This is a genomic window from Anaerosacchariphilus hominis (assembly GCF_014290175.1).
Classification (GTDB): Bacteria; Bacillota; Clostridia; order Lachnospirales; family Lachnospiraceae; genus Laedolimicola; species Laedolimicola hominis.
On record NZ_JACOOR010000011.1, the window covers coordinates 1 to 57,494 of the forward strand.

At 47.1% G+C, this 57,494-nt stretch carries 56 protein-coding genes, 2 tRNA genes and 3 pseudogenes; 48 read left to right on the top strand and 13 right to left on the bottom strand.

Translation table 11 applies throughout. From position 1 onward, the window contains the following. Positions 1–117 precede the first annotated feature (117 nt). The 30 genes and pseudogenes from H8S44_RS15080 to H8S44_RS16515 all read left to right on the top strand — a co-directional run. A pseudogene (locus tag H8S44_RS15080) lies at positions 118–201 on the top strand (Maff2 family mobile element protein); the annotation flags it as partial. Between the two features lie 17 nt (positions 202–218). Further along, on the top strand, positions 219–1,088 hold the full coding sequence (locus H8S44_RS15085; RefSeq protein WP_105310323.1) for a VirB6/TrbL-like conjugal transfer protein, CD1112 family: 870 nt from the start codon (positions 219–221) through the stop codon (positions 1,086–1,088). Between the two features lie 16 nt (positions 1,089–1,104). After that, positions 1,105–1,524, top strand: coding sequence for a PrgI family protein (locus tag H8S44_RS15090; RefSeq protein WP_105310322.1), 420 nt, complete (start codon positions 1,105–1,107; stop codon positions 1,522–1,524). After that, positions 1,457–3,856: a VirB4-like conjugal transfer ATPase, CD1110 family gene (locus H8S44_RS15095; protein WP_105310321.1), complete on the top strand. Its 2,400-nt coding sequence runs from the start codon at positions 1,457–1,459 to the stop codon at positions 3,854–3,856. The genes H8S44_RS15090 and H8S44_RS15095 overlap by 68 nt, the downstream gene beginning before the upstream one ends. A 60-nt stretch (positions 3,857–3,916) precedes the next feature. After that, the gene (locus H8S44_RS15100) at positions 3,917–4,357 is read left to right on the top strand and encodes a hypothetical protein (protein ID WP_105310320.1); all 441 of its coding nucleotides are present in this window, start codon (positions 3,917–3,919) and stop codon (positions 4,355–4,357) included. Between the two features lie 122 nt (positions 4,358–4,479). After that, positions 4,480–4,932, top strand: a pseudogene (locus tag H8S44_RS17050) (DNA cytosine methyltransferase); the annotation flags it as partial. Next, positions 4,898–5,302 carry a hypothetical protein gene (locus H8S44_RS17055; protein WP_330601892.1) on the top strand — a complete coding sequence of 135 codons (405 nt, stop codon included), beginning with the start codon at positions 4,898–4,900 and terminating at the stop codon, positions 5,300–5,302. The pseudogene H8S44_RS17050 and the gene H8S44_RS17055, both read left to right, overlap by 35 nt. After that, a complete protein-coding gene (locus H8S44_RS17060) occupies positions 5,290–5,460 on the top strand; it encodes a hypothetical protein (RefSeq protein ID WP_330579569.1) in 171 nt (56 codons plus the stop codon). Before H8S44_RS17055 ends, H8S44_RS17060 begins: the two co-directional genes overlap by 13 nt. Then, positions 5,447–7,345, top strand: coding sequence for a CHAP domain-containing protein (locus H8S44_RS15110; protein WP_153917615.1), 1,899 nt, complete (start codon positions 5,447–5,449; stop codon positions 7,343–7,345). Before H8S44_RS17060 ends, H8S44_RS15110 begins: the two co-directional genes overlap by 14 nt. 25 nt (positions 7,346–7,370) lie before the next feature. Next, positions 7,371–7,625 carry a DUF4315 family protein gene (locus H8S44_RS15115; protein ID WP_105310318.1) on the top strand — a complete coding sequence of 85 codons (255 nt, stop codon included), beginning with the start codon at positions 7,371–7,373 and terminating at the stop codon, positions 7,623–7,625. Beyond that, entirely contained in the window at positions 7,615–8,331 is a 717-nt protein-coding gene (locus H8S44_RS15120) for a DUF4366 domain-containing protein (RefSeq protein WP_105310317.1), read from the top strand. Before H8S44_RS15115 ends, H8S44_RS15120 begins: the two co-directional genes overlap by 11 nt. Then, a pseudogene (locus H8S44_RS15125) lies at positions 8,328–9,779 on the top strand (DNA topoisomerase); the annotation flags it as partial. The gene H8S44_RS15120 and the pseudogene H8S44_RS15125, both read left to right, overlap by 4 nt. A 20-nt stretch (positions 9,780–9,799) precedes the next feature. Next, entirely contained in the window at positions 9,800–11,722 is a 1,923-nt protein-coding gene (locus H8S44_RS15130; RefSeq protein ID WP_003023119.1) for a recombinase family protein, read from the top strand. After that, complete coding sequence (locus tag H8S44_RS15135) at positions 11,719–12,102, top strand: TnpV protein (RefSeq protein ID WP_117553176.1); 384 nt, start codon at positions 11,719–11,721, stop codon at positions 12,100–12,102. The genes H8S44_RS15130 and H8S44_RS15135 overlap by 4 nt, the downstream gene beginning before the upstream one ends. Before the next feature lie 109 nt (positions 12,103–12,211). Next, a complete protein-coding gene (locus H8S44_RS15140; RefSeq protein ID WP_117553177.1) occupies positions 12,212–12,460 on the top strand; it encodes a ferredoxin in 249 nt (82 codons plus the stop codon). Beyond that, a complete protein-coding gene (locus tag H8S44_RS15145) occupies positions 12,438–12,728 on the top strand; it encodes a hypothetical protein (RefSeq protein ID WP_005930793.1) in 291 nt (96 codons plus the stop codon). Before H8S44_RS15140 ends, H8S44_RS15145 begins: the two co-directional genes overlap by 23 nt. A gap of 215 nt (positions 12,729–12,943) precedes the next feature. Continuing rightward, on the top strand, positions 12,944–13,693 hold the full coding sequence (locus H8S44_RS15150) for a hypothetical protein (protein WP_117553178.1): 750 nt from the start codon (positions 12,944–12,946) through the stop codon (positions 13,691–13,693). Between the two features lie 289 nt (positions 13,694–13,982). Beyond that, positions 13,983–14,363: a hypothetical protein gene (locus tag H8S44_RS15155; protein WP_003023131.1), complete on the top strand. Its 381-nt coding sequence runs from the start codon at positions 13,983–13,985 to the stop codon at positions 14,361–14,363. Between the two features lie 28 nt (positions 14,364–14,391). Beyond that, entirely contained in the window at positions 14,392–14,838 is a 447-nt protein-coding gene (locus tag H8S44_RS15160; protein WP_003023134.1) for a hypothetical protein, read from the top strand. Between the two features lie 366 nt (positions 14,839–15,204). Next, on the top strand, positions 15,205–15,774 hold the full coding sequence (locus H8S44_RS15165) for a DUF6560 family protein (RefSeq protein ID WP_118710272.1): 570 nt from the start codon (positions 15,205–15,207) through the stop codon (positions 15,772–15,774). A gap of 61 nt (positions 15,775–15,835) precedes the next feature. After that, positions 15,836–16,219, top strand: a complete 384-nt coding sequence (locus H8S44_RS15170; RefSeq protein ID WP_003021642.1) for a hypothetical protein — start codon at positions 15,836–15,838, stop codon at positions 16,217–16,219. Between the two features lie 181 nt (positions 16,220–16,400). Beyond that, positions 16,401–17,936: a serine/arginine repetitive matrix protein 2 gene (locus tag H8S44_RS15175; RefSeq protein ID WP_181968097.1), complete on the top strand. Its 1,536-nt coding sequence runs from the start codon at positions 16,401–16,403 to the stop codon at positions 17,934–17,936. Positions 17,937–18,103: 167 nt separating this feature from the next. Continuing rightward, entirely contained in the window at positions 18,104–18,613 is a 510-nt protein-coding gene (locus H8S44_RS15180) for a DUF5104 domain-containing protein (protein ID WP_024720781.1), read from the top strand. Between the two features lie 338 nt (positions 18,614–18,951). After that, a complete protein-coding gene (locus tag H8S44_RS15185) occupies positions 18,952–19,422 on the top strand; it encodes a hypothetical protein (protein WP_022616344.1) in 471 nt (156 codons plus the stop codon). A gap of 197 nt (positions 19,423–19,619) precedes the next feature. Next, positions 19,620–20,258, top strand: a complete 639-nt coding sequence (locus tag H8S44_RS15190) for a CHC2 zinc finger domain-containing protein (RefSeq protein ID WP_117553179.1) — start codon at positions 19,620–19,622, stop codon at positions 20,256–20,258. Then, complete coding sequence (locus H8S44_RS15195) at positions 20,170–21,546, top strand: virulence-associated E family protein (protein WP_117553180.1); 1,377 nt, start codon at positions 20,170–20,172, stop codon at positions 21,544–21,546. Before H8S44_RS15190 ends, H8S44_RS15195 begins: the two co-directional genes overlap by 89 nt. A 248-nt stretch (positions 21,547–21,794) precedes the next feature. Continuing rightward, positions 21,795–21,992, top strand: a complete 198-nt coding sequence (locus tag H8S44_RS15200; protein WP_005335835.1) for a hypothetical protein — start codon at positions 21,795–21,797, stop codon at positions 21,990–21,992. 65 nt (positions 21,993–22,057) lie between these two features. Further along, positions 22,058–22,711, top strand: a complete 654-nt coding sequence (locus tag H8S44_RS15205) for a topoisomerase C-terminal repeat-containing protein (RefSeq protein ID WP_186871530.1) — start codon at positions 22,058–22,060, stop codon at positions 22,709–22,711. Beyond that, positions 22,711–23,421: an antirestriction protein ArdA gene (locus H8S44_RS15210; RefSeq protein ID WP_105310315.1), complete on the top strand. Its 711-nt coding sequence runs from the start codon at positions 22,711–22,713 to the stop codon at positions 23,419–23,421. The genes H8S44_RS15205 and H8S44_RS15210 overlap by 1 nt, the downstream gene beginning before the upstream one ends. A gap of 14 nt (positions 23,422–23,435) precedes the next feature. Further along, complete coding sequence (locus H8S44_RS16515; RefSeq protein ID WP_243167630.1) at positions 23,436–25,253, top strand: antirestriction protein ArdA; 1,818 nt, start codon at positions 23,436–23,438, stop codon at positions 25,251–25,253. A 562-nt stretch (positions 25,254–25,815) separates the two neighbouring features. Here H8S44_RS16515 and H8S44_RS15230 read toward each other — a convergent pair. The 4 genes from H8S44_RS15230 to H8S44_RS15245 all read right to left on the bottom strand — a co-directional run bounded on the left by H8S44_RS15230 (position 25,816) and on the right by H8S44_RS15245 (position 29,068). Next, positions 25,816–26,709, bottom strand: coding sequence for a BRO-N domain-containing protein (locus tag H8S44_RS15230; RefSeq protein ID WP_105310313.1), 894 nt, complete (start codon positions 26,707–26,709; stop codon positions 25,816–25,818). Positions 26,710–26,827: 118 nt separating this feature from the next. Beyond that, complete coding sequence (locus H8S44_RS15235) at positions 26,828–28,171, bottom strand: relaxase/mobilization nuclease domain-containing protein (protein WP_105310312.1); 1,344 nt, start codon at positions 28,169–28,171, stop codon at positions 26,828–26,830. Then, positions 28,132–28,461 carry a plasmid mobilization protein gene (locus H8S44_RS15240; protein ID WP_105310311.1) on the bottom strand — a complete coding sequence of 110 codons (330 nt, stop codon included), beginning with the start codon at positions 28,459–28,461 and terminating at the stop codon, positions 28,132–28,134. The genes H8S44_RS15235 and H8S44_RS15240 overlap by 40 nt, the downstream gene beginning before the upstream one ends. Before the next feature lie 250 nt (positions 28,462–28,711). After that, on the bottom strand, positions 28,712–29,068 hold the full coding sequence (locus H8S44_RS15245; RefSeq protein WP_158683094.1) for a helix-turn-helix transcriptional regulator: 357 nt from the start codon (positions 29,066–29,068) through the stop codon (positions 28,712–28,714). Between the two features lie 213 nt (positions 29,069–29,281). Here H8S44_RS15245 and H8S44_RS15250 point away from each other — a divergent pair, with 213 nt between their 5' ends. The 9 genes from H8S44_RS15250 to H8S44_RS15290 all read left to right on the top strand — a co-directional run bounded on the left by H8S44_RS15250 (position 29,282) and on the right by H8S44_RS15290 (position 37,197). Then, entirely contained in the window at positions 29,282–29,638 is a 357-nt protein-coding gene (locus H8S44_RS15250) for a nuclear transport factor 2 family protein (RefSeq protein WP_074924845.1), read from the top strand. Between the two features lie 25 nt (positions 29,639–29,663). Continuing rightward, positions 29,664–30,527 (top strand): GNAT family N-acetyltransferase, encoded by an 864-nt coding sequence (locus H8S44_RS15255; RefSeq protein WP_105310309.1) that lies wholly within the window; start codon positions 29,664–29,666, stop codon positions 30,525–30,527. 57 nt (positions 30,528–30,584) lie between these two features. Then, the gene (locus tag H8S44_RS15260; RefSeq protein WP_166462290.1) at positions 30,585–31,130 is read left to right on the top strand and encodes a GNAT family N-acetyltransferase; all 546 of its coding nucleotides are present in this window, start codon (positions 30,585–30,587) and stop codon (positions 31,128–31,130) included. 345 nt (positions 31,131–31,475) lie between these two features. Next, on the top strand, positions 31,476–33,395 hold the full coding sequence (gene tet, locus H8S44_RS15265; RefSeq protein WP_119225074.1) for a TetM/TetW/TetO/TetS family tetracycline resistance ribosomal protection protein: 1,920 nt from the start codon (positions 31,476–31,478) through the stop codon (positions 33,393–33,395). Positions 33,396–33,476: 81 nt separating this feature from the next. Further along, positions 33,477–33,929 (top strand): helix-turn-helix domain-containing protein, encoded by a 453-nt coding sequence (locus tag H8S44_RS15270; RefSeq protein WP_105310306.1) that lies wholly within the window; start codon positions 33,477–33,479, stop codon positions 33,927–33,929. A 492-nt stretch (positions 33,930–34,421) separates the two neighbouring features. Next, the gene (locus tag H8S44_RS15275; RefSeq protein ID WP_105310305.1) at positions 34,422–34,856 is read left to right on the top strand and encodes an RNA polymerase sigma factor; all 435 of its coding nucleotides are present in this window, start codon (positions 34,422–34,424) and stop codon (positions 34,854–34,856) included. Next, on the top strand, positions 34,841–35,083 hold the full coding sequence (locus H8S44_RS15280; RefSeq protein ID WP_118213098.1) for a helix-turn-helix domain-containing protein: 243 nt from the start codon (positions 34,841–34,843) through the stop codon (positions 35,081–35,083). Before H8S44_RS15275 ends, H8S44_RS15280 begins: the two co-directional genes overlap by 16 nt. A 491-nt stretch (positions 35,084–35,574) precedes the next feature. Then, positions 35,575–35,781, top strand: coding sequence for a helix-turn-helix domain-containing protein (locus tag H8S44_RS15285; RefSeq protein WP_105310303.1), 207 nt, complete (start codon positions 35,575–35,577; stop codon positions 35,779–35,781). 24 nt (positions 35,782–35,805) lie between these two features. Beyond that, complete coding sequence (locus H8S44_RS15290; protein WP_166462229.1) at positions 35,806–37,197, top strand: site-specific integrase; 1,392 nt, start codon at positions 35,806–35,808, stop codon at positions 37,195–37,197. A 196-nt stretch (positions 37,198–37,393) separates the two neighbouring features. Here the strand turns inward: H8S44_RS15290 and H8S44_RS15295 are convergent. Then, positions 37,394–37,470 (bottom strand) — tRNA-Arg (locus tag H8S44_RS15295). Between the two features lie 568 nt (positions 37,471–38,038). Here H8S44_RS15295 and H8S44_RS15300 point away from each other — a divergent pair. After that, positions 38,039–38,707, top strand: a complete 669-nt coding sequence (locus tag H8S44_RS15300) for a YkgJ family cysteine cluster protein (protein WP_186871531.1) — start codon at positions 38,039–38,041, stop codon at positions 38,705–38,707. A 177-nt stretch (positions 38,708–38,884) separates the two neighbouring features. On the opposite strand, the gene H8S44_RS15305 is transcribed toward H8S44_RS15300, so the two are convergent. Beyond that, the gene (locus H8S44_RS15305; RefSeq protein ID WP_186871532.1) at positions 38,885–40,513 is read right to left on the bottom strand and encodes a D-alanyl-D-alanine carboxypeptidase family protein; all 1,629 of its coding nucleotides are present in this window, start codon (positions 40,511–40,513) and stop codon (positions 38,885–38,887) included. 554 nt (positions 40,514–41,067) lie between these two features. Here H8S44_RS15305 and ileS point away from each other — a divergent pair. The 5 genes from ileS (at position 41,068) to H8S44_RS15330 (ending at position 49,696) form a co-directional block, all read left to right on the top strand. Next, complete coding sequence (ileS, locus tag H8S44_RS15310) at positions 41,068–44,223, top strand: isoleucine--tRNA ligase (protein WP_186871533.1); 3,156 nt, start codon at positions 41,068–41,070, stop codon at positions 44,221–44,223. Between the two features lie 47 nt (positions 44,224–44,270). Next, a complete protein-coding gene (locus H8S44_RS15315; RefSeq protein WP_186871534.1) occupies positions 44,271–46,772 on the top strand; it encodes a glycogen/starch/alpha-glucan phosphorylase in 2,502 nt (833 codons plus the stop codon). 267 nt (positions 46,773–47,039) lie between these two features. Continuing rightward, positions 47,040–47,813: a uridine phosphorylase gene (udp, locus tag H8S44_RS15320; RefSeq protein WP_186871535.1), complete on the top strand. Its 774-nt coding sequence runs from the start codon at positions 47,040–47,042 to the stop codon at positions 47,811–47,813. A 134-nt stretch (positions 47,814–47,947) separates the two neighbouring features. After that, entirely contained in the window at positions 47,948–48,850 is a 903-nt protein-coding gene (locus tag H8S44_RS15325; RefSeq protein WP_186871536.1) for a SpoIID/LytB domain-containing protein, read from the top strand. A gap of 21 nt (positions 48,851–48,871) precedes the next feature. Then, the gene (locus tag H8S44_RS15330; RefSeq protein ID WP_186871537.1) at positions 48,872–49,696 is read left to right on the top strand and encodes a M23 family metallopeptidase; all 825 of its coding nucleotides are present in this window, start codon (positions 48,872–48,874) and stop codon (positions 49,694–49,696) included. Here H8S44_RS15330 and H8S44_RS15335 read toward each other — a convergent pair. The 5 genes from H8S44_RS15335 to H8S44_RS15355 all read right to left on the bottom strand — a co-directional run bounded on the left by H8S44_RS15335 (position 49,677) and on the right by H8S44_RS15355 (position 53,398). After that, entirely contained in the window at positions 49,677–49,946 is a 270-nt protein-coding gene (locus H8S44_RS15335; RefSeq protein ID WP_186871538.1) for a GIY-YIG nuclease family protein, read from the bottom strand. The genes H8S44_RS15330 and H8S44_RS15335 overlap by 20 nt on opposite strands. Positions 49,947–50,068: 122 nt before the next feature. Continuing rightward, the gene (trhA, locus tag H8S44_RS15340) at positions 50,069–50,737 is read right to left on the bottom strand and encodes a PAQR family membrane homeostasis protein TrhA (protein ID WP_186871539.1); all 669 of its coding nucleotides are present in this window, start codon (positions 50,735–50,737) and stop codon (positions 50,069–50,071) included. A gap of 197 nt (positions 50,738–50,934) precedes the next feature. Continuing rightward, positions 50,935–51,621, bottom strand: a complete 687-nt coding sequence (locus tag H8S44_RS15345) for a transaldolase family protein (RefSeq protein WP_186871540.1) — start codon at positions 51,619–51,621, stop codon at positions 50,935–50,937. 625 nt (positions 51,622–52,246) lie between these two features. Beyond that, the gene (locus tag H8S44_RS15350) at positions 52,247–52,789 is read right to left on the bottom strand and encodes an NADH peroxidase (RefSeq protein WP_186871541.1); all 543 of its coding nucleotides are present in this window, start codon (positions 52,787–52,789) and stop codon (positions 52,247–52,249) included. 216 nt (positions 52,790–53,005) lie between these two features. Beyond that, complete coding sequence (locus H8S44_RS15355; RefSeq protein ID WP_186871542.1) at positions 53,006–53,398, bottom strand: Fur family transcriptional regulator; 393 nt, start codon at positions 53,396–53,398, stop codon at positions 53,006–53,008. A 236-nt stretch (positions 53,399–53,634) separates the two neighbouring features. Here H8S44_RS15355 and H8S44_RS15360 point away from each other — a divergent pair, with 236 nt between their 5' ends. Continuing rightward, positions 53,635–54,726, top strand: coding sequence for a C40 family peptidase (locus H8S44_RS15360; protein WP_186871543.1), 1,092 nt, complete (start codon positions 53,635–53,637; stop codon positions 54,724–54,726). A gap of 566 nt (positions 54,727–55,292) precedes the next feature. Here H8S44_RS15360 and trmB read toward each other — a convergent pair. Further along, positions 55,293–55,931: a tRNA (guanosine(46)-N7)-methyltransferase TrmB gene (trmB, locus tag H8S44_RS15365; RefSeq protein WP_186871544.1), complete on the bottom strand. Its 639-nt coding sequence runs from the start codon at positions 55,929–55,931 to the stop codon at positions 55,293–55,295. Positions 55,932–56,170: 239 nt separating this feature from the next. Here trmB and H8S44_RS15370 point away from each other — a divergent pair. Then, positions 56,171–56,243 (top strand) — tRNA-Lys (locus tag H8S44_RS15370). 361 nt (positions 56,244–56,604) lie between these two features. Here H8S44_RS15370 and H8S44_RS15375 read toward each other — a convergent pair. Further along, a complete protein-coding gene (locus tag H8S44_RS15375) occupies positions 56,605–57,072 on the bottom strand; it encodes a hypothetical protein (RefSeq protein ID WP_186871545.1) in 468 nt (155 codons plus the stop codon). Between the two features lie 102 nt (positions 57,073–57,174). On the opposite strand from H8S44_RS15375, the gene tnpA reads away from it, so the two are divergent. Beyond that, positions 57,175–57,494: IS200/IS605 family transposase (gene tnpA, locus H8S44_RS15380; RefSeq protein ID WP_186871546.1), on the top strand; the 320-nt coding region annotated here is incomplete at its 3' end.

Sequence of the window (57,494 nt, forward strand, 5' to 3'; positions counted from 1 at the left end):
CCAGAGGTGGAACAGGTCACTGCCTGACCTGTCCCGCCGGGACGGTTCTCTTAAAAACACCATATAGATTTTTTGTACGCCGCCGCCCGCCATCGAGCAGAGTTTTACACCTAATTGGGTATAAAACAGCTTATGGCGGGCGGCGGCGTTGCCCTGATCGGCATGACCCTTGTACCACTGCTTTCCGGCCTGTTCGGATAATGACGGAGGGATAACCTATGCAAAGCATACTCGACAAGCTGGCGGAGTGGCTCAAAGAGCTGCTCATCAGCGGGATACTCGGTAACCTGTCGGGGATGTTTGACACGGTAAATACCAAAGTGGGCGAGATCGCCGGGGAGGTTGGCATGACGCCGTCGGCATGGAACGGCGGCGTTTTCAACCTCATCCGGTCTCTGTCTGAAACAGTCATTATCCCCATAGCCGGTATCATTTTAACCTTTGTGATGTGCTACGAGCTCATTCAGCTTGTGATCGAGAAGAACAACCTGCATGATGTAGACACATGGATTTTCTTCAAGTGGATATTCAAAACCTTTGTGGCCGTGTTCTTAGTCACCAACACCTGGAATATCGTTATGGCGATCTTTGATGTGGCCCAGAACGTGGTAAGCCAGAGCGGCGGTATCATTAGCGGCTCTACCAGCATTGACCTCTCCACCGCCATCCCTGATATGGAGGCTCAGCTTGAGGCTATGGACTTAGGGCCTCTTTTAGGGCTGTGGTTCCAGAGCATGGTGGTGGGGCTCACCATGAATATCCTCTCCATCTGTATCTTCCTGGTGGTCTATGGCCGTATGATCGAGATTTATCTTGTAACCTCCGTGGGGCCTATCCCCTTTGCTACCATGAGCAACCGGGAATGGTCCAGCGTGGGGCAGAACTACTTAAAGTCTCTGATTGCTTTAGGTTTCCAGGCGTTTCTCATTATGATATGCGTTGGCATTTATGCGGTCCTCATCCAGGAGATTTCCACCGCCGACAACATATCCGCTGCCATCTGGGGCTGCATGGGATACACGGTCCTCTTATGCTTTACCCTCTTTAAGACCGGCAGCATGGCAAAGGGCATTTTCAGCGCCCATTAAAGGAGGTGTATGCTGATTGGCTTATGTGACCGTACCGAAAGACCTTTCCAAAATCAAAACAAAGGTATTTTTCGGCCTGACAAAAAGGCAGCTTATCTGCTTTACCCCGGCGGTGCTTTTAGGAGTGCCGCTTTTCTTTTTACTCAAAGAGTCTGCCGGGAACTCCACGGCGACCCTTTGCATGATGATGGTTATGCTGCCGTTCTTTCTGCTTGCCATGTATGAGAAAAACGGACAGCCTTTAGAGGTGATCTTAAAGCAGATGATCGAAACAAAATTCATCCGCCCAAAGAACCGCCCCTATCAGACCAACAACTTCTACGAGGCCCTGGCAAGGCAGCGTGATCTGGAAATGGAGGTGAAACGGATTGTCCAGAACAGAAAAAACGGCGGGAAAGGTAAAACTCACCGCCAGAGAGAAAAAGGCCGTGGATAAGGCCATCCGGCAGGCTAAGGGGGACGGAAAGCCCCATACTGCCCAGGACAGTATCCCTTTTGAGGTGATATACCCGGACGGTATCTGCAAGCTGCCGGGCAAATCCTATTCCAAAAGCCTTGCTTTTGACGATATAAATTACCAGCTCGCCCAGGCGGATGATAAGACAGCCACCTTTGAAAACCTGTGCGATCTGTATAACTACTTTGACGCTTCCGTGGGAGTGCAGCTCTCCCTTATCAGCCAGTATGTAGGCCGGGAGGAATTTGAACGCTCCATCGAGATCAGCGACCAGGGGGACAGCTTTGACAGTATCCGAAAGGAATATGCCCTCATGTTAAAGAACCAGCTCTCCCGTGGGAACAACGGTCTGGTGAAACGCAAATATCTGACACTCACCATCGAGGCGGAGGACTTAAAGGTAGCCAGGGCAAGGCTCTCCCGGATTGAGACGGATGTACTCAATCTCTTTAAGGTGATCGGTGCAGCCGCAAAACCTTTGAACGGCAAAGAACGCCTGCAGGTCCTCCACGGCCTCATGCACCCGGACGGGGAGCCGTTCTCTTTTGAATGGGACTGGCTTCCTAAGACCGGTCTCTCTGTCAAGGATTATATCGCCCCGTCCTCATTCCAGTTTGGAAACACAAGGATGTTCCGCATGGGGAAGAAACTGGGTGCGGTCTCTTTCCTGCAAATCCTGGCACCGGAACTCAATGACCGTATGCTGGCAGATTTCATGGAGGCACAGGACGGCCTCATGGTGACGCTGCATATTCGCAGTATCGACCACAACGAGGCCATCAAGACCATCAAGAGGAAGATCACCGATCTGGACGCCATGAAGATCGCAGAACAGAAAAAAGCGGTCCGGGCAGGTTATGACATGGATATAATCCCCTCCGACCTTGCCACTTATGGAGGTGAGGCAAAAAATCTCCTCCGTGATTTGCAGAGCAGAAATGAAAGGATGTTCCTGCTCACATTCCTGGTGGTGAACCTTGCGGATACCAGACAGAAACTTGAAAACAATGTGTTCCAGTCGGCAGGCGTGGCTCAGAAATATAACTGTGCCCTGACCCGCCTTGATTTCTGCCAGGAGCAGGGGCTTATGTCCTCTCTCCCTTTGGGACTGAACCAGGTAAATATCAAGCGGAGCCTCACCACTTCCAGCACCGCCATCTTCGTACCGTTCACCACCCAGGAACTTTTCCAGGGCGGCGAGGCGTTGTACTATGGGCTCAACGCTCTTTCCGGCAACATGATTATGGCGGACCGAAAGCAGCTTAAAAATCCCAACGGCCTTATCTTAGGTACACCGGGCAGCGGCAAGTCCTTCTCCGCTAAGAGGGAGATTACCAATGTATTCCTGGTGGCAAGTAAGAAAGATACTATCATCATCTGTGACCCGGAGGCAGAATACGCTCCCCTGGTGAACCGCCTGGGCGGGCAGGTGGTGAAGATTTCCCCTACCAGCAAAGACTATGTGAACCCTATGGATTTGAACCTGAACTACTCCGAGGATGAAAGCCCCCTGGCCTTAAAGAGTGACTTCATCCTTTCCCTCTGCGAACTGATCGTGGGAGGCAAGGATGGATTGCAGCCCATTGAAAAGACCATCATTGACCGGGCTGTTACCACCGTGTACCGTGGGTATCTGGCTGACCCCAGACCGGAAAATATGCCTGTCCTCGGCAATCTCTATGAGGAAATCCAGAGACAGCCGGAGCTGGAGGCTGCCCGTATCGCCGCCGCCCTGGAGCTCTATGTGACAGGCAGCCTTAACATTTTCAACCACCGCACCAATGTGGATATTCAGAACCGCCTTGTGTGCTTTGACATTAAGGAACTGGGGAAACAGCTTAAAAAGCTGGGTATGCTCATCATCCAGGACCAGGTCTGGGGCAGAGTCACCGAAAACCGGGAACTGCACGCCAACACCTGGTTCTACTGCGACGAGTTCCATCTGCTCTTAAAGGAGGAACAGACCGCCGCCTACTCCGTGGAGATCTGGAAACGCTTTCGTAAATGGGGCGGTATCCCCACGGGTATCACCCAGAACATTAAGGATTTGCTAGCAAGCCGTGAGATCGAGAACATTTTTGAGAACTCGGACTTTGTGTATATGTTAAACCAGGCAGCCGGCGACCGGGAAATCCTTGCAAAGAAACTGGGTATCTCCCCGCAGCAGCTCTCCTATGTGACCCATTCGGGACCCGGCGAGGGGCTGATCTTCTATGGAAACGTGATCTTACCTTTCGTGGACCGGTTCCCGCAGGATACGGAGCTGTACCGCATTATGACGACAAAGCCGGAGGAAGTAATTGACCCATAACTCATGCTATGATTTATAAATGAAAGGTGGTATAATATTTTATAAATTGGAGGTGGCAGAATGACTGTTGAAAATTGGATTGAATTATTAGTCCCTATAATAGGAATAGTGGTTGCGGCGGTATCCGCAGGATTGACATACTATTTTGCTAAGAAACAACAAATTGCAGCAGACGAAAGCCGCCTCAAAGAGAAATACTATTTGAATTACATTGAAGCTGTCAGCAATATTGTAGTTTCCGATAACTCGGAAAGTGCACGAGATCAGTTGGCAGACGCCCAAAACCAACTTCTTTTGATTGGAAGTGCCGAAGTAGTAAGTGATCTGATGATTTTTCATGACTATGTTAAGCCATCAAATTCTAAAAATTTTGTATCCGAAAAGCATGATAAGCTTTTGACAAATTTGTTAAAGAGCATGAGAAAAGATTTGTATAAGAGCAAAAAAGTCAATGAAGATTATCCCTTAATCCATTTAACAGGGAAATCACCTAAAAGATAATAATCTTTTGAGTAAGCGTTGCTGAAAATTCAGTAGCGCTTTTCTTATGCCCAAAATTAGGAGGTGAAACTATATCTACAAACAAATTAACCCATTTAAGCCTGTTCTCCGGTATCGGCGGCCTGGACCTAGCGGCGGAGGCTGCCGGCTTTGAAACCGTCTGCCAGTGTGAATGGGCGGATTATCCCTACGCCGTTTTAGAAAAGCACTGGCCGGACGTTCCAAAATTCAGGGATATAACGACTTTGACAAAGGAGGCATTTTTTGAAAAAACAGGACTTGAAACCGTCACGGTCATCTCCGGGGGCTTTCCCTGCCAGCCTTTCTCCACCGCAGGAAAACAGAAAGGCTTTGAGGATGAACGCTACTTATGGCCGGAGATGTGCCGGGTTATTACAGAACTTAAGCCCCGTTTCGTGCTTGGGGAAAATGTTGCTGGCTTCATCAATATGGGGCTCGACAAAACGATCTTTGACCTGGCAAAAGCGGGATACGCTGTTCTCCCATTCGTATTTCCGGCTTGCGGTGTCGGCGCATGGCATGAGCGCCAGCGAACTTTTATCATCGCGGCTGATGTTTCCTACGCCCCTTGCCTCCGACAAGGGAACCGTAAAGGACGCCCAAAGCCTGGATGTGTACCTGTCGGACAATGGGATTTTCCGCAAGAAGAACAAAAGCGGGGCAATCTGGAGCCTGCCCCTGTCGGCTGCGGTGTTCTACCTGACGCCGGTAGCCTCGGACGGGTTCCGCTCTACCCTGAAACCATCTGCCTACGACCCGAAAAAGAAGAACGGGAACCTGGCAGCCCAGGTGATCTTCCAGGAAAATCCCCTCTCGGACAAGGCGGCCTTAAACCCGGACTGGGTGGAATGGCTTATGGGCTTCCCGAAAGGATGGACGGAGCTGTCCTCTGGGACAGGGAGCCGGAGGGAGTGCCCCGCATAACGGAGCAGACCAAAGACCGGGCACTCCGCTTAAAGACCCTGGGGAATGCGGTCTGCCCTCCCCAGGCGTATCCGATCTTTCACTTTATGGCGGAGATACTGACCGGCAGGTGTAAAGAACATTGTATCTGGGAGGTGATGGAACATGAAACAGTATAAGCCCCGTGACAAGGTGACCCAGAAGATCACCCGTGAGGGTGCAGTCGAAGAAAACCAGACCACGGGCAAAAGCGAAAATATCAGCGGCAAAGAAAAGGAGGCGGATTTTTCCGGGAGGCTTCATTTTACCGAGGAAGATCGTGCCATGCCGGAACTGGACCGCTATATCCGCAAAGCGGAACAGGCGGCAGATAAAGCAGAGGCAGCCAGGGAGCGTATCCCAAAGAAGAAAAAGCTGACTCGTGAACGACTCTATGATGAGGCAAAAAGCAAAGGCAAAACGAAACTCCGGTTTAAGGAAGTGGAAAAGCCCATGTCGGAAGTCGAAAAGACAAACCCTGTTTCCCGTCCGGCTTCCCTGGCAGGCCGCATGATAACCGGCAAAGCCCACGGCAAAATCCATGAAGTGGAAAAAGAAAATTCCGGTGTGGAGGCTGGGCATAGTATCGAGCGGACCGGTGAGCGTGCTCTTTCCAAAAGTTCCGGCATGGCAAAGACCGCTCTCCGCAACCACCGTCTGAAACCCTACCGGGAGGCTGCCAAAGCGGAACGGGCACTCCATAAAGCCAATGTGAATTTCCAGTATCACAAGGCCCTGTCGGAGAACCCAAGCCTTTCCTCCAACCCGCTCTCCCGGTTCCTGCAGAAACAGAAGATCAAACATAATTACACTAAGGATGTGAAAAACGCTGGCAAAGCAGCCGGAAAAACCGGGCAGGCGGCAGACGCCGCTACAAAGAAAACCGCCCAGGCCGGAGAAAAAGGAGCCCGTTTTATTGCAAGGCATTGGAAAGGGGCGCTCCTGGTTCTGGCGATCGGGCTTCTTATCCTGGTCCTGGCCGGCGGCATTTCCTCCTGCACCAATATGGTGATCGGCGGCCTGGGTGCTGTCACCGCCACCTCTTACCCATCAGAAGAACAGGATATGAAAGAGGTGGAGGCGGCTTACACCGCTATGGAACAGGATTTACAGTATGAGCTTGATAACTATGAAAGCCTGAACCCAGGATATGACGAGTACCGTTTTGATCTGGACGGTATCCACCATGACCCTCACGAACTGGCGGCTTATCTTTCCGCTTACTTTGGCGGGGCCTACACCCCGGCGTCTGCACAAGGGCAACTCCAAACAGTTTTTGAACTGCAGTATGAGCTTACCGAAACGGAAACGGAGGAAATCCGCTACCGCACCGAAACAAGGATGGACACCTGGACGGATGAGGATGGAAATACCCATACCGATACTTACGAGGTGGAAGTCCCCTATACCTACTACATTATGACCGTGACCTTAAAAAACCACGGCCTTTTTCATGTAGCAGAGGAAACCCTCACCGCAGAGCAGCTTGAACTCTACCAGGCTTACCGGGACACCAGCGGAAATATGCCCCTGCTTTTTGGCGGCGGTTCTTTCGACACCAGCCCCTCCACCGATCTAAGCGGCGTGGAGTTTGTAAACGGCACCCGTCCGGGCAATCAGGAAATCATTGATCTGGCAAAAGCCCAGGTGGGAAATGTAGGCGGACAGCCTTACTGGTCCTGGTATGGATTTGACAGCCGTGTGGAATGGTGTGCCTGTTTTGTTTCCTGGTGTATCAACCAGGCAGGATACAGCGAGCCGAGGTTCGCTGCCTGTGCCTCCCAGGGCGTTCCCTGGTTCAAGGAACACGGGCAATGGGCGGCTGGAAACTACACGGATGTAGCCCCCGGTGATGTGATCTTCTTCGACTGGGATGGCGGCGGTTCCGACCATGTAGGTCTTGTGATCGGAACAGACGGGACCAATGTTTATACCGTGGAGGGCAACAGCGGCGACGCCTGCAAGATCAAGAGTTACCCTCTTAACAGCCAGTATATCCACGGCTACGGTCTGATGAACTGGTAACAAATTTCAGAAAGGATGATATTTTATGGCGACGATTGAGAAATACAGAAGTGAGATTGAAAAGGCGAAAGCCAAGATCGGCGAACTGCAGAAAAAGGTTCGTGACCTGGAGCAGAAGATCGCCGAGGAAGAAAACCTGGAGATTGTCCGCATGGTTAAGGCAGTCAAGATGGACCGTGGAGAGCTGTCTGCTTTCCTGAAAGCCTATGCAAGCGGTGAGATCACCCTGCCGGAGGGGGATTACTCCGGGGATACGGAGGAAACCGAAGATGAAGAATAAGAGATTTTTCAGGAAGTTCCTGGTACTGGCAGCCGTTATGTTCTCCATGACGGCTTTTTCTGTGACCGCCTACGCCGGAGGTGGAGAGGCGGTAGAACCCCCGCCTGCAGAAACACCCCCGCCGCAAACGGAAACCACACCGGAGCCCGTCCCTCTCACCCCGGAGGGCAATCTGTCCCTGGTAGATGATATAGAGTCGGCTGGCAGTGAGGATAAACAGTTTATCACCGTTACCAGCAAAAGCGGCAATACCTTTTACATTATCATTGACCGGGCGGCGGATGGAAAAAATACGGTCCACTTTTTGAACCAGGTGGATGAGGCGGACCTGCTGGCTCTCACCGAGGGCAAAGAACCGCAGACACAACCGGCAGTCTGCACCTGTGCAGAAAAATGCGAGGCCAGCAGCGTGAAGATGGACTGTGAAGTCTGCAAGAATGACCGTTCCGGCTGTGTAGGCAAGGAACCGGCAGCCGAAGAACCTAAGGAGGAACCCAAAGAAAAAGGAGGGCTTAATCCTGCCCTCATCCTCCTGCCCCTGCTTCTGATCGGCGGAGGCGGTGCGTTCTATTACTTCAAGTTCATAAAGGATAAGTCCTCCACCAAAGGGAACGATGATCTGGGGGAATATGACTTTGAGGATGAATATGAGGATACCGAGGTTGAGTATCTGGACGACACACCAAAGGAGGATGAAAGCGTATGAAACTGATTATCGCTGAAAAACCCAGTGTAGCGGCGGCTTATGCCGCTGCCCTGGGTGCAAAGAATAAGAAAGACGGATACCTGGAGGGGAACGGTTGTCTGGTGACCTGGTGTATCGGGCACCTGGTATCCCTTGCAGAGGCCGGAGCCTATGAGGAACGCTATAAGAAATGGAACTATGAGGACCTGCCTATCCTGCCGGAAGTCTGGCAGCATGTGGTATCCCCCGGAAAGGAAAAGCAGTTTTCCATCGTAAAGTCCCTGATGGAGCGCCCGGACGTGACGGAGCTGGTGAACGGCTGTGACGCCGGGCGTGAGGGAGAACTGATCTTCCGTCTGGCGGTGGAAATGGCCGGCTGCACAAAACCTGTCTGGCGGCTCTGGATTTCCTCTATGGAGGATACGGCTATCCGGGAGGGCTTTTCCCACCTGGAGCCGGGCAGCCGCTATGAACCGCTGTACCATTCGGCCCTGTGCCGTTCTAAGGCGGACTGGCTGATCGGTATTAACGCCACCCGTCTTTTTTCGGTCCTCTACCATAAAACCCTGAATGTGGGACGGGTACAGACACCTACCCTGGCAATGCTGGCAGAGCGTGACGGAAAGATTATGCTCTTTCAGAAAAAGAAATACTACCATGTACGCCTTTCCCTTAATGGCCTGGAGGCAGTAAGCGACAGGGTGGACGAAAAAGAAAAAGCGGTATCCATGCAGACGGCTTGCCAGAACGGGCAGGCCGTTTGTGTTTCCCTGGAACGGGAGAAAAAGACGGTAAAACCGCCAAAACTTTATGACCTCACCACCTTACAGAGAGAGGCCAACCGCCTCTTTGGGTTTACCGCCAAAGAGACCCTGGACTACGCCCAGGCGCTCTATGAGAAAAAGCTGCTGACCTATCCGAGGACGGACAGCCGGTATCTCACCGGGGATATGGCGGAGACTGTTTCTGCGGTTGCCAGACTGGCTGCAGGGCTGCCCCTGTTTTCCGCCGTTGGTGGATTTACTCCTGATGTGGCGGCGGTGATCTCCGATAAGGATGTATCCGACCACCACGCCATCATCCCTACTTTGGAGCTGGCAAAGCAGGAGGTATCCTTACTCCCTGCCGGGGAGCGGAACCTGTTTATCCTGGTCTGCTGCAAACTTCTTTGTGCATTGGCAGCACCCCATGTATATGAGACCGTTTCGGCGGTGTTCACCTGTGGGGAGCATACCTTTACTGCCAAAGGCAAAGAAGTTGTTTCTCAGGGATGGAAAGAGATCGAACGGCTATTCCGTTCCTCTCTGAAAGAGAAACCAGAGGATGATCTGGAAGATGTGGCAACTCTCCCGGCACTCTCCCAGGGGCAGATATTCGACCATGTGGCCGCCACGATAACGGAGCATTTCACCACGCCGCCCAAACCTTATACGGATGTGATATTTTGTGAGCGTAAGGAGTGGATAGGAATTGAAGAAAGGAGTTCAGCATGAGAAGAAAAAAAGATAAAAGCAATGGCATTACTGCTTTGTATGAAAGACTGTCTCGTGATGATGATAATGCTGGAGAGAGTAACAGTATCGTTCATCAAAAGCAAATGCTTGAAGATTATGCTATAAAACATGGCTTTACGAATCTTGTTCATTTTACCGATGATGGTTGGAGTGGAGCGACCTTTGACAGACCTTCATGGAACAGACTTGTTGAAGGTGTTAAAAACGGAGAAATCACTGCCTGTATCTGCAAGGATATGTCCAGAATCGGCAGAGATCATCTGCAAGTAGGTTTTTTCACTGACATTCTGTTTAGAGAAAAGGAAGTTCGATTTATAGCAATCAATAATGGTATTGACAGTGACCGTCAAGAAACCAGTGAGTTTGCCCCTTTTCTGAATATCATGAATGAGTGGTTTGTCAGGGACACAAGTAAGAAAATTAAAGCTGTACTGAAATCCAGAGGTTCTTCCGGCAACGCTCATACAAGTAATATCCCACCATACGGCTATTTGAAAGACCCCGAAAACCCCGACCATTGGATTATTGATGAAGAAGCTGCTGAAGTAGTCCGCAGAATTTATCGCATGACTATTGAGGGAAAAGGACCTTATCAGATAGCAAGAGAACTTTCAGAAGAAAAAATAGAAAGACCGTCTTATTATCTTGGAAAAAAGGGACTTGGAAATCATGCAAGCAACTATGACAAAGAAAATCCGTATATGTGGCGAGGAAATCAGGTTACTACTCTGATTGCCCGACCAGAGTATATCGGAAAGACTGTCAACTTCAGGACATTCAAAAATTCCTATAAGGACAAAAAGACGAAAAGGGCAGACAAGGAAGATTGGGTGGTTTTTGATGATACACAAGAGCCTATTGTCGATGAAGAAACATGGCTGCTTGCTCAAAAGTTAAGACAGAATGTAAGAAAAGCAGATCCTATGGGCGAGCCTAATGTTCTGACCGGAAAGATTTACTGTGCTGATTGTGGTGCGCCGATGTATAATCACAGGCAGCGGAAAGGGCGAGAAAGAATATACTATACTGCCAAAGGCGAAAAAAGGACAAGTTATTCCAATCCGGCAGATTGTTATGAATGTTCCACTTATAATCTTGCTTATCAGAAGTATGATCGTCACTGTACTTGCCACCATATTTCAACAAAAGCACTTAAAAGCATCATTCTGAAAACCATACAGGAGACTTGCCATTATGTTTCTTTGAATGAGCAGGAGTTTGTCTATTCTCTGCAAGAAGAATCGGCGATGAAAGATATTGCTGTTTCTGAAACTGTAAAAAACCGCATTGAAAGAAATCAGAAGCGAGTTCACGAACTGGATATGCTTATCAGGAAAATCTATGAAGATAATGTGATTGGAAGATTGCCGGACAGACTTTTTCAGAGTATGCTTACTGATTATGAAAATGAGCAGAACGAGCTGAACAAGATTATTGAGACTGACACCGCTGATATGCAACGGATTATAGGCGGTCAAAATAATGTGGAGCGTTTTCTAAAGCTGGTCAAAAAGTATGAGAACATTACAGAACTTACTCCTGCCATGATAAATGAATTTATCGACAAAATTCTGGTTCACGAGCCACAAGGAAAAGGTGCAGACCGCACCACAGAGGTGGAGATATATCTTAACTATGTCGGGCAATTTCAAGTACCTGTGGAGCAGCATGAACCAACCGAGGAAGAAAGGATTGCTGCTGAAAAAGAGGCGGAACGACTTCGCAGAAAACGAGAATCCAATCGTAAGTATATGAAAAAGATTCGTGAGAAATCAAAAGAATTTGCGGAGCATGAGCGTATAGCAGAAGAAAAAAGCTCTGATAGCAATGTGTGTGTTGAACAGAACGCCACAAGCAAATCAAATCGGCAAAAAGTGAAAGGAGAAAAAATAGCATGACAGAATTGAAACCACGAATCCATGATGAAAGCAATGGTCTGGACTATGTTCTTGTGGGCGATTACTATGTGCCGGACTTGAAGCTGCCGGAGGAACACCGCCCTATCGGTATGTGGGGCAGACTGCACAGGACATATTTGGAGCAGTACCGCCCTGCAAGGTTATCTGCCCTCTGTTTATCCGGCGAACTGCATACTTACCTTGCTGACCTGAACGAACAGGCAGCGGAAAGGTGCAGCCTTATCATTGAGCAGATGAAACAAGCCGAGGGTGTGACCGAAACCATGAAAGCAGATAATCAGATGTTGTGGGTACAGTCCATAAACTCTATCCGTAACCGAGCCGAAGAAATCATCAGACAGGAAATGATTTACTGCTGATTTTATCAAGTCCAAAACCAACAATTTTATATCGTCAACGAAGCGACAGGTATTTCCTTATGAAGTGTCTGTCGCTTTTCATTTATCAAACTTTAAGGAGGAAAACACAATGAAGATGAACCGGAATGAAATGGAAGCCCTTTATGCCTTTGGCTGTCCGAACCTGAAAGCAACTGTCGAGCGTTTGCGTATGGTGGCTGCCCTTGCACCCGATCCGGTGGCGAAGAAGCTGTTTTATATGCTTTCCGTCAAGCTGAGTGCTGAGGGTGTTGAAAGGTGGTATCGTTGCTTTTACCGCAGGCTGAGGGTGTTGAAAAACCGTAGGGAGGGCTGCTATGACGAGACTGACAAAGATTGAGAAAGAAACAATCGTTCTCTTTAATGAGGGCGAGGACAAGGCAAATATCTACACCCACAACGCCGGATTGAAAAAGAGGTTGGCTGCTTTTGCTAAGAAGTACCCTGACCTTTGCCGACTGGAAAAATCCAATGTTCAAGGCGGTGTTTCTTATGAGCTGGCAAAGTCCCGTCTGTCTATCCGTTTCCTGCCGCCTTACAGTGAGGAACGCAGACAGAAAGCCAGTGAATATGCGAAAAAGCATGGGCTGAACAGCCAGCAGGGATAATGTGATAATCAGGGCTGATATGCGGTTAAAATGTCAGGTGCAGACCTGATGTTTTGACCGTTGCCTATCGCCTGTGAGGAAAGTATCGGGGACTATGGATTTTGCGGAAATGTGCGTTATAGGTAAGTAAAAAACTACTTGATAGAGCGTGAATTGAATTGTTCATATCGGTATGATATAATTTACTGAAATGAAGCAAGAAGGTGGACTTTTGTATGAAAAAATTTTTGAAAATATTGCTAATCATTGTAGGAATAGTTTTTTTGATTTTTGCAGCGCTGATATGTATTGGACTGTTTGTTGATTATGATGACCATATTGAAAATGGTCGTTATACTTATGTTCCGGAAGATGACAATAAAGACAATGCATATGTCGAATTCAATTTGAGTGATTACGATAAAAAGGATTCTGAACTCATATATTATAGTTCTGTCGAAGAAGCTATTTTGAATTCTCCTTTGAATGCTGAAAATGAAGAATTTTCTGTTCCAGAAGATTTTCTTAATCATGTTGATGAAATATTGCATATATGGAATGGCAAACAGTATGATACTATTTTCTATCGGGCAGGAAGCGATAACGATCCCGTTCAAGGTTTTGTGATGGCACGCTGCAAAAAACAGGTGGAGGAAGCAAGTGTACAATATGCGTTTGTAAATGCTACACCAGCTACCACTACACCAGATACCACTTATGGGGGAGACTTCAAAAAATTTATCCATTTATCTTTAACAATAAGTGATATTCAACAAGACTTAAATCCAAATTATCCGGATACCAGATTCGTTTTTGGCTATGCACATGATAAAGAAATTTACTCATTAGAAGTAGAAGGTCAAAAGCCAGATGGGATTATAGAATATGAAGAATATGGTAGAACGATGTATATGTGGTATTATAACGATTTGAAAAGCAATAAAAGAGGCGATTGTCTGAGCTACTCAGTAGATGTGCCAGAGTAATTTTTCAAATTGGCTAATCTGCCACAACTGAATATGACCGTCAAGGTCAGATGAAGAAACCGATGTATTGAGCGTAAAGCGATCATGCGTCGGTTTTTCTTATTTCATGAGCTGACAGAATTCCGACTGTATATCACCCGTGAGGAAAGTATCGGGGACTATGGATTTTGCATAAATGCGCGTTACAAGGCTTGAACAGGAACTCTGCACACAAATTTTTTCTTCCATTCGTTAAGTTGATGAAGTATAATGAAAAATAAGATAAAGTTAATTCTTGGAGGTGTTATTCATGTTTGGTTTTAAGAAAAATGAAAAGCCAACGCTCATTATTGAAGCAAAAGATCTAATGGAAATTATCAAGTCTGATTATGATAATGATATGGCTTTTACTCTTATTGAGTTTTCCTATAATGAGAAAAAATATGTGATGGGTTCCTGTGTTTTACCTGCTAACGCAGAGGAATGTAAAGAAAATATATCTTTTATATTTCAAGACAGAGTTTTTGAAAGTTTTGAGGAATTTCAAACTGCTATTATTATAGATAATAAAAACATCTTACAATTAGAAAAACCCCTTGAAATTTTAAGAGCAGGAATTATTGATAATGAGCCTATGCTGAAAACGCCATGGGGAGATAAAAGATTAGCTGATAAAGCTGTTAATAAATAGCGTGTCGCTTTGAAAGGAGTACAAATTTATGGCATTATTGATGTTTAGAACTTTTGGAGTGATTATAGTATCATTTATAGTCTTAATTATGTATGTTTTGCATAGAAAGAAAAATGGGAAGTTTATAAAACGAAAGGCTGTCAATGAAGAAGAAAAAATAAAATATCAAAAATGGGAAAAAATAATCAATGTGATGGCAGTTGTTGGGTTATTGATTCTCGGTATATTTATAACTGTTCCTTGTTGCTTGGATATACCTTATTTACTATCTAACAATTTAGTTGAAGTTACCGGAGAAGTTACACAAGGTGCAATGTCAGGAGAAAACTCTAATAGTGAAAGAAGAATACATATTAGAGATGAGAAAACTGGAGAAGAACATTCATTAAAATATTGGGGAACAGGTAGCGATTTAGGAGATAAGATAACTGTAAGGTATTTACCACACACAGAATATGGGTATGTAGTTGAATAGAATAAAAATAAATATCCTATTTTGTTTTGGGAAATTTGTAGATTACCTGTAATCTGCCACAACTGAATATGACCGTCAAGGTCAGATAAAGAAACCGATGTATTGAGCGTAAAGCGATCATGCGTCGGTTTTTCTTATTTCATGAGCTGACAGAATTCCGACTGTATATCGCCTGTGAGGAAAGTATCGGGGACTATGGATTTTGCAGAATTGTGCGTTACAAGGCTTGAACAGGAACTCTGTACACAAAATTTTTTCTTCCATTCTTTAAGTTGATGAAGTATAATGAGATATGAAAAAGTGAGGTTTTAAATACTCGAATTTAAACAATCATTTTTATATAGCTGGAACTATGGAGGGCAAAAAATGAATGATTTTTTACGAATGTGTTTGAATATAATTACACAAATAGGCCCCTATTTAGTTGTACTTCTTCTTTTGAAATATCTTATAAATCTTCAACAAAAGAGAGCTAAAGAACGAGAGGAAGAACAGAAAAAGGGAATAATTAGAACGCATTATACAATAAAAACAGAGAAAACATTGACTATTATATTTGTTTTTGGAATTTTATTTACAGGAGGTTGTACTGTAGCAAGTGCTATCCAACAGGATGATATATTTCCTCCCTTGGTATTTGGCATTGCATTTGTTGTGTTTTTTATAGGCTCATTGAATATGATTATGTGGAAACTGGAAGTGGATGAAGATGAAATCACATGGCGTTCAACTTTTGGCAGAAAGAGAACTTTTCACTTTGAAGATATTACCTATTGCGAGAGAAGGAAAGGTTCTATGCGTGTATATGTAAATGGAGAAAAATTATTTACCATTGATAGTAATATTGACAAAGAAGAATTTATGGAGGACATAAAAAGAAGAAGAATCCCTGTAAAATCTTACTGGGCAAATCAGCATAAGAAAAATCGTAAATGACATAGATTTTATAACAGTACGATGTTAGACAACTGAATATGACCGTAAAGGAAGATGAAATATGAAAAAAGAGTTGAAACAAATATTGCTTATATGTTTATTTTTAATTATTGGTTGTGTACTTGGTTATTTTGTAGCACTTAATCAAATGAATCAACTTAGTGACCCTGAGTACATTGCGTTTTGGACAAGTCAAAATATGTCTGTTCCTGAACCATTAGGATTTACAAGAAGTATTCTTTCTTTTGGATTGCTTTTTGCTGGAATACCAACAGGTTTGATTTTTTATAGTGGTTTAGTTAAGAAATGGCTAACTCCTATCGCACCTAAAATTATAATTGGATTTGTTACTTTCCCGATTTATACACTTGCTGGAGTAATCGGTTCAATTCCTTTTATCATCTATAAAGGAATTTTTCTATTCAAAAATAATAGATGTAAATGACAACGAGCTTTTCAAGAGTAGGGTGTTTATCAACTACTTTTTAAGGCAACCACGCAAGGACGATCAGCTACATAGTTGGTCGTTTTTGTTTATCCATTTGCAGATTATCCGTAATCTGCCACAACTGAATATGAACGTTAAGGTCAGATGAAGAAACCGATGTATTGAGCGTAAAGCGATCATGCGTCGGTTTTTCTTTTTGCAAAATAGTCCGGTGGACTGTTTTGTAAAACCGAAGGAACTGACGGAGCTTGGGACGGGGCGAAGTCAGTTTGTTCGGGCGGGAGTACGGAGGGTGCAACCCTTTGTGCATGGGTACAGGGAATGCAATATCCCTGTGCAGGTCAAGGGCGGCAGCCTTGCCCAGTTAAGTGGCGTTTCGCCACTTAGTACTGGGTATTACTTGACGCAGAAAGCCGCAAGGAATCAGCTTCGCTGCCCTTCTCCCCTGTCGGGGAAATCAAAAAGAAAAGGAGGAACTCATGTGAAATTAACAAGACACAATGGACGAGCCGGAAAGAATGGCGTTTATAATCCGAAGCACAATGACCGCAGTTTTGACATTGCCAACAGCGAACACATTGACGAAGAACGAGCCAAACAAAATCTCTATTGGGACTGTTACAATGGCTTCCGCAATTTCAAAAATCCCGAAAAGGAAAATGAGCTGTCTGCCACTTTTGAAGATGTGGAACAGCTTTTTTATCGTCAGCGGTATCGTGATTTTGTGACCGGACAGAACGAAAGAAATGTGAAGAACCGACACCCTGAAAGAAATAAGGAAACCGGAGATTTACTCAAAAGCAAAAAGACCTGTCCAGAGGAAACGGTCTATCAGATTGGAACGCTTGATAATCATGTTCCACCGGAATTGCTCATTGAGATCGTCACAGAATTTATGGAAATCGTAAATGAGCGTTTCGGTTCTCATGTCCATATCCTGAATTGGGCTCTGCACTTGGATGAAAGTACCCCTCATATTCACGAGCGTCATGTGTTCGACTGTGAAAATCAATATGGGGAGATTGCCCCACAACAGGAAAAGGCTTTGGAAGCACTGGGGTTTGAACTGCCGGAACCGGAGAAGCCTGTCGGAAGAAAAAATAACCGCAAGATGACTTTCGATTCAGCTTGCCGAGTGCTGCTGTTTGATGTGGCGAAAAAGCATGGCTTACAACTGGAAGAAGAACCGGAATATGGTGGTCGTGCATATCTGGAAAAACAGGACTATATTCTTTTCAAGCAAAAGGAGCAACTGGCAGCACAGGAGCAAAAGCTGGAAGAACTCACGATGAAGATTGAGGATGTGGAAGCTCTGGTGGACGAGGTTGCCGATATTGCCTATGACAAGGCGGTTGAGGTCGTTGCTGATACTGTGAAACTGGAAACGCACAAGGAGGATATTAAGCTGGTGGAGCAGTCTAAGGCATGGGTTCTCTCCCCTGAGCGTAAGGCTTCAAAGAAAGAAATCGAGTATGCAACGAAACGATTGGATGGCGTGATTGCCAGAATCACAAACGCTATGAAATCAACCATTCAGAAAATTCAAACCACGCTGATGAAACCGGAGGTCAAAAAAGCCGGAACGGAGCAAATCAAGAAGAAAGCCAAAAGTTCCATTATAGAGCAGTTGAGCCGAAAAAAGAAAGAAATGGCAGAGCGTGAAGTCAGCCGGACACTTCCGGCGAAAAGCAAAAAACAGGATATGGAACTCTAAAGCACTTGCTGTTTTCACTTTGAAAATGACAGGTGCTTTTGCTTTAGGAAGCAAGAAAATATCTTCCATTCTTTAGGTTGATGAAGTATAATGATAGTAAGAAATTTTTTGTAATGACCTTAATCCAATAAGTGATTTTGCAATTATCAAGTAAAGGATGTAATTATATGAAGAAAGTACTGTTGCTTTTCAGTGTGATTATTATACTCGGTTTAACAGGCTGCTCTAACAAATATTTCAATGACTGGTTTAGCTCTGAACAAAATGAAACGGATAAGATGTGTCAACAAATTATCGAGGCATGTAAGCAACAGGATTCAGAGAAACTCAAATCTCTATTTTCCGAAGAAAGCAAAAAGAACATTGAGAATTTAGACACTGAAATCTCTGCTTTTTTCGATTATATTGAGGGCAGTATCCAAAGTTTTGAGGGCGATTGTGCATCATCAAGTGAAAGCAACTATGGTAAAAGGAAAACGGAATTGGATGGTATGTATCTCATATTGACAGAGAAGGAACGGTATTGTATGAATTTTTATATGTATAGTGAGGATGATGAAAATGCCCAAAATGTGGGGATATATAAAATTGAAATTGCATTAGAGAGCGAAGTGGCTGAGGATAATTTTATATGGGATAATCCCCCAAACGGTATTTTTGTTGGAGGACAAAATTGATTTTTGTTATGAGAGAACATTAAAGTATAAATTTCGGATGGTATAAGAAAAACTGACTACAATTAAATCTTCACAGCTTTACTAAGCAAGAGATCCGAATGATATGCTCCCTTCATGATGACAGTTTGTTTTTTCACTGTCTCTCATAAAGGGAGCATATCAGAAAAGGTCTCCTGCTTTTTTTCCCAAAAACTGAATATGGAACTCTAAGGCACTTGCTGTTTTCGTTTTGAAAATGACAGGTGCTTTTGCTTTAGGGAGCAAGAAAATATCTTCCATTCTTTAGGTTGATGAAGTATAATGTAAGCAACAAACTTGAAGTTTAAGGGAATGATATTATGGATTTTGCTATATTTAGATTGTTTATAAGAGTTTCATTATTTGTTATAGCTTTAATTGCTTGCATTATCTATCTAATTAAAAAAAGAAAACTTATCTATTCGATATTTTTTGATAAAGAAGCGATAAAAAAAGAATATACTGGAAAAAATGATATAATATTTCTTCGATTGGCTAATACCATTCTTGTTATAGTAGCTATTCTTTTAATCTTATATTTGAAAGATTTTGTTTTAGATATGCCTTACATCATAAACAAACAGTATAGTTATGCAGAAGGATATGTAACTGAACAATCTCATGGTGGTGCAGATATATCTTCTGAAAGAAGAAGTATTTTTCTATATGATAAAGTTAAAGATGATGAAATCGAAATCACAGTATTTTCAAGGTATGTTGATAAAAATACTTATTTAAAGGTACAATATCTTCCGCATACGAAATATGGTGCTATTGTAGAAAATAAATAATTCATTCTAAAAAGAAAAATCCCAGTTTGTATAACTGGCAACCCAACCACAATTAAATCTTCACAGCTTTGCTAAGCAGGAAATCTGAAAAGGTCTCCTGCTTTTTTGCACCTAAAATTAAATATGGAACTTTAAGGCACTTGCTATTTTCGTTTTGAAAATGACAGGTGCTTTTTTCGTTTCAGGAAAGGAGTCACATGAATGTATTTGAAATTGTAAAAGAAAATGTTACTGCCCGACAAGCCGCAGAAGCCTATGGCTTGAAAGTGGGTCGCACAGGTATGGCGTGCTGTCCGTTTCACTCGGATATGTCCCCCAGTATGAAGCTGGATGAACGCTATTACTGTTTTGGCTGCGGAGCAACCGGAGACGCTGTTGATCTCACAGCGAAGCTATTCGGTATCGGGCTGAGGGAAGCTGCTGTCAAACTTGCTGAAGATTTTGGTCTTAACTATGACAGCCGACAAAAGCCCAGTGTCCGCCCTCGTATTCGTGAGCCGACACCGGAGCAGAAATATCAAAAAGAAGAAAATCATTGCTACAAGGTGCTGACGGATTATTTTCATCTTCTTAGAGAATGGGAAAAGAAATACGCTCCTAAACAGCCGGATGAGGAATGGAATCCTCTGTTTGCAGAAGCACTGTATAAGAAGAACTATATCGAATATCTGCTTGATATTCTTCTGTATGGTTCATTGGAGGAACGAAAAGCACTTGTGGCAGAACAGAGAAAGGAGGTGTTGAAACTTGAACAACGAATTGCAGAACTGTCAGCAGACAGAACCATGCACAGTAGAAGAAATCCGAAACAGCTTAGAGCAGAGCGAGAAAGGTAAGGTTTATAATACTGCCGCAAATTATAAGCGTGTTCTGCAATATGACCCACTTTTGAAAGGAGCTATCCGAAAAAATCTTCTGACCGAAAGAATCGACATTGTGAAGCCCCTCGGTTGGTATCGTGACAGCCCGACATTGACGGATGTGGATGTGAAATATCTGCTCCTATATTTTGAAGAAAACTATGGATTGACCGTAGAAAAGAAAATCATAGACGCAGTTGCGGTTATTGCCAACGAAAACCGTTACCACCCTGTCTGCGATTTTCTCAATGCCCTACACTGGGACGGAACGGAACGCATACGCTTCTGTCTGCACCGCTTTCTCGGTTCTGATACAGATGATTACACCTATGAAGCATTGAAGTTGTTTCTGTTGGGTGCTATCTCACGAGCCTTTAAGCCGGGGTGCAAATTTGAGGTAATGCTCTGTCTTGTAGGCGGTCAGGGAGCCGGAAAGTCCTCTTTCTTCCGTTTGCTTGCGGTCAATGATGATTGGTTCTCTGATGACTTGAAGAAGCTGGATGATGAAAATGTGTACCGCAAAATGCAGGGGCATTGGATTATTGAAATGTCGGAAATGATTGCAACCGCCAACGCTAAGAGCATTGAAGAAATCAAGTCCTTTCTGAGCCGCCAAAAGGAAACCTATAAGATACCCTATGAAACACATCCGGCAGACAGAAAACGACAATGTGTGTTTGGAGGTTCTTCCAATACCCTTGACTTTCTTCCCCTCGACCGAACAGGCAACCGCCGCTTCGTTCCGGTTATGGTCTATCCTGAAAGGGCTGAGGTTCATATTTTGGCAGATGAACAGGCTTCAAGAGAGTATATCAATCAGATGTGGGCAGAAGCTATGGAGATTTACAGAAGCGGAAATTTCCGTCTGAGATTCAGTCCGGCTATGAACGCTTATCTGAAAGCCCACCAAAAGGACTTTATGCCGGAGGACACAAAGGCAGGACAGATTTTAGACTATTTGGAACGCTATTCCGGCAGCATGGTCTGTTCCAAACAGCTTTATAAGGAAGCACTGGGGCATGATTATGACGAACCGAAACAATGGGAACTGCGAGAGATCAACGACATTATGAATAACGCTGTCACAGGCTGGAGGGCGTTCAGCAATCCTAGGTATTTTCCAGAGCCTTACCGCAGACAAAAAGGCTGGGAGCGTATCAGGAACGACAACGAGCCTGACAACAGCATGGATGGTTTTCAAGAAATCCCGACAGAGGAAATGGAACAGTTAGGGCTTCCGGAAGAATGGTTGAAGCAAAAATAAAAGCTCGTTGTCGCTTCGGTTGTCGAGCCGGTTGTCGGTCTGGTTGTCGGGCAAAAATCCCGAAAGCCTTGATATTGCGGCACTTTTCCCTCTCTGACAACCATGACAACCAATATTATAAAGAAAAAGGAAATAGTAAAAAGATAGTATCGCCCGATAAAGAAAAAAGGTTTTCTGATGTCCGTTGTCGGAACTTCGTTGTCAGACCTTTCCTTGTCGGGCTTTTTTCATTCAAGGAGGAATATCGTATGACAAATATTGTGAACAGTACACTACCCACCCCAAATAACCATTCGGAGAAAAACAAACCGGATGGAGTTTTTGTGATTAAGCAAGGCAAAACAAATTATAAAGTCAAAGTGTTTTTTGACCATAGTAGCGGTTTGACTGCTGAGGACAGATTGAAACGCATTATTCAGGCAGAAGCAGAGAGAGAATCTGCGTAAGTAATATAAAAAATATCCACGCACCCCCTTGACAAAAGCTTTCAGAGGATACCCTGCTGTCTGCTATGGAGCACGCAGGAACAGAGGATATGCCGGATGATGTGGAGCGGAAAGGGCTTGGCACACCTGCCACCAGGGCCTCCATCATTGAAAAGCTGGTGTCCTCCGGTTTTGTGGAGCGTAAGGGCAAGAACCTTATCCCTACCAGGAACGGTATCAATCTGGTAACGGTCCTCCCGGAAGTCCTGACCTCGCCCCAACTCACCGCTGACTGGGAGAATAAGCTGTCCTTAGTGGCAAAGGGAGAACTTTCCCCGGAAACATTCATGGAGGGGATTGAAAGCATGGCAAAAGAACTGATCGCCCGCTACTCCCATATCTCCGAGGACAAGCAAAAGCTGTTTGCCCCGCAGAAAGAGTCTGTGGGTGTCTGTCCCCGCTGCGGCCAGCCAGTCTTTGAGGGAAAGAAGAATTTTTACTGCGGAGACCGGGGCTGCGGCTTTGTTCTGTGGAAGAATGACCGTTTCTGGACTTCCCGCAGAAAAGAGCTGACAAAGAAGATGGCCGCCGATCTGCTCTCTAAAGGGAAAACCAAAGTCAAGGGGCTCTATTCCGAAAAGAAAGATACCACCTATGACGCGGTTATCGTGATGGAGGATACAGGCGGGAAGTATATCAACTTTAAGACCGAGTTCACCAAAGGGAAAGGAGGCCGCTAATGCAGGATAATTCCTCTGATTATATTTTCAAGGCGTATATCACCAACACGGCTGCCTATGACAGCGGAGAACGTGACAATGCCGGAACCTGGCTCTATTTCCCGGCAAATGCAGAGGAAATCACCGCTGCCTTTACAGAGATTGGACTGCCGATCTCTGCCACGCCGGATATGTATTTCTTTGATGATTATGTCTCGAATGTACCAGGGCTTAGGCTGGCTCTCCCCATGTACGCCCATGTGGATGATCTGGCAATGCTGGCACAGGAACTTTCCGATCTGCCCGACCATGAATTTAACAAGCTGATGGCCGTCCAGGAAACACCCCTGCGGCTGACGGACTTTGAGCAGTTCAAAGAGTATCCCCACAACTTTGATTATTTCATCCTCATTCCGGGGATGAACAGTGATGAGGCTCTGGGACGCTACCAGCTCTATGAGAGCGGCATGGTAGAAATGCCGGAGGTGTGGAAAGCCGGCATTGACCCGGAGGCTTTCGGTCGCAAAGTCCGGGAACAGGACAACGGATATTTCACGGATAAGGGGTATGTCCTCTTATCCGGGGATGAATGGGAGCGGGAAAAACCTACGGTGAAACAGGACAAGGAGGTCAAACCCTCCGTCAAGGATTTTTTGAAACAGGCAAAGAAAGAATGTGCCGCCCGTGAGGTGCTGCCGCCAAAAGCAGACAAACACGGGCCGGAACTGTAAGGAGGTGCAATTATATGGGATACAGCCATGACAGCGAATTTCCGTTTGCAGCATTTATCACCAACTTGGGAAAATACAATGAGGGCGAGCTTGTGGGGGAATGGGTAAAGTTCCCTACTACCCCGGAAAAGCTGCAGGAAGTATTTGAGCGTATCGGTATTGGCTCTGCGGATGATTTCGGCAATCCCTATGAGGAATGGTTCATCACGGACTATGACTGTTATGTAGATGGACTCTATAACCTCTTAGGGGAATACGAGAACCTAGACGAACTCAACTACCTGGCTTCCAAACTGGAGGAACTGGGCGAGTCGGAATATGAACACTTCCAGGCAGCTATGGAGATCAGCGACTACACCGGCAGCTTAAAAGACCTTATCAACCTGACTGACAATCTGGATAAATATGATGTGTACCCCGGCATTGACGACTACGACGATCTGGGCCGGTATTACATTGACGAGCTGGGAACCATGCAGGTGCCGGAGTACCTGCAGAACTATATCGACTATGAGGCATACGGGCGTGATATTGCCCTGGGAGACACGGGAGCTTTCACCGATTACGGTTATGTGTATGACAATCAGAGCCGCTTTGAGGAATATTATGACGGAGACCGTGAGAATATCCCGGAGGAATACCGCGTGATGGTCTCCCCGGAGGAAGTGGAAGAACTGGAACCTGACCTTGACCGCCTGGATGTATCAACGGAACTTGCCCTCGATCTGGATTTACATTTCCGGGGATACAGTGCCAATTATGAACAGGCATTTCCAAAAGAGCAGGTACAGAGGGAGGCGATCGCTGACGCCCTCCTTGACGGGAACACTTCCCTTATCAAAACCGGACTTCTCAATATGAGCCGGGAAATGGACCTTAGAGAAGAAACCTCTCCGCTGATCGGACGGCTCACCGATTATGAAAAGGAATATGGTATCAACACCTACACCGTATATCAGCTAAAAGAGGTAGAGGAACTTCACCCATACCACTTTGAGGGCAGCGAGTATCTGGAGGCTGCCGGGCTTTCTATTGACCGGGCGAACTATGAGGCGGTCTACGCTGCCCCGTTCACCCCTAGAGAGAACCTGGAAAGCATTTATACCGATCTCAATATCCACCGCCCGGATAACTTCCGGGGACATAGTCTTTCTGTGTCGGACGTGGTAGTCTTGCAGGAATATGGGAAAGAGACCGCCCATTTCTGTGACCGTTTTGGATACAAGGAAGTTCCGGAGTTTTTGGAACAGCAGCCAGAAAAGGCAGAGCCGGATATGGGGCAGATCACCTTTTATACAGCGGAGTGTATGGAGTTTCCCTCTTTAGGAGAATACCATAACAACCTGACCCTGCAGGAGGCGGTCGCCGCATACCAGGCAATCCCGGCAAATCGGCTTCACGGCATAAAAGGTATCGGCTTCACCCTGGAGGATGGCAGCATATACAGCGGTATGGAGTATCCTCTGGTACGGGGAAACCGGATTGACTTGGACAACTTGTGCCTGGTGGAACACTTCAAAGAAAGTCCACTTGTGCAGGAGGCAGTAATTGATCTGGTGAGAGCCCTCCCTGATCTAACCGTGGATGATCGGGAGAATTTTCTGCTTATGCTGACAGACCCAAAGAACCATCTGAAAAATGCAGAGGTTCAGGTGGAGGACGATTACGGTATGATTGACGGTATCATTAACAACGGAGAACGGTCAAAGGATAAGGAGCCGGGAATGGATAAGCCCTCTGTCCTGGGGCAGCTCTCTCAGGCCAAAAAGGAATGTGCCGAGCGAAAGCCCCCGGAGCTCGGCAAGCCCGGAAAGGATGAGCCGGAACTATGAGCCGAAGTAAAAAGTGGAAACAGGAATGGAGCTTCTTTCTTGGGGAGAACGGCAGGCGGCAGTACAACAAGATCTGCAGAAAATGTATCCATAGCTGCAAGCAGAGTTTCCGGGCTGGAATTGTTGCCTGTCCTCTCTACCAGACAGATAGGGCAAAAAAGAGGCGGGAAAAAGGTTGAAAACAGAGGATTTTATCAGCTCTGCAAGGCTCAAAATACATAGGCAATAGGATTTGTCCTCTGCCTCCCTACGGGGCAAAATGATAGGAAAAAGTGTCGATTTTCGCCACTTTTCCAGACACAAAAATGGAGTACAGTTACCGCTTGTGTGGTGGTAGCTGTACTCCCCATTTTTTATGCTCTTATTCTCTTTTATCCAGGTAGGAAAGAATGGATGGATGTTCGCAGTCGTAGGCGCTGTGGGAATGTGTATAACTGGCTGTATCATGGAACTGTGGGAAACGGCGTTTGCAGGATGTGGGAAAGCCCCGGCTTTTCCATGTACTGTGAATGCGTTTTCCATCGGTGTAATGGTCTGTTATGCACATTTCCACGGTGCAGAATTATTCGTTATTATCGGTATCCTCACCATCTTCTTCCTCAATCAGAGCAGGGGCAGCCTCTATGATAGAAGTAAGGAGGTTATGGAAATCTGCGGCCTTCATGCTGGTAACAACCAGGGCACCTGTCTGTTCTTCCAGGGCCTTTCTCGCAATTCCGGCTACTTCACCGCCTCTGCGGGCAACTCTGCGGCTTTCTTCAAATCCCGCAGGATGAACAGCGGCAGAAATATCTTTTGTGGAAGTTTCCGCAAGCATATTTAAGACAAGCTCTGTGGTGCTCATGTTATCACGGAGATTTTCTTTTTTCAAACCTTTCAAGGCTTTATATTGACGGGTAGACATACCCGCCCAGGCTTTGGTAATCTCATCCGTCAGGATGGCAAATTCTTTTCCCTCCTGTACGCCACGCTTCTGCCATTCGTCTGTAAGCTCTTTGCGGACACGGATAGTCAGGAGTCTTTGATTGATCCAGTCTTCATCATATCCCTTTTTCAGATATGTAGCAAAAGCGCGGTCAATGGCCTTCTCCGGGTCAATGGTTTCCTCGATACGCTCGCTGCCGACTTTCGCAAGCCATGCTTTCAGCGGTTCAACCTTGGGAGAAGTAACAGACTGGATGATACGGAAAATCCCCTCCATTGTTGCGGCATTTGTCCGATATTTCTTTCCATCACTTGCTACCATTGAAGTTAGGGTACAAATTGTACCCCACCTTGCGTCAAGCTCAGAGTCACGGGAACGCATTTTTTTGATGTATTGTTTTGGGTCTGCACTATCGGTCAAGACAGCGATAACATCGGTAACAGAGAAATACCATTCCTCCTGCTCGGCATTCCAGGCAGTGCGGATTTGTCTATCTTCAAACATTTGGATTGAATTATTTTTTTCGCTCATTATTTTGCCCTCCCGTTTTAATGTCTATTCCATTTCAGGTAGGGTACAATTTGTACCCCACCTGAAAAAATTACTTTTGTAAATTATATCATGTATGCTTTTGTGTTTCAATGAACGCTTACCCTCGTTCCTTGTTCTTCTCCCGTTCTTCCTTTTGTGGTGCAGATAAGAACTGGTCCACATTCCGCTTGATGGTATCCAGTTCCTTTACCTGAACTTTGATTTTCTGATAAGTTCCATACTCCTGCTGTTTCTCTGCGGTGAGGGAGTCCATCTCTTTTTTCAAGGCAGTAATATCTGGCAACTTTTGAACGCCCATCTGTTTGAGGGCTTTGGCAGCACTCTCAAAGAGGATGATCTGGCTTTCCTGTCCTCTCAGAAATTTTTCCTTGTCGGAAGATTTCCTGTACTGCTCATAGACTGGCCTGTGTTCCCGGTAGGCGGAAACGTGCTTTATCAGCAGGCCGATCTCGCCTATCCGTTGTTCCTTTGCCTTGATGGAGGACAGGAGCCGGTCCTGTTCCGTCATCACTTCATCAACCTTACCCTGTAACTGCTCATAGTGGGTAATGCCGTGTTCCGTGAGGAAATTGAATGTACGGGCTGCCTCCTTTAGATTGTTGATCTTCGCCCAATGTGCAAAGCCACCACTTTCCTGGGCTTTGAGATTGTTCTGTATATCAATGAGCAGGCTGATCTTCTGACTGCCTAACTTCGGCTGCTTGGATGGGCGGAGGCCTCCGGCAATCCTGGAGGAAACGGCTTCCTCCGTGTAATCTACGCCCAGGGTTTTCAGACGGGTAAACCGTTCCTGTCCCGTGGCTTTGCAGGAAATGTACTTACCCCGCTTGATCTCGTATCCCTCTGCCTCCAGCCTTTTCAGCAGTTCCTCAAAATCAGATACCTGGGGAATGAGCCGGTCAATGACTGTTTTCAATTTCGCCTTATAGCTGGTTCCCGCTTTCTCTGTGGTATGTTCAATGTAGCGCTTCCCTTTGTCCTGTCCCGGCACGATCACGGACAGACCATATTCCTTGCATAGCCGGTCGCTGGTGCGGCGGATGAAATGATAGCTCTGCTTGTTGGAGTGGTACTTCCGATAATCCACAAAACTGACAGAGTTAAAAATGATGTGATTATGAATATGCCCCTTGTCTATGTGGGTCGTGAGGACAAATTCATACTTGCCGCCCAACACTTCATTTGCCAGCTTCATGCCGATTTCATGGGCCTGTTTCGGCGTGACCTCCCCAGGAGAAAATGCCTGTATCAGGTGGCGACCCAGGTTGGTGCCCTTGTCTATGGCATGGCGGCGTGTCCAGGAAAATTCTATGTCGGCGGTTTCTGCGGAACACCCAAAGGAGGACACCAGGAGGGTTTCATCCGTTTTCCCAGGATTGCAGATATAGGCTATGGCCTTATTCAGCGTTGTTTTGATAGGATGTGTCTTTGTAACTGCCATATCTCATCCTGCCTTTCCCTGATCTCCTGAATGTCCGCCGCATAGGCGGAACCTCCCGCATTGAGCCGCTTTGCGATCTGGTTGATGTTCCTGCTGATGGCTGACAGGATTTTATTCATCTCCTTTATGTCCGTGGTGTCAGTGTAGATGATATATCCGTCAATCGCCATCTTCCGCAGATAAGCCCCATACCGTTGTGTGGGGAGCAGTTTCATCTTTTCATCTATCAGCCCTTTTTCCTCGGCTGTCACCCAAAACTTCATCTGAATATTTCTCTTTCGGTTCGCCATCGGTTTCCTCCGTTCTTCTAAGGGTTTGGGATTATCCCAACAAGCATTTTTCATTTTCGGGCAAAGGACCTGAAAATTAGAAAAATCGCAAACGGGTACTCGTTTGCTGTGCTTGCTGTTCTTTAGTTCTTCGTACTTAGGTAATCCCGAAAACCTCCGTTTGGCTACCGAAAATGCAAAGAAAAAGCGCTACAAACTTCATTCGTTCATAGCGTTTCTCATTCTCTGTCCAGTTGTGTCAGGAGCATGGTTACTCCCCTTTTTCTCTGGCATCCAACACGGCTTGTACGGTGGCAATGATAATTCCGATTTCCCGATCGGTCAATTCATCTGCCAGAGCGTCAAGCTGTCGGCGCAACGTAGTTTTCCCATATGTCGTATCCCCAAAAAGAAATTGATCCACGGAGATATGATAGCGGGACATGAGCTCAAAAAAGATTTGGAGGCTCGGATGTTGTCCCTTATTCTCAATATTGGCGAGATAGCGGGGAGAAAGATACATCTCATCACCTACTTTGTTACGAGACTCCTTCTGTCCTGTCCTCGCCGCCTTAATTGCTGACCCATAGGGGCCAAAGTCGATTTTTTCTACAGGTCTTTTTGCCATATTCATTCACCCGATTACATTTTACAGTTCCTTTTTCTCATTGAATATGTCTACACAATTCCCAACATAAGCCAAAATAATTCATGATTTCGGCTTGATATTCTTGACATGACAAGGTATAATCATATGAATGGCAAGAAAAAACCATTTGCTTATCAAATACAATAGCACAAACAAGAAAAATTATGAAATTACAAGGAGAGGATTACTACCATGTTAAGACCGAAAGAAGTTGTTCAGTTATGGGTAGATGCATTCAATAACCATGATGTGGAAGCAATTACAGCTCTTTATCATGAAAATGCGACAAATCACCAAGTAGCGAATGAGCCAGTAGTAGGCATTGAAGCAATCCGTACCATGTTTACAGCCGAATTTTCAACAGCGGATATGACAGCTATCGTAGAAAATATTTTTGAGGATGGGCAATGGGCAATCCTTGAATGGCGTGATCCATTGGGGTTACGGGGATGTGGCTTTTTTCAGGTGGTGAACGGAAAGATTTTATTCCAACGAGGCTATTGGGATAAACTCTCATTTTTGAAACAGCACAATCTTCCAATAGAGTAAATATGACATTTTAGTAGGAGAAAATATGGAATACCGGACATTGGAAAACATAGATTCCATTTGTATATACGAAGCGTTTACACAGGCATTTTCTGATTATCAGGTTTCAGTTGATATGTCTTTTAAATCCTTTGAGACAATGTTGAAAAGAAATGGATTTATGCCTGCGGTTTCAGTTGGAGCCTTTGTAGATAAAACGCTTGTCGCTTTTATCTTGAATGGAGTGAGAGAGTGGGATAATGAAAAAACAGTCTATGACCTCGGAACAGGAGTTATCCCTGATTTTCGCAGAACAGGAATCATGGGGGAATTATTGAATCTGGTCAGTGCTATATGTATAAAAAATAAAATCAGAGTGTATCAGCTGGAAGTGATTCAGGATAATGAGAAGGCGCTTACTTTATATAAAAAGCAGGGATTTCAAGTTGACAGAGTATTGAATTGTTACCAACTGACAGGTGGGATAAAAGAACCAGGCATATATAAAGCGTGGAAACTGGAACATCCAGAAAAAATACAAGAAGCTCAATGGACAATAGTCAAGGATTTTTGGACGTATCCACCTTCATGGCAAAACGCAAAAGATGCTGTATGCGCAATCGCCAGATCCTTTTCTTATACGATTGTTAAATTTGACGGAAACCTGATCGGCTATGGTATTGTGGACAAAATAAAAGGAGATATTGTGCAGTTAGCGGTACATCCTCAATATCGCAGAATGGGAGTTGCCACAGAGATTTTGTTGGATTTATCGAAACAAACAAAGAGTTTAGAGATGAAAGTAATAAACGTGGATGAGCGAGATCAGGCATTAAACATATTTTTGAAGAAAATGAAGTTTCGTGTATTTGTTAAACAATATGAAATGAGAAAATATTTTTCTGTTTAGGATATTGCATAGATGAAGAAGCTGACTTTAAGGGCGGTTGTCAGTGAAGGGGCAGGCATGAGATATAATAAAACAATAATGTTAAGTAATGGTGTGGAATGTTGTTTGAGGAATGGAACAGAAAGTGATGGTCAGCTTGTATTGGATAATTTCAATCTGACACATAGCGAAACCGATTATTTGCTTACATATCCAGATGAAAACAGTTTTAATGCCGAACAGGAAAGCCAGTTCCTGAAAGAAAAGGCTGAGAGTGAAAGGGAGATTGAACTGATTGCCATAGTTGACGGTGTCATTACAGGAACAGCAGGAATCGAGGCAATCGGTACAAAGTATAAGGTACGGCATCGGGCAGAATTTGGCATCAGCGTTGCGAAAAAATATTGGGGGCTTGGAATTGGTAAGGCTTTGCTGGCTTCATGTATCGAATGTGCTAAAGCAGCGGGCTATAGCCAGCTTGAACTTAATGTGGTTGCTGAAAACGAAAGAGCCGTTTCTATGTATGAACAGGCTGGATTTGTCGAGTTTGGAAGAAATCCCAAAGGATTTTGCTCCCGCATAGCCGGATTTCAGGAGGTCATTTCTATGAGATTAGAATTGTGATGATTGAAAGATTTATTTCATGCTTGCTTTTCGGGTGCGGATGTGTTATAATCATGATATTTCCAAAAAGGAGTTAAAAAATATGCGGCAGGGTATTCTTAAATAAAACTATAACCAAATAGTGGGAACAAAAAACTTTGGGATGTCCTTTGGAACAAGGGCTTGGTTTTTTGTGCCTATTTAAGAATACTTTTGCCTTATATATTGACATAGCAAGACAAGTGACAAGCGTCTGTTGGCGTATGTCTTTTATGTGTATGTCCAAAGATTAAATCCCCAGCGGTAAGAGTATTTTGCTGCTGGGGATTTTTATGCCTTTTTTTGGCTGTGAATGGAGGATGACACATGAAAATAATCAATATTGGCATTCTTGCACACGTTGATGCAGGAAAAACAACACTGACAGAAAGCCTGCTGTATACAAGCGGGGCAATCATAGAACCGGGCAGTGTAGATAAAGGCACAACAAGAACGGATTCTATGGCTTTGGAACGTCAAAGGGGAATTACCATTCAGGCTGCCGTTACGTCTTTTCACTGGAAAGAGTACAAAGTGAATCTTGTAGATACACCGGGACACATGGATTTTTTGACAGAAGTGTACCGTTCTTTATCAGTTCTGGACGGAGCGATTTTAGTAGTGTCTGCAAAAGATGGCGTACAGGCACAGACCAGAGTGCTGTTCCATGCGCTGAGGAAGATGAAGATACCAACCATTATTTTTATCAATAAAATCGATCAGGAAGGCTTTGTTCCTGCACAGACTTATCAAAATATCAGAGAAAAATTGACAGAAGATATGATGGTTATGCAGGAAGTTCATTTATTTTCAGAACTAACACTTTCCGACGTTGCGGATTTTGAAAAGTGGGATGCTGTGATTGCCGGGAATGATGATCTTTTAGAAAAATATCTTTCAGGAGCGCCTTTGACATTGCGGGAACTTCAGGAAGAAATAAAGCGAAGGGTACAGCAGGGAACTTTTTTTCCGGTATATCATGGAAGCGCAAAAGAGAATATCGGGACAAAAGAATTGCTTGATGTAATCACAGATATTTTTTCATCGAAAACGGATAACTGTCAATCGGAACTGTGCGGGTACGTTTTTAAAATTGAATATACCGAGCAGAAAAAACGACGGTGCTATGTAAGGCTGTATAGTGGTACGCTTTGCTTACGGGAAACGATTTTTTTGCAAAAAAAGGAAAAGATTAAGATTACAGAGATGTCAATTCCATTTAAGGGAGAAATTGTCCAGACAGATACTGCTGATTCCGGGGAGATTGTTATTTTGTCTGACAACACATTAAAGTTAAATGATATTCTGGGAGACGAAAAACTGTTGCCACGCAAGGCATGGACGGATAATCCCCTGCCGCTTCTTAGGACAACGATAGAGCCAGCCAAAGCAGAGCAAAGGGAAGTGTTGCTGGATGCCCTTACAGAGATTGCGGATACTGATCCGCTTCTGCGCTTTGTGATTGATCCTGTCACTCATGAAATCATTCTTTCCTTTTTGGGGAAAGTACAGTTAGAAGTTGTTTGTTCTTTATTGAATGAAAAATATTGCATCGAGGCAGAGGTAAAAGAGCCTACGGTCATTTATCTGGAAAGACCACGAAAAGAGGAGCATTATACAATTCATATTGAAGTGCCGCCAAATCCCTTTTGGGCGTCGATTGGTCTGGCAGTCACTCCCCTTCCTGCTGGGAGCGGAACAGAATATGAAAGCAAGGTGTCACTTGGTTATTTAAACCAAAGTTTTCAAAACGCAGTTATGGAAGGGATTCAGTATGGATTGGAGCAGGGAGTGTATGGATGGGAGGTGACAGATTGCAGGATCTGTTTTGAATACGGAATTTATTACAGCCCAGTCAGTACTCCGTCAGATTTCCGCTTTCTTGCGCCCATTGTGCTGGAACTGGCATTAAAAAAAGCAGGAACACAGGTTTTAGAACCCTATCTTTCTTTTACCCTGTTTGCACCGCAGGAATATCTTTCACGGGCTTATCATGATGCTGTGAAATACGATGCGGTAATTGAAACAACTTCAATAAAAAATAATGAAGCGATCTTAACTGGAGAAATACCGGCAAGACGGATTGGGGAATACAAAAGCGATCTGAATTTCTACACAAATGGAAGAAGTGTTTGCCTGACGGAATTGAAAGGGTATCAGGAAACTTCAGGGGAACCTGCAGTACAGCCCCGCCGCCCCAATAGCCGGCTGGATAAGGTTCGTCATATGTTTCAGAAGATCATGTAAGGTCTTGCGCAATGCAAGCGTTCATTGCTGGCTATTGCGGAATATCATTGATAGAATCAGTAGCAGAGAGGAGGAACTATTTTGAACAAGGAACAGACAGATATTACAACAGGAAAGCAAATACGTCATCTGCGGACACAATCGGGAATGACACAAGAGGAATTAGCCGGGGAATTAAATGTTACCCGGCAGGCGCTATCGAATTGGGAGAGGGATGTCAATGAACCCGATATAAATACGTTGAAAAAAATCTGCTTTCTTTTTGGAGTCCACATGGATGATCTTGCGAAGGAGGTAATCATAAAAATGGAAACAAATATGGAAAAAACAAAACGACCGTTTAATAAGTATGATATAGCAATCGGATTATTTTACGCAGTTGGTATCTTTATCGGCATTGGTATTTTCTTTGTGGGTGGTCTGATGACAATGTCCGGTACAGGCTGGGGAGCGTCACTATTTGGAGGTTTTTGCTTTGCCCTTGTATTCGGTTTAATATGCCATGCTATTATTACATTAAAACGACATGATTAAAATGAAAAAAGCTGCTTGCGGTTAATAAAAAAACCGTTGTGTGGGCAGCAAAATTTTAATGCAATAAAGAAAAAGCCAAACGGCGGTTTTGACAAAATCAAAGCCGCTGTTTCTTTTTATCTTCTCAAGAAATGACGCGGTACCACTGGTAAAAGCGGCGGCTATAGGAGGAAGCCGCCATGAGCTATAAACCATATCAACAAATTCTTACATTCTTTGACTTATCAAAAAAAGCCCGACTACCACCGGGGATGTTTCTACCCCTGAATATGAACTTTTAAATCATCTAAATACTGCTGTTAATTCCTTTGCGTCTGTCTGCGTCTTGCAGTCAGGCGCTTTTTTCTGTTTATTCGGGACTTCGCAAAATAGCAGGGCCTTTTATAAAATTTTTCTCCGATCTTGGTTGCCAAATTGCGGTTTCCATGATTACCCCTGCGAAAGGGAGGAGAACTATCACCCGCCTTTGCGGCTGCGAAGGGAGGTGAGAAAATGAAAAACTCCTATGAGCAGCGTGTTCAAAATCAGTTTGGCGGTTTTTGTACCAGGGTTTTGAAGAACGAGGCCAACCGTATTCTGAATGAATACGCAAGGCAGCGTGACCGCGAGAAATCTCTGGATGAACTATCGCCGGACGAGCTGGCACAGGCCGCCTCCTATGACAAGTATTTTCAGGACGAATATGTCTTTGAAGTGCTTGGGCAGAAAGTGTTTGTGGTCGGTGATCTGCTGGCAGAGGCTCTGTCACAGTTGCCGGAGGACAAGCGGGATGTAATCCTGCTGTCCTACTTCCTGGGAATGACGGACCGTGAAATAAGCGAACAGCTTAATGTGGTTCGTCAGGCTATCAGTAAACGGCGCAGCGGTATCCTCAAAGAACTGCGTGAGTATTTGGAAAAGGAGGGATTTGAATGGCCCGAAACATAAGAGAGCCCATACCGCTGCCAGTGATCCTGGCAGCCTCAGAGGGTGACGAGAGAGCCTTAAATGCTGTACTCAATCATTACAAGGGCTATATTCGTTTCCTCGCCATGAGACCTATGAAAGATGAATATGGCAACGAACACCTCTATGTGGACGAAGATATGAGGCTTCGCCTGGAGGCTAAACTGCTGTATAGCATTGTAACAGGTTTCAAGGTTCTGCCGGTCTAAGGTACATATTACAGGCGTGTTTTGTCCTCTCTTTCCTCGCCTGGTATTTGAACCGGATCGGAGCCATAAATGCACCTTGACAAAGAAAGTCCGGACGATAACTCCGTGACAGCATAGGACAGGCAGATACATTCTCTTTCGGTGGAGCCATCTGGCAGGTGCGCCATGACCTTTTTAAGCGAGCGATCAATACCATGCCACAAAACAGCTTTGGCAGGCTGTGGGCCATGATACCCAAAGAGGACAATGATACTCCCTTACAGCCATCAGTTCGAGCGTTGATAGCGTCGCAAGCAATGGGTAGGGCCGGATGAGAACCATGCGGGGGTGAAATTCCCGTGGAGCCATGCTAATGGCCGTCTGTTTTGTCCTTTTTAATATGGATAAATCGAAAACTTTTTATTAGCAGCTGACAATTCATATAAAGCGCGGCATAATGATGATAGAAGTTATGTTTTGTATGATTGATCGGCTGCTGAAAGGAGGACATTATGAACCAGGCCGAAAATCGTACACCTGGCAATGTCCCCGAACAGAGAACTTACAAGGTTGAAGATATAGCCGTGATGTTAAATATCGGCCGTACTTCTGCATATAACCTTGTGAAAGAGGGACATTTCAAAACCGTTCGAGTTGGTAATGCCATACGAATTTCCAAAAAATCATTTGACGAATGGTTAGACGCTCAGGCGTTCTAACGGACAAAGAAAGGAAGATCGATCATGGCATCCATCATCAAACGAAAAAAAGCATATTCTGTTGTTTACAACTACATAGACGAAAATGGAGAAACGAAACAAAAGTGGGAAACCTGGCATACCCATAAAGAGGCTCTAAAACGGAAAGCGGAGGTTGAGAACCAGATCAACACCGGTACTTTTCTTCCTCCCAACAATCAGAAAGTATCTGATTTTCTGTATGATTTTGTTTCCACCTATGGGGCAAAACAATGGGGCGTGTCCATGTATGACAGTCAAACCGCCCTGATCGCCAACTACATCAATCCGATTATCGGTGATATGGAGGTTCAGGCAATTACTCCCCGTGTGGTAGATAAATACATTCAGACTCTCCAAAAGACCCCTCCTGTTTGTAAGAGGAACCGAAAACCGAAAACAGAGTTTATTTCCAATCAGAACATTGAGAAGATCATCAAACTTCTCCGCTGTGCCTTTAAGCAGGCTGTCCGCTGGGAGCTGATTGCAAAAAATCCCTTTGAGAATACCGTATTACCGAAAACAGAGTACAAGAAACGTGACATCTGGGACGCCGATACCATCCGTATCGCTCTGGACCAGTGTACTGACAGCAAATTGTATGTTGCTATGAACCTTGCATTTGCGTGTTCTTTGCGGATGGGAGAAATTCTTGGTCTGACCTGGAAGAATGTCCACATTGAGGATGAAAACATAGCGGCGGATAATGCCTATGTTTACATTGAGGCAGAGCTGATAAGGGCTTCCAAACAGGCGATTGAAATGATAGGAGAAAAAGATATTTTCCATATCTTCACTCCGCTTATGCCTAACACCAGCACACGGCTGATCTTGAAAAAACCGAAAACAAAATCAAGTGAGAGAAAAGTCTGGCTGCCGAAAACCGTTGCTTATATCCTCCGTGAATGGAAAAAAGCACAGGATGAGCTAAAGAGCTTCCTCGGTGAGGAATACCAAGATTATGATTTAGTGGTTGCCCTGCCTAATGGCAGGCCATGTGAGAACCGGATTATTGAGAAAGAATTTTCTCTGCTGAAAGAAAAAGCCGGATTGCCTAATGTGGTGTTCCACTCTCTCAGACATTCCAGCACTACTTATAAGCTGAAACTCAACCACGGCGATCTGAAAGCCACCCAGGGGGACACGGGCCACGCTGAAATTGATATGATTACAAAAGTGTACGCCCACATCCTCGACGAGGACCGTAAGATCAATGCCCAGAAGTTTGAGAGTGCCTTTTATGCTAATCCTGATCTGCGGAATGTAAAGCCTCCCCAGGAGCCGGAACAGCCTCAAGCACAAACCTTAGACCTGGCGGCATTGGTGGAACAGCTCCAAAAATCCCCGGAGCTTGCAAGCACCCTGGCAGCATTGCTTACCGCTCAAAAGGCTGGCTAAAATCTCAAATTAGCAAGAAGTCCATTTTTCTTAGCAAGCTCTCCATTTTAGTTCGTTTCCAATTAGCAAAAAATTCATTGTAACGCATAAACAAAAAAGTAACCCTCCAACCCTGGTAGATGGTTTTAACAAAAGGCTGCGGCTGAACAAAAAAAGCTGCAAACCCTTATGAATAAAGGCTTGCAGCGTTGTTCGCTGGCGTCCATGAGAGGATTTGAACCTCCGACCCCACGCTTAGGAGGCGTGTGCTCTATCCAGCTGAGCTACATGGACATTTATCAAAATATTAAGTTTTATGCAAGATTTAGACTCGAACCATCTACCGCTTAGGAGGCGTGTGCTCTATCCAGCTGAGCTACTGAGACATTTATAAGTTTTATGCAATTTTCAAGGCTCGAAGGAATCGAACAATCTGCCGCTTAGGAGGCGTGTGCTCTATCCAGCTGAGCTACTGAGACATTTATAAGTTTTATGCAATTTTCAAGGCTCGAAGGAATCGAACAATCTGCCGCTTAGGAGGCGCTTGTTATATCCATTTAACTATGGGAACAAATGCCGTATTTTCGGGCTTTTTCAGCCTTTTCGGTCACGGCGACCAACTTTATGAACTCAATCACTTTCGTGATGAATCATCTGATTTCTTATTTCGACATTTCTATATGCCATTGTTCAAATCGGACTCTTTGTTACCACCTTTTTAAGTTCCACGGCTTTAACTATGGTTACTTCTTAGGAGGCGTGTGCTCTATCCAGCTGACTTACAGAAACTTAAGAGTCAGTCTTGACTGACTTCACTTAAAGAGTGTACCATAAAATAAGAAAACAGACAAGGAGAAATAACATGGAACGCGAGATAGATATGAATGAGGTGTCTGACGGGAGACTGTACGGGCCTAGGGATATGGTGAAGGCGGACTGTGGTGGCTGCGCGGGGTGCTCTCAGTGCTGTGAGAGCATGGGAAGTACGATTATCTTGGATCCCTATGATGTGTGGCGGCTGACCAGGGGGCTGGGAGTGAGCTTTGAGGCGCTTTTGCAGGACAAGCTGGAGCTGAATCTGGTGGAGGGCGTGATTTTGCCGAATATGAAGACTTCGGGAGAGCAGGAGCGCTGCGGCTTCCTGAACGAAGAGGGACGCTGCAGCATCCATGGGCTGCGGCCGGGTTTCTGCCGGATCTTTCCGCTGGGACGGTTCTATGAGAACCACAGTTTTCAGTATTTTCTGCAGGTGCATGAATGTCCCAAAGAGCCGAAGCTGAAGGTGAAAGTGCAGAAATGGATCGACACGCCGGATTTGAAGCGCAACGAGAAGTTTATTATAGACTGGCATTATTTTCTGAAAGAAATCACCGCCCGGCTGGAAGCAGCGGACGGTGAGAATTATCAGAAGCAGGTGGACCTGTATATTCTGAAAAGCTTTTATCAGAAGCCCTGGGAAAAAGACAGGGACTTTTATGAGCAGTTTGAGGAGCGGCTGGGCGAGGCCCGGAGCCTGTTTCTTGCTCTATAGGAAATGGTGTGTCACATTAAAGCGCGAAAGTCATGCTTCCTATAGAGCAAAAAACCCTCCGGGGGGATGCGCACTCGGCGCAGTGGTAGATGGTTGCCAAGGCAACCGCGCCTCGGCGCGAGAATGTGCCAACGGCACATTCTTTCTTACTTAGGCCCTTATGAAAATCAAGAGAACTTACCGTTTCTTTGGCGTCCGGCGATACCTGGTATCCGGGCGCTTTTTTCGGAAGGGCCAGGAGAACCGGCGTCTGCGGCTGCTGCGTCTTCTTCTGAGTCCCGGAACCGGAAGGTTCACGGAGAACTGGAAGGTATTCATCAGATGCCGGATGAGCCGGTACAGCAGGAAGAGCAACAGGGCGATTCCCGCCACAATCAGGATCAGGCGTACATTGATCTTGATGAAATGCTTCTGCTGAATGGGCTCCGTCCCGGAAGAAGCGTCGGTTTCTGCAGAGGCGCTGTCGGAAGTATCCTCCGAGGAGTCCTCAGCTCCGGTTTCTTTGTCAAAGGCAAAGTCCTGCAGGTTGTCCTTGGTGAGCTCGATGGAGGCAGTTCCCACGGGCTCTCCATGATAGGTGTAGGAGAGGGTGGCGATCACATCCGAATCCGTATCCTCGTCCTGGAAAGACAGCTCCGGTGATGCGTCCGAGAAGGATGCATCATTGGGAAGCACAACCGCGTCATCGGAATTGATCTGAATCAGCGGCTTGGACTGGCCGAAGATGGCACTTCCGATGTAGGAGGTTCCGGAACCCGCTACGGAAAAGTTCGTTTCATTTTCAGAGACATTGTAGCGGGTGAAGTTTTCGGAAGCATAGTCCAGAAGCAGGGCCGTGTCGGTGAACAGCGGAACGCCCTTTTCTCCGGTGGACTGGGTCCGCATAGTGACCACGATAAGGGTCATGCCGCCTCGCTGGGCCACGGTAACCAGTGTACCCTTGGCCACGCTGGTATTGCCGGTCTTGCCTGCGATGACCGTATCATCCAGGTAGGTGGTGACGCCTCGGTAGGGCGCGATCATGTAATGATGATTGGTCATGTAGGTGATCTCATCACGCTTATTGGTGGGCGGCATCTGGTATTTGGCCGTACCGGAGATCCGGAGAAAATCTGGATTCTGGATGGCGGCCCTGGTAATCAGGGCCATATCGTGGGCACTTGTATAATGGTTGTCGTCGTGAAGACCATTGGCATTGGAAAAATGGGTATTGGTGCAGCCCAGCTCCTCCGCCTTCTGATTCATCATTTCCGCGAAGGAGTTGATGGAACCGGCCACATGCTCCGCCAGGCCGTTGGCGCACTCGTTGGCGGATTCCAGCATCAGGGCGTAGAGGGACTGCTCCACAGTGAGCTGCTCGTCCTCGGTGGTGTAGATGCTGCTGCTCCCCGCGTCGATGGAGTGGGTCGCATTATAAGAATAGGTAACCACCTCGTCCAGAGAGCAGTTCTCCAGGGTGATCAGAGCCGTCAGGATCTTTGTGATACTGGCAGGATAATTCTTCATATCCATATCCTTATTATAAAGGATGGCTCCGCTGGATGCTTCCATGACAATGGCGGATTCCGCGTAGATCTGCGGGCCCTGGGGCCAGCCGTCGATGGCATTGGAATCAATATCCTTATTATAAGCAGCCTGACGCTCTGCTTCGATTTGTTCAGCGGCAGCTTTCTCCGCGGCGATCTGGGCAGCCGTCTTTCTTGTGGTCTTTTTAGCGTCTGCGGAGATGGGACTGAAACAGAGGGATCCCACCAGGGAAAGGGTCAGAAGACCCGTGAAAAACCGAAATCTATGTGAAAATTTCATATTAAAAGCACTCCTGCAATAAAATTGTAACATTTTGATTCTAAGTATAGGCTATTTCCGGCAAGGACGCAAGGGCTTCAACGAAAAGTTTAACGTTCCTTAAGAAAAAAGTGGGAAAAATCAGGCCGCCAAGGTTGACAAAGCCCGCAAAAACGGGGTATACTGGCTAATAGCAACGAAACATAAAGAAAACGCATTGACGAAGAGAGTAGAAAAGCGCCAAAAGGCACAGCGAACCGGGGAGGGTGGAAGCCCGGTGCGAGTAGGACTTTTTGAAAATCACTTCCGAGCTCCGGGCTGAAGAATCGTGTATAGAGAAGCAGGATTTTTAGGTACCGGCGGCGCTCCTCCGTTACGGGAGACACATGTGATAGCATGTTGTAATTAGGTGGTTTCACAGAAGCGATCGGCTTTTGTCCTGTTACAGGACGAAAGCCTTTTTTTTCGCGGAAGGCATAAGTCAGGCCGGAATACTTGTATTCCGATCTGACGCCGCCCGCGAATCTGGAATTCTGTGAAGCAGAATTTCAGATATTTCAAAAGGAGGAAAAATCATGTACAACAAAGTATCAACCGACCTGAATTTCGTCGGCCGTGAGAAAGAGATTGAAAAGTTCTGGGATGAGAATCACATTTTCGAGAAGAGCATGGACACCCGCAAGGAAGGCGAGACCTACACCTTCTACGACGGACCGCCCACCGCCAACGGTAAGCCCCACATCGGCCATGTGCTGACTCGTGTTATCAAGGATATGATCCCCAGATACCGCACCATGAAGGGCTACATGGTACCGAGAAAGGCCGGATGGGATACCCACGGACTTCCGGTAGAGCTGGAGGTCGAGAAGATGCTGGGCCTGGACGGTAAGGAGCAGATCGAGCAGTACGGTCTGGACCCGTTCATCCGCAAATGTAAAGAGAGCGTCTGGAAATACAAGGGCATGTGGGAGGATTTCTCCGGCACCGTAGGTTTCTGGGCTGACATGGAGCATCCGTTTGTCACATACGATGACAACTACATCGAGTCCGAGTGGTGGGCGCTGAAGGAGATCTGGAAGAAGGGCCTGCTGTACAAGGGCTTCAAGATCGTTCCCTACTGCCCGCGCTGTGGTACCCCCCTTTCCAGCCATGAGGTAGCCCAGGGCTACAAGCAGGTGAAGGAGCGCTCCGCCATCGTCCGCTTCAAGGTAAAGGATGAGGACGCGTACTTCCTGGCATGGACTACCACCCCCTGGACCCTGCCATCCAACGTGGGTTTGTGTATGAACCCCAGCGACACCTACGTAAAGGTCAAGGCAGCAGACGGCTACACCTACTACCTGGCGGAGGCACTGGCAGACAAGGTGCTGGGTGGTCTCGCAGAGGAAGGAAAGCCCGCTTACGTGGTTCTGGAAAAATATGTCGGAAAAGATCTGGAGTACAAGGAGTACGAGCCCCTATTCGCATGTGCCGGAGAGGCAGCAGCAAAGCAGCATAAGAAGGGCTTCTATGTAACCGTAGATAATTATGTAAGCATGTCCGATGGTACCGGTATCGTTCATATCGCGCCGGCTTTCGGTGAGGACGACGGACGTGTGGGCCGCAACTACGACCTGCCCTTCGTACAGTTCGTGGACGGCAAGGGTAACATGACCGCCGAGACGCCGTATGCAGGTATGTTTGTAAAGAAGGCTGATCCCGAAGTCCTGAAGGATCTGGACGCAGAGGGCAAGCTTTTCGACGCGCCCAAGTTCGAGCATGATTATCCGTTCTGCTGGCGCTGCGACACACCGCTTATCTACTACGCGCGTGAGTCCTGGTTCATCAAAATGACCGCGGTAAAGGATGACCTGATCCGCAATAACAATACCATCAACTGGATCCCGGAGAGCATCGGTAAGGGACGTTTCGGCGACTGGCTGGAGAACATTCAGGACTGGGGCGTAAGCCGTAACCGTTACTGGGGAACTCCGCTGAACATCTGGGAGTGTGAAGGCTGCGGACACCAGGAGTCCATCGGAAGCCGCGAGGAGCTCTATGAGATGAGTGGCGACGAGAACGCGAAGACCGTGGAGTTCCACCGTCCGTACATTGACCAGATCACCATGAAATGCCCCTGCTGTGGCAAGACCATGCGCCGCGTACCGGAGGTACTGGACTGCTGGTTCGACTCCGGAGCGATGCCCTTCGCGCAGCATCATTACCCGTTTGAAAATCAGGAGCTGTTCCATCAGCAGTTCCCGGCACAGTTTATCTCCGAGGCCGTAGATCAGACCCGAGGCTGGTTCTACTCCCTGCTGGCAGAGTCCACTCTTCTGTTCAACAAGGCTCCTTACGAGAACGTCATCGTTCTGGGCCATGTACAGGATGAGAACGGCCAGAAGATGAGTAAGTCCAAGGGAAATGCGGTAGATCCCTTTGACGCGCTGGATAAATACGGCGCAGACGCTATCCGCTGGTATTTCTACATCAACAGCGCGCCCTGGCTGCCCAACCGTTTCCACGGAAAGGCCGTACAGGAAGGACAGCGTAAATTCATGGGTACCCTTTGGAACACCTATGCGTTCTTCGTGCTGTACGCGAACATTGACGAATTTGACGCAACCAAGTACGAGCTGAATTACGATTCCCTGAGCGTCATGGATAAATGGCTTCTGTCCAAGCTGAACACCGTAGTGGGCGAGGTAGATGATAACCTGAATAACTACCGGATCCCGGAGGCAGCAAGAGCCCTTCAGGAGTTCGTGGACGATATGTCCAACTGGTATGTACGCCGCAGCCGTGAGCGTTTCTGGGCAAAGGGCATGGAGCAGGATAAGATCAATGCTTATATGACCCTGTATACCTCCCTGGTAACCATTTCCAAGGCAGCAGCGCCCATGGTACCCTTCATGACAGAAGAAATTTACCAGAATCTGGTAAGAAGCATCGACAAGGACGCTCCCGAGAGCATCCATCTGTGCGACTTCCCGACTGTAAACAAGGCATGGATCAACGAAGAGCTGGAGCGCGATATGGACGAGGTTCTGAAGATCGTTGTGATGGGCCGTGCGTGCCGTAACACCGCGAACATCAAGAACCGTCAGCCCATTGCCCAGATGTATGTAAAGGCTCCCTACAAGCTGGCTGAGTACTACTGCGAGATCATCGAGGACGAGCTGAATGTGAAAAAGGTAGACTTTACCGACGACGTCCGCGCATTTACCACCTACAGCTTCAAACCGCAGCTGAAGACCGTAGGACCCAAGTACGGCAAGTTCCTGAACGGCATCCGCCAGCACCTGTCTGAGGTGGACGGCAATACCGCCATGGACGAGCTGAAGGAGAAGGGAAGCCTCACATTTGACGTAAACGGTACAAGTGTGGTATTATCTGAAGAGGATCTGCTGATTGACATGGCGCAGACCGAAGGCTTTGTATCTGACGGTGACAATACCATCACCGTAGTGCTGGACACCAAGCTCACACCGGAACTGATCGAGGAGGGCTTTGTTCGCGAGATCATCAGTAAGGTACAGACCATGCGTAAAGAGGCAGATTTCCAGGTAACCGACAAGATTGTGATTTCCTGCAAGGGCAATGAGAAGATCGAAGAGCTCATTAAGGCAAATCAGGAGCAGATCAAGTCCGAGGTTCTGGCTGTGGATGTGAAGTTCGACGAGGCCAATGGCTACGTGAAGGATTGGAGTATCAACGGTGAGAAGGTTACCATGGGCGTAGAGCGCGCGTAAAACGCGCGCTTACGCGCACCGATACGGTAAACGAGGAGGACATTATTATGAGTAAAAGACCCTTTGACAAGGATCTCTTCAAAAGAAGCGTAGTTTACAACGTGAAAACTCTGTACCGGACATCAATCGAAGAGGCAACGCAGCATCAGATTTTTCATGCGGTAGCACTGGCTACCAAGGATGCGATCATCGACGCATGGATCGCGACCCAGGAGCAGATGAAAAAGCAGGATCCGAAGATCGTGTATTACATGTCCATGGAATTTCTGATGGGCCGTGCGCTTGGTAATAATCTGATTAACCTGACCTATTATGATGAAGTAAAGGAAGCCCTGGAGGAGCTTGGCTGTGATCTGAACGTGATTGAGGATCAGGAGCCGGACGCAGCTCTGGGAAATGGCGGTCTGGGAAGACTGGCAGCCTGCTTCCTGGATTCTCTGGCAACCCTGGGCTATGCGGCATACGGTTGCGGTATTCGTTACCGCTACGGTATGTTTAAGCAGAAAATTGAGAACGGCTATCAGAAAGAGATTCCGGATGACTGGCTTTCCGATGGCAATCCCTTTGAGCTTCGTCGTCCCGAGTACGCGAAGATCGTCAAGTTCGGCGGTTATGTGGACGTAGAGGTGGATCAGAACGGCAAGAGCCATTTCATTCAGAAGGGATACCAGGCCGTACGGGCGATTCCCTGCGACCTTCCGGTGGTAGGCTATGGCAACAACGTAGTAAACACCCTCCGTATCTGGGATGCGGAGGCTATGAACACCTTCCGTCTGGATGCCTTTGACAAGGGCGATTATCAGCAGGCTGTGGAGGAAGAGAACCTGGCGAAGCTGCTGGTAGAGGTTCTGTACCCCAACGATAACCATATGGCAGGCAAGGAGCTGCGTCTGAAGCAGCAGTATTTCTTTATCTCCGCCAGCGTACAGGAGGCCATTGCCCGTTATAAGAGAAATCATGAGGATATCCGCAAGTTCTACGAGAAGGCGGCATTCCAGCTGAACGATACCCATCCCACCGTGGCAGTGGCAGAGCTGATGCGTATCCTGATTGATGAGGAAGGCCTGGAGTGGGATGAAGCATGGGAGGTAACCACCAAGACCTGTGCGTACACCAACCATACCATCATGGCAGAGGCTCTGGAGAAATGGCCCATCGAGCTGTTTTCCCGTCTGCTTCCCCGTGTATACCAGATTATCGAGGAGATCAACCGCCGTTTCGTGATGGAAATCCAGAACAAATATCCGGGCGATCAGGAGAAGATCCGTAAGATGGCTATCATCTATGACGGACAGGTAAAGATGGCTCATCTTGCCATCGCAGCAGGACACTCCGTAAACGGCGTGGCGAGACTGCATACCGAGATCCTGAAAAAGCAGGAGCTGAGAGATTTTTATCAGATGATGCCGGAGAAGTTCAACAACAAGACCAACGGTATCACCCAGCGTCGTTTTCTTCTTCACGGCAATCCGCTGCTGGCTCAGTGGGTGACCGATCACATCGGCGACGAGTGGATCACCGATCTGTCCCAGATCAGCAAGCTGAAGATCTACGCAGACGATGAGAAGGCGCAGCAGGAGTTCATGAACATCAAGTATCAGAACAAGGTGCGTCTGGCAAAATACATTCAGGAGCACAACGGTATTACCGTAGATCCCCGCTCCATCTTTGACGTACAGGTTAAGAGACTGCATGAGTACAAGCGTCAGCTTCTGAATATTCTGCATGTGATGTATCTGTACAACAAGATCAAAGAGCATCCGGATATGGAATTCTATCCGAGAACCTTTATCTTTGGCGCTAAGGCAGCTGCAGGCTACCGCCGCGCGAAGCTGACCATTAAGCTCATCAACTCCGTGGCAGACGTGATCAACAACGACGCGTCCATTAACGGCAAGCTGAAGGTGGTATTTATCGAGGATTACCGTGTCTCCAACGCGGAGCTGATCTTCGCGGCGGCAGATGTATCCGAGCAGATTTCCACCGCCAGCAAGGAGGCGTCCGGTACTGGTAACATGAAGTTCATGCTGAACGGAGCCCTGACCATCGGAACCATGGACGGCGCAAATGTGGAGATGGTAGAAGAGATGGGCGAGGAAAATGCCTTTATCTTCGGCCTGAGCGCAGACGAGGTTATCAATTATGAGCAGCATGGCGGCTACAACCCCATGGATATCTTCAACAGCGATCAGGATATCCGTCACGTGCTGATGCAGCTCATCAACGGATACTACGCACCTCAGGATCCGGAAATGTTCCGCGATCTGTACGATTCCCTGTTGAACACCAATAACAGCGACCGTGCAGACACCTACTTCATCCTGAAGGATTTCCGCTCCTACGCAGAAACCCATGCCAAGATCGAGTCTGTATACCGGGACGAGAAGCAGTGGGCGAAGAAGGCTCTCTGGAACACCGCATGCAGCGGCAAGTTCTCTTCTGACAGAACCATTCAGGAGTACGTGGACGATATCTGGCATCTGGACAAGATGACGGTGACTCTTCCGAAAGAGGATACAGAAGTCAGCGGCAAGAAGGCTGCAAAATAAAATGTAAATTACGAAAGGACAGACGTTTTCGGACGCCTGTCCTTTTTTGCTCTATAGGAAATACCGTGTTACGTTAAAGTGCGAAAGCTATGATTCCTATAGAGCAAAAAGCCCCTCCGGGGGATCGCACTGCGGCGGAATGGAATGATGTCGCTAAGGCGACCCGCCGCAGGCGGAGAATCCTGCAGAGCAGGATTCTATTTTGCGATCGGTCTGTTGCAAAATGGAGTGAAATCGTGTATGGTTAAGAAAAAGGGGGTCAGGCTTATGTATTATGAACATCAGAAACCTTACCATATCGGATTTATCAATGAAGCCGGGGCGCGCTACGCCATCTTGCCGGGCGATCCGGGACGGGTGGAAAAAATCGCCTCCCATCTGGAACATCCGCGGTTTGTGTCCCAGAACCGGGAATACACCACCTGGGTGGGTGAGCTCGAGGGCGAGCCGGTTCTCGTTATGTCAACTGGAATGGGAGGCCCGTCCGCAGCCATCGGCGTGGAGGAACTGCATCAGGTGGGCGTGCATACGGTACTGCGTATCGGCACCTGCGGCGGCATGGCCCTGCCGGTAAAGGGCGGCGATCTGGTGGTAGCCACCGGGGCCATCCGCATGGAGGGAACCTCCAAGGAATACGTGCCCATCGAGTTTCCGGCAGTGGCGAACCTGGATGTGACCAATGCGCTGGTAAACAGCGCGAAGGAACTGGGACATCCGTATCATGCGGGCGTGGTCCAGTGCAAGGATTCCTTCTACGGACAGCACAGCCCGGAGCGGATGCCGGCGGGCTACGAGCTTCTGAATAAATGGGATGCCTGGTTGAAGGCCGGAGCTCTGGCTTCCGAGATGGAAAGCTCGGCCGTATTCATCGTGTCCCAGATTCTGGGCATGCGGGCAGGCTGTGTGTTGAACGTGCTCTGGAATCAGGAGCGGGCGAAGAACGGAATGGAAGATATAGAAACTCACGATATGACTGCGGCCATTCAGGTCAGCATCGAAGCCATTCGGAAATTAATTCGAGAGGAAAGAGATGAAACATGAAATGAGTATTCTGGATTGTGCCGGAACGGCGGAGTAAAAGTGGGAGAAAAAGAGAAGCAGGCTTTCGGTCTGTTTCTTTTTTTTGATACATACGCTATAGAATGAGAGAAAAAATAAAAACAGGGATGGCCCTTTTGATTATTTTACTTTTGCTCCCCTATGTGGCCGCCGTGTTCCGGACCGGAAGTATGACCGGCACCGAGAAACAGGAAGAGATCACGGAGCTGGAACGGTGCGTGGCGGAAGTCCTTCCCACGGAAATGCCGGTGACCTACGAGCTGGAGGCCCTGAAAGCCCAGGCGGTGATCGTCCGCACCAATCTGCTCTGCGCGGCCATGGAGTATTACGGAACCGAAAGCCGGGAGGAGGCTGCCGGACAGATCCGGGAAACGGATCTGGAAATCTTGGGCTTTTCCTATTACACGCCCATTCAGGAGGAAAAGCTCTGGGGCTACGAAAACTGGGAACGTTATCGGGAAAAATGCGAAAAGGCAGCGGAAGCTACCGACAGTCAGGTGATGATCGCCGGGGAAAAGCTGCTGGAGCTTCCCTACCATGCAGTCAGCGCGGGAAAGACCCGGGACGGCTCGGTGCTGGGAGCAGCCTATCAGTGGCTGGAGTCCGCGGACTGCCCGGAGGATGTGGAAGCCCCGGAGTATCTGCATATCCGGGAATGGGAGCCGGGAGAACTGCCTGCCGACACGGAGATTCTGGAGCGGGACAGGGCCGGGTATGTGACAGGGGTAGCTGCGGACGGCATCTCTCTGGGCGGGGAAGAATTCCGGGCCCGGTATGGGCTGGAATCCAGCTGTTTTTCTCTGGAACGTACTGACGAAAAGGTCCGTATTGTTACGAAAGGATGCGGACACGGACTTGGCCTCAGCATGTATCAGGCCAATCGTTTTGCCAATGAGGGATGGAAGTATTCGGAAATCCTGTCTTATTTTTATAAAAATGCCGTGTGTATAAGCTTCTCGGAAAGTGGCTATGCTAGAGATAGCAAGAGCAATACCGCAGCGGAGGCTGTCGGTGTGTAAAAACAGACAGAGGTGAAGCGTATGGCAGTAAAAAGAAAGAAGAAGAGCGGCTTCGGGGTGAGCAGAAGCACCACCGTGGCGCTGGGACTGTGTTTTCTGGCAGTAGTGACCATGATTGGCATGTATACGGTGGGAAGGACCGAGGAACAGCAGAAACAGCTGGAGCAGCAGGTGTCCGAAGCGGAGCAGGCTGTGAAGGCCCGGGAAGAACAACTGGCCCGGGAGCGCAGGCAGGCAGAGGAACGGCAGGCGGCTGCGGCTGCAGCGTCCAGGGATCAGGCGGATAAGGCCGGAAAGACCAAGGACGGGCCGGAGCTGGAAAGTGAGTATGAGAGCGAGACAGCAGATCTGCCGGTGACAGAGGATGAGACTGTGCTCTTGCAGGAGACGGCGGGGGAAGCTCTGGCACAGACGGAGCCTACTCTTTCCTTTTCCGGGGAGCAGGGCAGCCTTCTCTGGCCGGTGGCAGGCACCATTCTCCTGGATTACAGTATGGACAAGACCATTTATTTTCCCACACTGGACCAGTACAAATGTAATCCGGCCCTGGTGATTCAGGGAAATGCCGGCCAGAGCGTGCTGAGTGCGGCGGACGGAAAGGTGACCGGACTGGAGACACTGGAGGAGACAGGCCTGACGATGACCATGGATATCGGCAATGGCTATGAGCTGATTTACGGCCAGCTTCAGGACGCGGCCGTGCAGGAGGGAAGCTATGTGAAGGCAGGAGAGCTGCTGGGATATCTGGCGGAGCCCAGCCGGTATTATAGCAAAGAGGGCTGCAGCCTGTATTTTGAAGTAAAGAAAGACGGAACCAGCGTAGATCCTAAGACGCTGCTTCCGTAACCGGATTCTGATCGGAGTTGATAAGCCGTTCCTTCTGGGAGCGGCTTAATTTTTTGATGGCGCATTCCCGCTTCATGGCCTCTTCCTTTGTGTCAAAGGTCTCGTAGTAGGCCAGGGTCACAGGCAAATGAGCACGGGTGTATTTGGCGCCGCGGCCGGCATTGTGGTCGGCCAGGCGCTTTTCCAGATCGTTGGTCCAACCGGTGTAGAGCGAACTGTCGCCGCACCGGAGAATATAGGTATAGTTCATAAGGCACTCCAGAGGTTCCGGGAATAAGGACAGAAAAAGGCTCCCTCCTTTACAGGGAACGGTCGTCGGAACCAGTTCCATTATAAAGGAAAGAGCCTGAAGAGTAAAGAAACAGTTCTGCTTTACAGACCGATGGGCATCCGGGCCACAAACACATACATCATGATAAAGTGGCAGATGCTTCCGCCCATGACGAATAGATGGAAGATCTCATGGGAGCCGAAGTACTTATGCCGGGCGTTGAAGAGAGGAAGCTTCAGGGCGTAAATAATACCGCCCACAGTGTAAATGATGCCGCCTGCCAGCAGCCAGCCAAAGGCCGCGGGAGACAGGGCGTTCAGAATCTGGGTGAAGGCCAGCACGCAGACCCAGCCCATGGTGATATAGAGCACGGAGGAGAACCACTTGGGGCAGGTGATCCAGAAGAGCTTCAGGATAATGCCTGCGATGGCGATACTCCAGACGATGGCACAGAGGGTATAGCCCACCTTGCCGCCCAGGACGATCATGCACACGGGCGTATAGGAACCGGCGATGAGGACGAAGATCATGCAGTGGTCAATCTTGCGCAGAATCCGGTTGGTACGCTCGGAAAGGTTCAGGGTGTGGTAGGTGGCGCTGGCCCCGTACAGGAGAATCATGCTCACAATAAAGATGCTCAGGGAAATCAGATGGATTTTGTCCGGATTGCTGGCGGCCCGGATCAGGAGCGGCGTAGCTGCAAAGGCTGCCATCAGCATTCCGATAAAATGAGTGATCGCACTTCCCGGATCTTTGATTTCAAATGTCATAAAAATAACCCCTTTCGTTCTATGAAATAACGTGGTTTATAATAATTCTATATGTAGTATTAAATACTATGTATAACTATATTCATATTATAAACAAAAAAGAACAAAAGTCAAGGGGGATTTCAAAGGCCGGAATTCAGAATTTTTATCATCTGAATTCCAGCCTGGGATGTCGGGGTATGAAGTTGTCCGGAAAGTCAGCGGGGAAGCAGATCACTGATCTGCTGATCACCGAAGGTCTTCTTCCAGGCGCTTCGGAAGTCAGCCATGGATTCCGTGGTGGAGGGATGGGCGATGAGCATATCGAACATCTCCGGGGTGATGGTCACAGCCTGACAGCCGATGACGGCCAGACGCTCCAGCTGATCCACCGTGCGGAAGCTGGCTCCCAGTACCTTGCAGTTCAGTCCCGCCTGGCGAAAGGCCTGCAGCATGTGCTCGATACAGCGGATGCCGTCAGCACCGATATTGTCAATGTGGCTCACATAGGGGGCCACATAGTCGGCTCCTGCCTGGGCGGCCACCAGGGCCTGCATCATGGAGTGAACCACGGTTACCAGAACAGGGATACCGGCTTCCTTGCAGAGGCGCACAGCCTGATAGCCCTCTTTGACAGCCGGGATTTTCACGATAAAATGGTTGCCGAAATAGTCGTGCAGGGCGCTGGCCTGCTGAAACATTTCTTCGGCGGTTTCTCCGGTCACCTGGAAAAAGATTTTCAGGTTCTTCTCTTCCACATAGTCCCGGTATTCGGACATGAGCTCCGTAACCGGGCGCTTTGCCTTGGTGAGAATCTTCGGATTGGTGGTGAAGCCGCTGATGGGGTAGTAGGCGGCTACCTTTTTGACAGCGTCCAGATCTGCGATATCTACATAGAATTCCATACTTATTCAAGCTCCTTCCATTTTACGATTACTTTTCCCTGGCGGGACCAGATGCGGTCGGCCAGCTCGGTGATGGACAGCTCCGCGGCGGTGGGGATGATCATGGGGAGAGACCTCCTTTCTGAAAATGGGGTATAGGATGATTGTAGCACAGAATTGGGGAAAATGCAGTAGGGTAGTGAAGGCTATAAGGCATGCCAGCTCGATTCCGCCGCTGTGCGGCTGCATCTCGCTGACGGGCTGGCGCCCTATAAAAGCATAAAAAAATGGCCCAGAGTGAGCAAGCTCCCTCTGAACCATTTCCTTATGCTTTGCATGCCCGGAAGGTAGTGGGCTATAAGGCATGCCCGCTCGATTCCGCCGCTGTGCGGCTGCATCTCGCTGACGGGCTGGCGCCCTATAAAAGCATAAAAAAATGGCCCAGAGTGAGCAAGCTCCCTCTGAACCATTTCCTTATGCTTTGCATGCCCGGAAGGTAGTGGGCTATAAGGCATGCCCGCTCGATTCCGCCGCTGTGCGGCTGCATCTCGCTGACGGGCTGGCGCCCTATAAAAGCATAAAAAATGGCCCAGAGTGAGCAAGCTCCCTCTGAACCATTTCCTTATGCTTTTGCATGCCTTATAGCTTAACCAAAGTATCTCTTTAACAGACCCTCGAATGCTTTGCCATGACGAGCCTCGTCGCGGGCCATCTCGTGTACGGTGTCATGAATAGCGTCCAGGTTTGCAGCCTTTGCGCGCTTTGCCAGGTCGAATTTGCCCTCGGTTGCGCCGTGCTCAGCTGCAACTCTCAGCTCCAGATTCTTCTTAGTGCTGGGGGTAACGACCTCGCCCAGAAGCTCTGCAAATTTTGCAGCGTGCTCAGCCTCTTCGTAAGCTGCCTTCTCCCAGTAGAGACCGATTTCCGGATAACCCTCTCTGTGAGCCACACGAGCCATAGCCAGATACATACCTACCTCGGAGCATTCTCCGTTGAAGTTTGCGCGAAGGTCGTTCAGGATATCCTCGCTTACGCCCTGTGCTACGCCTACCTCATGTTCAGCTGCCCAGGTCAGGCCCTCAGCCTGCTCTTTGAACTTGGATGCAGGAACTCCACACTGGGGACATTTCTCCGGTGCTGTCTCGCCTTCCCAAACGTAACCACATACTGTACATACCCATGTTTTCATAATCTTGTTCTCCTTTTCTTTGAAATATTATTTATAATTGTTAGTTCTTTTTCTAAATCAGTAACAATTCCTGTTACTGATATTAATATAGCATGCTTTCCTGTTTTCGTCAAGGCTTAAATGAAAAATTTTTCAATTAAAGATTCCTTGCAGGGTAAGCGGGAAAGTATGAACCGGACGTTCTGTTAGTGCACTCTATTATTATAGAAGAAACGCTTAAGAAATATACTTTCCGGCGCATTCGGCGCAGAGCCCGTAGTACTGGGTGCTGTGTCCCTCGATGACGCCCGGAAACACCTGTCTGGCCTTTTCGTCGATGAAGGACTCATCGTCCATGTGGATATCAAAAAGGGCGTGACACTTTCTGCATATAAAATGAGAATGGGGCTCCACATGGGCGTCGAAGCGATCTGCTCCGTCCGTGGTGATTTTGATGATCTCGCCCAGATCGGTCAGCAGCGCAAGATTGCGGTAGACGGTTCCCAGACTGATATTCGGAAATTCCTCTTTTACATGCAGATAAACGGTATCTGCCGTGGGGTGGTCATACCGGGACAGCAGAAAACGCTTAATGGATTCTCTCTGACGGCTATATTTTAATGCTGGCATAAGACCCTCCTTATTCAATAATGATAACGGTTACTGTTTCTTATATTGTAGCAAAAAATCATTCATTGTCAATGGAAATTTTTATAAAACGCTATACATTAGAAGAATATCTCGATAAGGTTGACAAATAAGAATGACCCTGTTATAATTCAGTCATAAGTTTTAACAAATTCGTAACATTTGAAGGAAAGATAGCAGGAAAGACTGTTACCGAGATAAACTGGAGGAACGATAACATGCACAAGTTTGCAACGATATGTCTCGCAGGGGCGCTTTGCTTCAGCTTCAGCGGTATTCGCGTAGAGGCAAGCAGCCTGTCACTGGGAGCAGAGGAGGGAATCGCTTCCGTTATGACAGAAGCACAGGCGGTAGATCCGGAGGCCGATGAGAAGGTTCTGGAGGATATGACGCCGTCCGAGTTTGACGGAATCTGTATCGCGCAGGTAAACGACTACGTGAATGTAAGAAGTGAAGCCAGCGAGGACAGTGAGATCCTCGGCAAGCTGTATGACAAGTCAGCCGGTGTCGTAGAGGATGAGGTGGACGGATGGTACAAGATTACCTCCGGAAGCGTAACCGGATACGTGAAAGCTGAATATGTGGTGACCGGAGACGAGGCGGAGACTCTGGCAGAGGAAGTAGGCCAGAGAGTTGCCACCGTTACCACCCAGACTCTTCGAGTGAGAACCGAGGCAACCACAGACGCCAGTGTTCTGGGACTCATCGGAGAGGGCGAGGAGCTGACCGTTACCGATGAGAAGGACGGATTCGTCCAGGTATCCATCGAGGAAGGCGATGGCTGGGTATCCACCGATTATGTAGATTTGAGAACAGATTTCGTACAGGCTGAGTCCAAGGAAGAAGAGGCAGCACGTCTGGCGAAGGAGGCAGCAGCCAAAGAAGAAGGAAAGAAGAAGGCAAAGGCAGCGGCGGCCAAGTCCGAGAGTTCCGCAGGAAGCACTGTGGGAACCGGATCCGGAAGCAGCAGCGGCAATGCAGTAGTCAGCTACGCAAGCCAGTTTGTGGGTAATCCGTATGTATACGGCGGAACCAGCCTGACCAACGGAACGGACTGTTCTGGATTCGTCATGGGTGTATATTCCCACTTTGGTGTGGGCCTGCCCCATTCCTCCAGCGCCATGAGAAGCGCAGGATATGCGGTAAGCCTTTCCGAGGCACAGCCGGGCGACATCATCTGCTACAGTGGACATGTGGCTATCTACTGCGGAAATAACACCGTCGTACATGCCAGCACACCGGCTACGGGAATTAAGTACACATCTCCCGCAAATTATAAGAACGTCATCTGTGTAAGACGAATCTTCTAATCAGAATAGAACAGAAACGCAGCGGAGCAGGAGCGAGTATCCTGCTCCTTTTTTGTGCGTGCGTCTCGATGCGAGAATGGAATGGCGTAGGGAACCGGAAAAAGCCGGAGCGGGGAAAATGGGAGTATTCGCACAATACAGAATAATTATCAGACAGAAAGAAAAGGGGAAATGCGGCACAGAAAAGACTGGGCTGCATTTTGCACAAAGTTTCCAGATTGCTGGGAAAAAGTAAACAAATGCCTGTGGAAAAGTGAAAAAGATATCCACATATGATTCGACGGAAAATGCCTAAAAAACGAGTTATCAACCAAGTTATCCACATTATCCACATTTTTAGGTGTGCAAAACACTGGTTTACATAGTGTTTAAAAAAACGAGTGTTCTGTACAGATTGAATAAAACAGAAGAAAAACGGGAAAAGCGACAAAAGATCCTTGACTTTTTTACTGTCGAATTATAAGATCTATTATCAGAAAATACCGAAAATAATACCGGGAAAAAGAAAAAATCTGCGTACCCGAATCCGGGTACGCAGATAAATAAATCCACAGACAGGAGAACCTTTAGCGGACGGCGATGAGTTTGTAGATGGGATTGCCCTTGGAAGAGAACTTCTCTTCGTATTCGGTCATAATGTTTCCGGCATTCATGGAGGGATCGTGGTGCAGATCCCGGGAACAGCCCCTGAGCTTCCATCCGGCCTCCTCCACGCTTTCCAGGGAGAAGTCGAAGAGGGCCTCATTATCGGTCTTGAACTCCACCTGTCCTTCGGGAGCCAGCACCTGATTGTAGCGGCCCAGGAATTCAGTGGAGGTCAGGCGGCGTCTGGCGTGACGTGCCTTGGGCCAGGGATCGGAAAAATTCAGGTAGATCCGGTCCAGTTCCCCTTTGCCGAACATCTCCGGCAGCTCGGCGGCGTCCTCGCAGAGGAAGTACAGGTTCGGAAGGGGCTCCTCCTCCATCTTCTGCAGAGCCCGCAGCAGCACGCTGCTGTACCGCTCCATGCCCAGATAGTTGATCTGGGGATTCTGCTTTGCCAGTTCCATCAGGAACTGCCCTTTTCCCATGCCGATCTCTATATAAATAGGATGATCATTTCCAAACAGCTCCTGCCATTTCCCCTTTCGCTCTTTGGCGTCATGGATCACCAGGCTGCTGGCGGCGATGGCTTCTTCTGCTCCTTTGATATGCTTCAGTCTCAAAAAATAATTCCTCCTTTTCGGAAATTTATCTGTTCCGGAACCCGAAATCGCAGAAAAAGACAAAAAATCTGTTTCTCCGGATCCTGGAAAAACCCTGTAAATACGCGGCTTTTTCTACATTGTATACAAGTTCGAAAAAAAAATCAAGAAAAATGAAAAAAAGTGCTTGCATTTTCCTGGAGCATCGTATATAATAAATCTTGCGTTGAGGGACAGCCCAAAACGAACAAACAAAATAAGCGCGATTAGCTCAGCTGGCAGAGCACCTGACTCTTAATCAGGGTGTCCAGGGTTCGAACCCCTGATCGCGCACTCTAAAGTATCGGTTTTGCAGAACAACTGCGGGGTCGGTGCTTTTTTTGTTGTCAGAAAAAGGGCGGCGCTACGCCCCTTTTCCATAGATAGATTTGGACTTATAGGACAAAACGTTCTTGCAAATCATTGCCATAAATCATCATCTGTACATTTGCGGATGATCCTCTTTGTTTTTTCAATAGGTAGCGGAACAGTTTCTTTACTGAAATATTCGATGCGCACTACTTCCACAACCGTTTCATGGTTATCTTTTCCTGCCGGAACAAGTACTAAATCACCAATCTCAATAGTGTCATCGTCTGTCAGGTAATAGTAACTCTTATATCCCTCATGGAATACAACACTGCAGAAAATGTATTCAGACCGGCGACGTTTTATTGTAATGGATGGTAATTTTATAAGCCTTCATTTCGTTAGGAGTCTCAATTACATCAACCGGATTGCCTTCAATATGAGAGAAGAAATCTTCTGTGTTAAAGTTTTCCAACAGATTTTCAACTCCACCCTCAATCTCATATTTGCGGGAAATCTTGTAGCCAGTTCCGATATTTTGGATATACTCAAGAGATTCTGATTCTCTATCAATAATCAGATGTTCCGTGCAATCCCACGTGACGATTTCTCGTGTTATGCTTTCTGTTTTTGGCTCCGGCTGAATTTTCGTTATCCTGTGATAATCCAAAGTAATCCTGGTAATTGTGTCCGTCTTACGAAATGTATAACTGGAAAGCAGCGCCAAACGGCTAAGTGCTGAAATAAACCATGCACGATTCTCAGGCACCAGTATTTGAGCCGCGTCATAGGCCCAATGATTGAATAACTGCACGCCGCATTCTCGTTACTTCAGTGATGAGTTAGGCGTGCAAATTTTTGACCAAAAAGCAGAACTGATGTTTACTTTCTGTGCTACATATGGTAAGATATAAACATGGGAAAAGATATATTCACTATCAGAGAAAACACTCTTTCATATGGTCGAGGTTATGTGTACTTTTTGCAATATCATCTCGTCTGGTGTACGAAATACCGGAAAAAGGTGTTGACAGATGGCCTTGATACAGAATGCAGGGAAATGCTGCAAAAGCTGGCAGAGGAATACCGCTTTCAGATTCTGGCCATGGAGGTTATACCGGATCATATCCATTTGCTGGTGGATTGTAAACCACAGTTTTTTATTTCTGATATGATAAAAATCATGAAAGGAAATCTGGCAAGACAAATGTTTCTTGTACATCCGGAATTAAAGCA

Excerpts from the sequence above, each read along its gene's own strand:
- H8S44_RS15085 (WP_105310323.1), top strand. The coding sequence starts at position 219 with ATGCAAAGCATACTCGACAAGCTGGCGGAGTGGCTCAAAGAGCTGCTC.
- H8S44_RS15100 (WP_105310320.1), top strand. The coding sequence starts at position 3,917 with ATGACTGTTGAAAATTGGATTGAATTATTAGTCCCTATAATAGGAATA.
- H8S44_RS17055 (WP_330601892.1), top strand. The coding sequence starts at position 4,898 with ATGAGCGCCAGCGAACTTTTATCATCGCGGCTGATGTTTCCTACGCCC.
- H8S44_RS15110 (WP_153917615.1), top strand. The coding sequence starts at position 5,447 with ATGAAACAGTATAAGCCCCGTGACAAGGTGACCCAGAAGATCACCCGT.
- H8S44_RS15115 (WP_105310318.1), top strand. The coding sequence starts at position 7,371 with ATGGCGACGATTGAGAAATACAGAAGTGAGATTGAAAAGGCGAAAGCC.
- H8S44_RS15120 (WP_105310317.1), top strand. The coding sequence starts at position 7,615 with ATGAAGAATAAGAGATTTTTCAGGAAGTTCCTGGTACTGGCAGCCGTT.
- H8S44_RS15130 (WP_003023119.1), top strand. The coding sequence starts at position 9,800 with ATGAGAAGAAAAAAAGATAAAAGCAATGGCATTACTGCTTTGTATGAA.
- H8S44_RS15135 (WP_117553176.1), top strand. The coding sequence starts at position 11,719 with ATGACAGAATTGAAACCACGAATCCATGATGAAAGCAATGGTCTGGAC.
- H8S44_RS15140 (WP_117553177.1), top strand. The coding sequence starts at position 12,212 with ATGAAGATGAACCGGAATGAAATGGAAGCCCTTTATGCCTTTGGCTGT.
- H8S44_RS15145 (WP_005930793.1), top strand. The coding sequence starts at position 12,438 with ATGACGAGACTGACAAAGATTGAGAAAGAAACAATCGTTCTCTTTAAT.
- H8S44_RS15150 (WP_117553178.1), top strand. The coding sequence starts at position 12,944 with ATGAAAAAATTTTTGAAAATATTGCTAATCATTGTAGGAATAGTTTTT.
- H8S44_RS15155 (WP_003023131.1), top strand. The coding sequence starts at position 13,983 with ATGTTTGGTTTTAAGAAAAATGAAAAGCCAACGCTCATTATTGAAGCA.
- H8S44_RS15160 (WP_003023134.1), top strand. The coding sequence starts at position 14,392 with ATGGCATTATTGATGTTTAGAACTTTTGGAGTGATTATAGTATCATTT.
- H8S44_RS15165 (WP_118710272.1), top strand. The coding sequence starts at position 15,205 with ATGAATGATTTTTTACGAATGTGTTTGAATATAATTACACAAATAGGC.
- H8S44_RS15170 (WP_003021642.1), top strand. The coding sequence starts at position 15,836 with ATGAAAAAAGAGTTGAAACAAATATTGCTTATATGTTTATTTTTAATT.
- H8S44_RS15175 (WP_181968097.1), top strand. The coding sequence starts at position 16,401 with ATGCGTCGGTTTTTCTTTTTGCAAAATAGTCCGGTGGACTGTTTTGTA.
- H8S44_RS15180 (WP_024720781.1), top strand. The coding sequence starts at position 18,104 with ATGAAGAAAGTACTGTTGCTTTTCAGTGTGATTATTATACTCGGTTTA.
- H8S44_RS15185 (WP_022616344.1), top strand. The coding sequence starts at position 18,952 with ATGGATTTTGCTATATTTAGATTGTTTATAAGAGTTTCATTATTTGTT.
- H8S44_RS15190 (WP_117553179.1), top strand. The coding sequence starts at position 19,620 with ATGAATGTATTTGAAATTGTAAAAGAAAATGTTACTGCCCGACAAGCC.
- H8S44_RS15200 (WP_005335835.1), top strand. The coding sequence starts at position 21,795 with ATGACAAATATTGTGAACAGTACACTACCCACCCCAAATAACCATTCG.
- H8S44_RS15205 (WP_186871530.1), top strand. The coding sequence starts at position 22,058 with ATGGAGCACGCAGGAACAGAGGATATGCCGGATGATGTGGAGCGGAAA.
- H8S44_RS15210 (WP_105310315.1), top strand. The coding sequence starts at position 22,711 with ATGCAGGATAATTCCTCTGATTATATTTTCAAGGCGTATATCACCAAC.
- H8S44_RS16515 (WP_243167630.1), top strand. The coding sequence starts at position 23,436 with ATGGGATACAGCCATGACAGCGAATTTCCGTTTGCAGCATTTATCACC.
- H8S44_RS15230 (WP_105310313.1), bottom strand. The coding sequence starts at position 26,709 with ATGAGCGAAAAAAATAATTCAATCCAAATGTTTGAAGATAGACAAATC.
- H8S44_RS15235 (WP_105310312.1), bottom strand. The coding sequence starts at position 28,171 with ATGGCAGTTACAAAGACACATCCTATCAAAACAACGCTGAATAAGGCC.
- H8S44_RS15240 (WP_105310311.1), bottom strand. The coding sequence starts at position 28,461 with ATGGCGAACCGAAAGAGAAATATTCAGATGAAGTTTTGGGTGACAGCC.
- H8S44_RS15245 (WP_158683094.1), bottom strand. The coding sequence starts at position 29,068 with ATGGCAAAAAGACCTGTAGAAAAAATCGACTTTGGCCCCTATGGGTCA.
- H8S44_RS15250 (WP_074924845.1), top strand. The coding sequence starts at position 29,282 with ATGTTAAGACCGAAAGAAGTTGTTCAGTTATGGGTAGATGCATTCAAT.
- H8S44_RS15255 (WP_105310309.1), top strand. The coding sequence starts at position 29,664 with ATGGAATACCGGACATTGGAAAACATAGATTCCATTTGTATATACGAA.
- H8S44_RS15260 (WP_166462290.1), top strand. The coding sequence starts at position 30,585 with ATGAGATATAATAAAACAATAATGTTAAGTAATGGTGTGGAATGTTGT.
- tet (WP_119225074.1), top strand. The coding sequence starts at position 31,476 with ATGAAAATAATCAATATTGGCATTCTTGCACACGTTGATGCAGGAAAA.
- H8S44_RS15275 (WP_105310305.1), top strand. The coding sequence starts at position 34,422 with ATGAAAAACTCCTATGAGCAGCGTGTTCAAAATCAGTTTGGCGGTTTT.
- H8S44_RS15280 (WP_118213098.1), top strand. The coding sequence starts at position 34,841 with ATGGCCCGAAACATAAGAGAGCCCATACCGCTGCCAGTGATCCTGGCA.
- H8S44_RS15285 (WP_105310303.1), top strand. The coding sequence starts at position 35,575 with ATGAACCAGGCCGAAAATCGTACACCTGGCAATGTCCCCGAACAGAGA.
- H8S44_RS15290 (WP_166462229.1), top strand. The coding sequence starts at position 35,806 with ATGGCATCCATCATCAAACGAAAAAAAGCATATTCTGTTGTTTACAAC.
- H8S44_RS15300 (WP_186871531.1), top strand. The coding sequence starts at position 38,039 with ATGGAACGCGAGATAGATATGAATGAGGTGTCTGACGGGAGACTGTAC.
- H8S44_RS15305 (WP_186871532.1), bottom strand. The coding sequence starts at position 40,513 with ATGAAATTTTCACATAGATTTCGGTTTTTCACGGGTCTTCTGACCCTT.
- ileS (WP_186871533.1), top strand. The coding sequence starts at position 41,068 with ATGTACAACAAAGTATCAACCGACCTGAATTTCGTCGGCCGTGAGAAA.
- H8S44_RS15315 (WP_186871534.1), top strand. The coding sequence starts at position 44,271 with ATGAGTAAAAGACCCTTTGACAAGGATCTCTTCAAAAGAAGCGTAGTT.
- udp (WP_186871535.1), top strand. The coding sequence starts at position 47,040 with ATGTATTATGAACATCAGAAACCTTACCATATCGGATTTATCAATGAA.
- H8S44_RS15330 (WP_186871537.1), top strand. The coding sequence starts at position 48,872 with ATGGCAGTAAAAAGAAAGAAGAAGAGCGGCTTCGGGGTGAGCAGAAGC.
- H8S44_RS15335 (WP_186871538.1), bottom strand. The coding sequence starts at position 49,946 with ATGAACTATACCTATATTCTCCGGTGCGGCGACAGTTCGCTCTACACC.
- trhA (WP_186871539.1), bottom strand. The coding sequence starts at position 50,737 with ATGACATTTGAAATCAAAGATCCGGGAAGTGCGATCACTCATTTTATC.
- H8S44_RS15345 (WP_186871540.1), bottom strand. The coding sequence starts at position 51,621 with ATGGAATTCTATGTAGATATCGCAGATCTGGACGCTGTCAAAAAGGTA.
- H8S44_RS15350 (WP_186871541.1), bottom strand. The coding sequence starts at position 52,789 with ATGAAAACATGGGTATGTACAGTATGTGGTTACGTTTGGGAAGGCGAG.
- H8S44_RS15355 (WP_186871542.1), bottom strand. The coding sequence starts at position 53,398 with ATGCCAGCATTAAAATATAGCCGTCAGAGAGAATCCATTAAGCGTTTT.
- H8S44_RS15360 (WP_186871543.1), top strand. The coding sequence starts at position 53,635 with ATGCACAAGTTTGCAACGATATGTCTCGCAGGGGCGCTTTGCTTCAGC.